The organism is Photobacterium damselae subsp. damselae (genome assembly GCF_038086725.1).
In the GTDB taxonomy this organism is placed as follows: Bacteria; Pseudomonadota; Gammaproteobacteria; order Enterobacterales; family Vibrionaceae; genus Photobacterium; species Photobacterium damselae.
In genome coordinates, this window is sequence record NZ_CP146970.1 from 1,384,117 (window position 1) to 1,441,787 (window position 57,671).

Here is a 57,671-nt window from a genome sequence, read left to right on the forward strand (position 1 = left end):
GCTGAATAGATGTAATGTTACTGTATGAAAAACCAGAAACTTCGAAGCTTCCCAGTACGAGAAAAAACGACAGTACTACATAACCTAATTTTTGTAAGTTGGTCTCTTGTCTAACAGATAAAAAGTACTTGATCATACAATGGTTACTCGGTTTCTTCCATTATGTTTAGATTCGTATAAAGCAGCATCGGCTCGTCTGTAAGATTCAGTAAAGGTAGTATCTTGCTCACATAATCCACCAATAGATATGGTTACATCTAATCCACAAATAGGATCTCTACTGATTAAGTTACGTATATATTCCGCACGAGAGTAAAGGGATAAACAATCCATAGAATTAAATATGATAATGAACTCTTCACCGCCCCAACGGATAGCGATATCTTTTTGTCTAATATTGTCAAGAATCCTTTTGGCAACGTAATGTATAATATCATCACCTTTTTTATGCCCATAGGTATCATTGATCTGTTTAAAATTGTCGATATCAATAATTAACATCGAGAAATTATCTAATTTATTGAGTTTATTTTCATAAAAATCTCGACGGTAGAATCCTGTCATTTTATCTCTTTGCAAAAAGTGCGTTTTATTTTCAACACTAAGATAAAATATAAAAACTATTGTTGAAAAAACCAAAGCAAGCATAGATGAACGCTTAAGTATATCAATATAATTGATTCCTATAACAATAGGTTGATTTGATGCACAAGGGATCAAAAATTTAACGTTGTATATATTATGAATTTTATTGTTATTGTTGATAACAGTTAATTCATTTTTGTTATAGCCATTGATTATTTTACTAATTAGATCTGATTTAATATCAATAGCTAGAATTGATTCTAGTTTTTTATCATTATAAATAGGGTAATAAATAGTACGTACAGCTTTATTAGTTCCTTGCTCAAGATAACTATCGGTCATTTTGATGTTGCAACCATAAAAATGCTTGTATGTATCTTCGATGCCTTCTATGCGAACGATACGATTCATAAGAGAATTTTTTGTATAGGTAGCGTAACCTTCACGATATTCTTGGCGTAATGGGTCAAAGTGCCCATAAAGAGCAGGATTTTCAAGAACAGCTATAGTCCAAATGCTATTTGGTGCTACTCGGTTTAGCTCAATTTTTAGTTTTTTTATACCTTCAGATAAAGCTTTAACTTCTGATTCTTGATTTACAATGATACTAACACCATGTTTTTCATAGGTGCCAGAATTCATTTTTTCAGCTTCAGCATTATTGTAATACGAAGAAAATCGACGACTGATCGAAAATAGCTCTTGGTATGTTGAGATAATTGTTTGCTGTAGATTTTCTATGCGGTATACATTGTAACCCTGATAAGCCAGTGAAAACAGAAATAGACTAACAATACAGATTTTGAAAAAGGTAAATAGCTTACATTGAGTAAGGCTGTGTTGGTAATCTTGATTCATTCTTCTAGAGTCGGGTAGCAAAAGAAGCAAGGCAGTTTATACCTAATTGAACGCAATTCAATAATGGGAGGTATAAAATAAGATGAGTATTTTTTGTGGCATTAATAAAAAATATTAATTATAGAGGAATTATCATAATGTAATTCCTCGGTAGTATTTATTTATTCTCTTTGTGAATTTTTCAATGGGTATTACATCTTTTGAAGTAATTTAATACATGCTTCTTTAGGTGATTTGGCATGCGCAATTGCTGAGACAAGCGCGATACCTGCTACTTTTGTCGCCGATACATTGCTTATATTTTTATCGTTAATACCACCAATGGCGACAATAGGCAGGGAAGTTGTCTCGACGGCTTGTTTAAGACCATCAATTCCCCAGTAATAAACGGTATCTGTTTTAGTTTGTGTTGGGTAGATTGCACTTAACCCAATATAGTCGATTGGTAGATTTTGTGCTTCATCGAGCTGTTGGCTGTTTTCAACAGACAGACCAATGATCTTATCATTACCTAATAGGCGACGTGCAATCGCAACGGGCATATCAGATTGTCCAAGATGAATACCATCTGCATCAACAGCTAGCGCGACATCAACACGGTCGTTAATGATGAGTGGAATACCCGTATTTATGAGTAGAGCTTTAACAACAAGTGCTCGGTGAATAAACTCTTGAACATTGCCATGTTTTTCCCTTAATTGAACCATAGTTACGCCACCTGCAATGGCTTCTTTTATGACAAATTTAAGGGTTTCAATATCCTGATTTTCATCAGTTACTAAGTATAAACGGTAATTATGCATATCATCCTCTCATGATGAATATACTCAGACTATTACAGATAAGCGTAATCGGTGTTCAATGATCTCGCTATCTAATTGGTAGAGCGTGTCGAGTAAATTAACTTGTAAAGAGCCAGGGCCTGCTGAGTTTTTTGCTGCAATTTCCCCTGCGATACCTAAGAGTGCCGTTGCTGTTACTCCTGTTGTCTCTCCAATGGCAGCGAATGCACCCGTTAATGCGGTATGAGTACATCCCATTCCTGTAACATGTGGCATCATGGCATGACCATTTGTGATGGTGACAGTAGTTTCAGCATCTACGATATAGTCTGTTTCGCCAGAGATAACAACACTGCACTGATATTGCTGAGCAAGTTGTTTTGCAGCACTGCAAGCTTGAGCTGTAGAGTCTTGGGCATCAACGCCTTTGCTATTACTTGTGTGGCCGGCTAATGCAATAATTTCTGATGCATTGCCACGAATGGTAACGTTATTAGCAAGGGCAACTAAATCTTGAGCGGTTTGGGTTCGTAATTGACTTGCTCCACATCCAACAGGATCAATAACAACAGGTTTGTTGTAACGATTAGCCTGTTCGATAGCAAAATGCATCCGTGGTATCCAATGGCTATCTAAGGTACCTATATTGATGACAAGAGCACCAGAAATCGCCATGAGTTCAGCCAGTTCATCACGACTGTGGGCCATGATAGGGGAGGCTCCAATAGCAAGTAAGGCATTGGCCGTGTTATTCATAACCACATAGTTAGTTAAATTGACGACCAGAGGTTTTTGCTGTTTTAGCGTTGCAAGAGATTGAATGATAAGAGAGTGATAATCGTGTTGCTCCATGCCTATTTCCTTTTATCAAATACAAAAAAGGCTGCACAGAGCAGCCTTTTTATCATTCCAAACTATTAGAAGTTTGCAGAACGTGGAGTACGTGGGAATGGGATTACATCACGTACGTTACCCATGCCAGTTACGTAAGAAACTAGACGCTCAAAGCCTAGACCGAAACCAGCGTGAGGCACTGTACCGTAGCGACGTAGGTCACGGTACCAGTTCATGTGTTCTGGATCGATGTTCATTTCACGCATACGTGCATCAAGGATATCTAGACGCTCTTCACGCTGAGAACCACCGATGATTTCACCGATACCAGGTGCTAGAACATCCATCGCCGCTACTGTTTTGCCATCTTCGTTCATACGCATGTAGAACGCTTTGATGTCTTTAGGGTAGTTCTTAACGATTACAGGAGCTTTGAAGTGCTCTTCAGCAAGGAAGCGCTCGTGTTCAGAAGACATATCAATGCCCCACTCAACGTCGAACTCAAACTTACGGCCAGAATCTTGTAGGATCTTAATTGCATCAGTGTAATCAACTTGAGCAAAGTCAGAAGATACAAATTGCTCTAGACGAGTGATTGCGTCTTTGTCGATGCGTTGTGCAAAGAACTCAAGATCGTCACGACGCTCTTCTAGTACTGCTTTGAATACAAACTTCAGCATGTCTTCAGCCAGTTTTGCAACATCATCAAGTTCTGCAAAAGCAACTTCAGGCTCAACCATCCAGAATTCAGCTAGGTGGCGGCTTGTGTTTGAGTTTTCAGCACGGAAAGTCGGACCGAAAGTGTATACTTTGCTTAGTGCACAAGCATAAGCTTCAGCGTTTAGCTGACCAGATACTGTTAGGAATGTTTCTTTACCAAAGAAGTCTTTGTCAAAATCTACATCGCCTTTATCTGTCATTGGCAGATTAGCCAAATCTAGAGTCGATACACGGAACATCTCACCAGCACCTTCACAGTCAGATGCTGTGATAAGTGGAGCAGACATCCAGAAGAAACCTTGCTCGTGGTAGAAACGGTGAATCGCTTGAGCTAGACAGTTACGTACACGTGCAACCGCACCAATTACGTTAGTGCGAGGGCGTAGGTGAGCCACTTCACGTAAATACTCAATTGAGTGACGAGTTTTCGCCATTGGGTAAGTATCAGCATCTTCAACCCAACCAACTACTTTAACGTCGGTTGCTGCTAGTTCAAAATCTTGACCTTGAGCAGGAGATTCAACAATTTTACCAGTAACCTCAACAGAGCAACCAGTAGTCAGTTTTAACACTTCAGACTGGTAATTATTTAACTCGTTAGGAACCACGGCCTGAATCGGGTTGAAACAAGAGCCGTCATAAATGGCAAGGAAAGAGATTCCAGCTTTGGAATCACGACGAGAACGGATCCAACCGCGAACAGTTACTTCACTGTCTACAGCTAGTTTACCGCTTAGCACGTCAGTTACAGGCGCGTAAGTCATGTTTAAATTCTTCTCCGTTAAGGCACGATCAAATTGTGCTTAATATACAGTCCAAGTGTCCATATTACCTTTCTTACGCTTGGCATCAAGTCTTGTAAGGGTATGAAACCATAATTAATTTCGCTATGGTCTCGAAATGTACAATTAATCGCTCAACTTTTATGCAAATACGTATTAGGTATTAAATTTTATTTGATTACTGATAATAGGCGGTTATGCCAATCTAAGCAATGGCTAAGTATTTGTGAGTCTGTATAGATAATCGCCAGTTGCGTTTAATACAGGTCTCAATACAAAGTTCGGTTGCTCTTGGTTTTTGACTAATAGGTTGCAATGCAATGGTTACATCAGATCGTAAAGCAACACCATTGAGCAATTCATCCAGTTGATCTAGGTCTTTTTGGGTACCAACAGGATGCTTAATTTCGTTTGCTCGTGATAACGCCTTTTCCAATACTGGCAATTTGCCTTTCATATTGATCTTTGGAGAAACCGTTACCCAAGTTGCTTCCGTTGCTTGAATCTCAGAAGTACCACTGGTTTCAATTTGGCACTGATAGCCAGATGCTTCTAACGCTTGAGTTAATGGACGTAAATCATAAATGCATGGCTCACCACCTGTGATAACCACATGTTTTGCGGTATAGCCTTGATCTTGTAACAAAGAGACAATGCCCTGTGCGTCGATCTCTGTCCACAATGGTGAATCACCAGTTTTCGCCATAATACGATCTAACGTTGTAAAGTCTTGAGGCTCTGCTGACCAGGTCTGCTTGGTATCACACCATGAACAGCCAACAGGGCAAATTTGTAAACGTACAAAAATGGCTGGAACACCAGTAAATACGCCTTCACCTTGAATGGTCTCAAAGACTTCGTTTAGTTTGTACACGATAAACCTCATGTCGTTAGAACAAAATGAATAAATAGAGCTCTTCTTTATTTTAGAGAAGAAATTTTCTCACTGGTCGATATTATGGCAGAAGCCTGATCTGTTGTCTTTTATTGTTTCCACGTGATGGATATCACGGAGTTGGCATGAAAGACTTCACAATTACTTCGCAAAGTAAAAAAATTCATTTTCGACGCTTTTCTCTCGATTTGTATTACGGAGTACTGACATGTATGTCGCCCAACCAGGACACATAGATCACATAAAAAGAAACAATGCCGGGAGCGTCTATAAGCTTATCGATTTATACGGCCCTATATCGCGCATTGAGCTTTCAAAAAGAAGTCAGTTGGCTCCAGCAAGTATCACTAAAATCACTCGTGAATTAATTGATGCTCATCTGATCAAAGAGACCCAATACCAAGAATCGACCAGCCGAGGTCGACCTGCCATTGGTTTAATTCCTAATAATGAGGGGTGGCAATTTCTCTCAATTCGCATAGGTCGAGGCTATTTAACCATCGCTTTGCATGAATTGGGTGGCGATATTTTAGTGGAAGAGCGTCAAGAGATCTCAGAATTGCATCAAGATGATCTTATTGAGAAACTCCTTGGTGAGATCAATATTTTCTTCGCCCGACATGTGAGTGAGCTTGATCGAATTACCGCCATTGCCGTTTCATTACCAGGACTTGTTAATGCTAAAGAAGGCATGGTGTTGCAAATGCCTCACTATGATGTAAAAAACTTGCCGTTAGGGCCTGTTATCCATCAGGCTACGGGGCTCCCTGTTTTTATTGGCAATGATACTCGCTCGTGGGCATTGGCTGAAAAGTTGTTTGGTCACTCTCAAGGGGTAGCCAATTCACTGCTCATTTCGATTCATCATGGGGTAGGCGCGGGTATTGTGCTTGATGACAGTGTGCTTCAAGGCAGTATTGGTAACGTAGGTGAACTTGGACACATTCAAATAAAGCCATTTGGTCGCCGCTGTTTTTGTGGCAATCATGGCTGTTTAGAAACCGTTGCCAGTCTTCAAGCGGTTCTTGAGCAAACAGAACAGTGTCTTCGGGATGGCCACCCATCGTCACTGCATGGTGGAAAAGTGACCATTGAACGTATTTGTGATGCTGCGGTTGAAGGGGATGCATTAGCACGACAAATTATCTCTGAGTTAGGTCATAATTTAGGGCAAGCCATTGCGATTATGGTGAATTTGTTTAACCCTCAACGTATCTTAATTGGTGGCGAATTTAATCGTGCCAAAAGTGTGTTATATCCAGCCATTATGGAATGCGTTCGAACTCAGTCGATCCCGCTGTACAACCGTGATTTAGATATTATGGAAAGTTGTTTTTATACACAAGCAACCATGCCTGGTGCCGCCTTAGTTAAGCAGGCAATGTATGATGGCCACTTATTGATGAAGTTAATTGAAGGGTAGGGAGTTTACTTACCTTGCCGATAAAAAAGAGTTAGTGGTTGGGCTAACTCTTTTTACTTGCCATTAAAATAATTTTTACCACTAAAACTTCTCTTTAATCTCCATATAACTCTCACGAATATGTTCAATTAAAGCTTGGATTCGTTTTGCTGGCTTTTTGGTATAAGGGTAAACCGCATAAATTCCGACCACTTTACCAGCATGTTCAGATAAGATTTCAACCAGCTTGTCATTATGAAGTTCATCATAGACTAAGCAGGTAGGGAGATAGGCGATCCCGTTTCCTGCCAATGCGACCTTTTTAAGTGCCGCTGCGTTATCAGATGAGAAATTACCCGCAACACGAAGGGTATAGACCTCATCATTACGAATAAACTGCCAGTCAAAGGAGCCTGATGCTTGATGGTTATAGCCTAAGCAGTTGTGGCGCAGTAAATCTTTAGGTGTGTTTGGAATACCGTGTTGAGCCAAATACTCAGGAGAGGCGCATAGGACCCAACGAGAGTTAAAAATATGGCGAGCAATGAGGCTAGAATCTTCTAAATAACCGGTACGAATCACTAAATCAAAGTTACCCGCCACCAGATCAACAAAATGGTTATCAAGCGACATATTAACCGTTAGCCCCGGATGCTTTTTACAAAATTCAGAAACAGATTCTGCTAATAATAATTCACCCGAAATGGTTGGAACCGACATTTTTATCGTTCCTGAGAGCGCCTCGCTGTAACCTGTTACCGCATCAAAAGCCGATTGTGCGACTTGGCTAATAGACTTTGCTCGATGATAAAGCACCTCACCAGCCTCTGTAATAGTGAGCTTACGGGTGGTTCGATAAATAAGTTGAACACCAAGTTCTGATTCCAATTTACTGATTCGTTTGCTCACAACTGATTTAGTAATGCTGTTGAGTTCAGCAACTTTACTAAATGAACCGTGCTCAATAACCTGGGTAAATAAAACTAAATCATCAATTTGAGGCATAGCGGGATCTCTTTATAATATCTTGGTGATTATACCTTGAAATTATAAAGATAGATAAAGTTACTCTATTTGAACGTTATACTTGAGTGACTAACAAGTTATACAAATCGATAAATATAAAAAAACGCAGCCCGATATAGACTGCGTTATTCTTATTCCCGTATGTGCTTAACCCACTAGCATCCTACTAGTGATTTGCCATAACTGGTGGTATGTATTGGTTTATTACATATCATCAATAATGACATAAGTGGCATAGACGGGCCCATGCACACCTACAACTTTGATCAGCTCAATATCAGCTGTTGAGCTAGGACCTGAAATAAAGTTCACACAAGATGGAATACGTTCACCATTTTGTGCCATATTATGAAGCTTATCCGTTGCCTGAGTCATTCGCGCAACAATGGCACTTTTCGGCACAACAAAAACAGAGGCTTCTGGTAATAAGCTAACTGTGCGACCTTGGCTTGCTTGGCTGTATAAAACCATGGTGCCAGACTCGGCAAGTACTTGTTCTGCAAATACTACACCCGCTTGTGCACGTTCAGCAACCTCGATGTTCGCATTAAATCCTGCCTCAGCATCCCATACGTGTACACTATGCTTTCCACTAATTAAATCCAGCGGGTTAATTAATGCAAGTAGGCGAGGATCGGCTGAAAAGATCGTTTCACCTTCAACTTCGCCAGTCTCTTGATGAGTACTGTAACTAACACAGATATTGCGCAGATCTTCAGTAAGTTTTGCTTTAGTGGTAACAACAGCGTGTGAACCTAGTGCCGTTTCTGTGTATTGCACTAAAGTATCGCGTAGTTCATCTGCGGATTTATCTGCCATCACTTCACGGTGACAGTTATAACGAAACGCAGGACGCTCAACAGGTATTGTTTGACGCTCACGACCTAGCTTTTGTGCAATGTTGTTCAAAAAGCTATCACGGTTATAAATGCGATCTTCATTTTGAGTTGTCATGATATTGTGCTCCATTAACCTTGATTACGCTTTTTAAACCAACTACGGAATGATTCGCCTGTTGGAGTTGGAAGATCTCGTGCTTCAGTCCATTCAGCTAGAGGACCCGCTGTAAATGGCATCTTGCCGTCTTTGATCATCACACTTGCCGCTTTCGCACCCACTTTAACTGCGGTATCCCATAGAATTGGGCGTGCGTTAATGAAGTTAAAGGCACCCACACTTGCACGTTCTGCAGTTGGGGTAATCTTAAGTTCACCCATTTTTTGGCGATGTTTTAGCAGTAAATCTGATAGTGGAATCTTAACCGGACACACATCATGACAAGCTTTACATAAGCTACATGCATAAGGTAGGTCTTTAAAATCGTCGTAACCACCAAGTAATGGCGATAGTACAGCACCGATAGGGCCAGAGTAGATAGAACCGTAAGATTGACCACCAATGTGACGGTATGCTGGACATGTGTTTACACAAGCGGCACAACGTACACAACGTAGAATTGCACGGAACTCAGAACCTAGAATATCAGAGCGGCCATTATCTAGAATCACTAAGTGAAACTCTTCTGGGCCATCAATTTGATCGGCTTCACGAGGGCCGGTTAGCGCAGTAACATAACCTGTTAGTGGCAGACCTACGGCACTTCGACATAGCAGACTCACAACAATGTCTAGCTCTTCAAAAGTTGGAACAATACGCTCCATACCCATAACCGCAATGTGAGTTTTAGGCAGGCTGGTGGCTAAACGTGCGTTACCTTCGTTAGTCACTAGAGAAATGGTTCCAGACTCAGCAACGGCAAAGTTACAGCCAGTAATACCAATATCAGCTTCTAAGAAGTCATGACGAATATGATTACGGACAAAGCGAGTCATCTCTTCAGGATCGCTTGTGCCTTCATAACCTAATTTGTCATTGAAGATATCACGAATTTGGTCACGGTTTTTATGTAGCGCTGGTACCACGATGTGTGATGGTGGATCGCAATCATCAACTTGAAGAATGTATTCGCCAAGGTCAGTTTCAACCACATCACAATCATTACGTTCGATGATTTTGTTTAGGCTGATCTCTTCTGTCACCATCGACTTAGACTTAACAACCTTCTTTGCGTTCTTTTGCTTGATGATGTTCTCAACATAGTTAGTCGCTTCTTCTGCTGTGCGAGCAAAGAATACATGACCACCATTTTTCTGAACATTGTCACTCAGTTGTTGTAGGTAGTAGTCTAGGTTTTCTAGTACGTGATTACGGATATCCATACCCATTTCGCGCCACTCTTCCCAGTTACCCAGTTTTTCAGCGGCGATAGCGCGGTTTTTGAACATGCGTTCCTGAGCATTGGCTACAGACTTCAGCATGAACTCATCTTGCATTTTTACATGAATTCGTTCTTTGAATTTCACGTTGCTGGTTTTCATCGACATAATCTGACCCCTTAGCGACTCATTAACACATCAACAATGTGCATAACTTTAATTGGCTGACCTTCGCGTTGGATGCGACCACCGATGTTCAGAAGACAACTGATATCAGCACCAATTAAGTAGTCAGGCTCTGCTGCTTTGATATGACGAACTTTTTCTTTCACCATTTCGCCAGAAATTTCTGCCATTTTGACCGAGAAAGTACCACCGAAACCACAACATGTTTCTTGGTTTTCGATAGGTAGCATTTCTAAACCCTCTACGTTTGCAAGAAGTTTTAACGGCTCCTCACGCACACCGAGTTTACGGATTAGGCTGCATGATGGGTGGTAAACCGCCTTACCTGGTAGACGAGCACCAACGTTTTCGATGCCTAGCTGATTGACAATAAACTGAGTAAGTTCAAATAGACGGTCTGACACTTTTTGTGCGCGAGCAGCCCACTCTGGCTCATCAGCTAGATACTCAGGGTATTTTTTGATCGACGCTGCACAAGAACCGGCAGGAGTGACGATAGGGTAGTCGTTACATTCGAAAGCAGCGATCAAGTTTTTCATTGCAGGCTTGCTACTTTCGATATAGCCACTGTTTAGGGAAGGCTGGCCACAACACCCTTGTTTTTCAGGGAAAATGACCTCGCAACCAAGCTGTTCGAGCAGCTCAACTGTTTTTTTGGCAACTTCTGCTTTGACCGTGTCACACAAGCAGGTTACAAAAAAGTTTACCTTCATGTTTTGCTCCAGTAGCGGATACCGCTGTAATTTCTTTAATTATAAATATAACGGGCGAGCCCGATGTTGTCGTACTCCGAGCTAAAGACAGTCCACTAACACTGTTTTTAACTCGCAGTTGAAGGTAAAGAGCCGATATAGGGAAGGGCTCTTTACCTTACTCAATAAGTGTTCATTATGGTTAGATAAACAGGCTCACAACTGCTGCGATAATGCCGTAAATCACCATAGGAATAACGGTTCTCTTAATGATGAAACCTTCTTTATTTGCAATACCTAAAATGGTCGACACCGCAATGATGTTATTAATACACACCATGTTACCCATCGCACCACCAACCGATTGCATGGCTAGGATCATATCTTGAGGTAGGCCAACGGTCTGGGCGATAGTTTGTTGAATACCACCAAAGGTTAAATTAGATACCGTTGCCGAACCTGAGAAGAATGCTCCTAACGCACCTAAGTAAGATGCAAAGAATTGCCAGTTCTTACCCGTTAACTCAGAGAAAGCCTTACCTGTAGTCATAATTGGTGAATGATCGCCACCAATCATCATAAATTTCACCATAATTAATGCGCCAACTAGGGCAATAAATGGCATTTTGATACGACTTAGTGTTTCCGTAACCACTTGCTTGCTCTGGGCTGAGCTCATCTTCAGTAATGGAATTGAAATCAATACCACAACAAAGAATGGAATCAGTGCCGGCACATACAAGGTTTTGTAAGCCCACGATGCATTGGTTCCGAATACATCACTTAATTTGATGATCAAAGCTTGGCTGATGCTCAAATTTGCAAAACCTAAATGTAGGTTAAACAGTGGGGTCGCATCGTTTAGCAATCCTTTAATACCCAATTGCTGAATGCGGGTAACAATAAGAATCGCAATCAAGATTAGGGTAGGAGCCATCGCGGTAAGAACCGTTTTAAATGGCAGCTTTTCTACCGTTTTTTCTGTATTTGTCTCTGTTTCTTTACTTAGACCAATTCCAGCTTTTGCAATAAAGATCGAAATCGTCATACCAATAGCACCACCAATCAAAGCGGGAAACTCGTAGTTCCACTGGGCAAGAAGCAGATATGGAACAGTACAAGATAACGCGCTTAGTTGGATAAAGATGAAGTTGCGACGGATCTGTTGCCAGCTCACCACAAACTTAAGCGCTAATACTGGAATGATAAAACCAGCAACAAAATGTACGGCTGCGGTTAAACGACCTGTATTAAGCAACTCTGCATCACTTAAACCTAGCGTACCAAAGCCAAACCAAGTTGGAGTTCCTACCGCACCAAAAGAAACAGGTACGGAGTTCATAACCAAGGCTAACATCGCTACTTTTAAAGGGTTAAAGCCAAGACCAACAAGAATAGGCGCAGCGATTGCAGCAGGAGTACCAAAGCCTGATGCACCTTCAATCATGAATGCAAAGGCCCAACCAATAATCATCAATTGTGCTACTTGGTTTTTACTCACACCTTCTAGCCATTGACGAATCACATTTTCAGCACCAGAAACAGCTAATGTTCGGTTGAGTAAAATAGCACCCGCAATAATTGAGATAGGAGTAATAGCTGAAAGCACCCCTGTCACGATATTAGCGGCTAATAGTGTTGTATTTGCCTCGAAATAAAAGAGCTGAATTAAACCAACGAGTAATGCAGTAACAGGTAAAGCAATGTGCGATGGATAAGAATTCTTTTTTGTCATCATCCAAATTAATAGAATGATGGGTATCACTGAAATAATCAGATTGAGCATATCCCACTCCGGATAGTAATTGCCTGAAAACAATGTATTTGTAGTTTTATTATTTATTACGCGAAGACTGTAAGTATTTGATATCAGACTACGTCGTGGGAAGAGTATTCTAGGCATGAAATACCCTATGACTATCATTTTTTTTAAAGTGGTTTCTAGAAGGTATGTTGTATTTGTGATGGTTGTCGAAATGTTAAATTTAACACTTTGTAACTTAGTGCTAATTAATCAAGCGGTTAGAGGAAATGAATATAACTGAGGATTTTATTATTGATGGAATATTGGAAACAATGAATTTTCAATAGTTAACTAATCAGGCTGAATAAAAAACGACTTATGTTAGCTGAAATCTCATGTTAACGCTAGTGATAATTGTTATCAATTGCTATTGTGTTGTAATTTTTCAACAAAAATCAGTGTTTTTTGCTGTTTTTGCGATTGGGTGTAATCAATTTACATGAAAACTATCCAGTTGCTATTCCTGCAACAGGTTGATTTTATGTGGAAGGAATAGTTTTCCCATTTAAAATGATTGATTCCAATTAAGTGATAAATGAAATGTTTTTTCGTTAACAATTACATTGCAATTCATTCTTGTTTTCATTGTTTATGAATGAATGTGAAAGAAAAAGAGTAGATGGGTCTATAGGTTTCTAGATGTGTTTATTAAATTAATGTTAAATGAATATTCAGTGGTCGGTATTGGTCTCGTTGATTACGGAATGGAGAAAAGAGACCGCAGGCAAGTGATCACTTCTACTAATAAACCATTGTTTTTGATTAATCTCTAACGGTAGAACTTCAAGCCAACGCTGACAAACCCAACTGATATTATCAAATTGAGGGGCTGGGTAATGAGCAGAATGCTCAGGATATTCGATAAAGACAGCTTTTAATGATTCAACCAGATCGTTATCAGAAAAATCAACAGATGCATTCGGCCAATTAGGAAAGGTTTCGATATTCGCCATGTACAGACCATCGTTATCTTGCTGATAATCAGTAATTACAAATTTATCAACAGCTTCAACGGTAATCCCCAAAAAGCCGTCATCTAGAGTTTCAAAATCGGTAATAACTACACGGGTACCAAAACGGCAAATTTGCTCATGCTCTATCATACATAAGCCAAACCCTTCACCAGTTGTCATAGCAAGTTTTACAAGTCGAGTATATCTGGGTTCAAAAATCCGTAGTTGACTGATCCCTCCTGGAAGCAGATATAGCTTTAACGGAAATAGCGGCAACTGTTGCATAAGCAATTCCTAGCTAACTGAATCTTTTTATCTATAGATTGAGTATAGAAAAGGTCACCGCGATAACTGTCTCAGTTTTGCAACGGCTTTAAAACTTCATAAAGACCTTGAGTGAGTTTTGAGAGCTGTTTAGGTTGGATAATAAAAGGAGGCATGATGTAGACCAATTTGCCAAAAGGTCGAACCCAAATACCGTAATCGACAAACGCTTGTTGAATACTTACCATCTCAACCGGATGATGCAATTCAACCACTCCGATTGCCCCTAACCAACGAACTTCTTTTACGTTAGATAATGACGCTATCGGTGGTAATTGTTGCGATAATTGTTGTTCGATTTGGCTAACTTGATGCTGCCATTGGTTTTGGGCAATAAGATCCAGATTTGCACTGGCAACGGCACACGCCAGAGGATTTCCCATAAAGGTTGGGCCATGCATAAAACAGCCTGCCTCACCACTGCAAACGGTATCTGCTACATGCTTAGTGGTTATAGTTGCTGCTAAGGTCATGTACCCGCCAGTAAGCGCTTTACCAACACACATAATATCAGGCTCAATCTGGGCATGTTCGCAGGCAAATAGCTTTCCTGTTCGACCAAATCCTGTTGCGATTTCATCTGCGATCAGTAAGACATGGTAACGGTCGCATAATTCTCTAACACGTTTTAAATACATTGGGTGATATAAACGCATTCCTCCTGCACCTTGAACGATAGGTTCTAAAATAACAGCCGCCAGTTGTTGGTGATGGGTGGATAATTGTTGCTCAAAATCTGCAATATCACTTTCATCCCAGTCATCATGAAAACCACAACTTGGTGATTGGGCAAAGATATGTTCAGGTAAAAAACCTTTGTAGAGGGCATGCATTGAGTTATCAGGATCGGTGACAGACATTGCAGCAAAAGTATCACCATGATAGCCGTGACGTAGGGTTAAGAATTTTGCCCGTGATTCCCCTTTTGAATGCCAATATTGCAGTGCCATTTTTAACGCCACTTCAACGGCAACAGAGCCAGAATCTGCCAAAAATACGTGCTGAAGCGAAGGGGGAGTAAGCTGAATTAATTTTTTACAGACTTCAACCGCAGGACGATGAGTTAGCCCTCCAAACATGATATGGGACATATTATCAAGTTGAGACTTAGCTGCTTCGTTTAAAACCGGGTGATTGTAGCCATGAACCGCCGCCCACCAAGATGACATTCCATCAATAAGCTCTCGACCATCTTCCAAAGTAATGATCACTCCATCGGCTTTACTCACCGGGTAGCAAGGCAATGGATTAATGGTTGAGGTATAGGGATGCCAGATATGATCCTTATCAAACTGTAAATCAATGCTCATAAAATAATCAGATGTAAACCTGTTGTATTGTTCTTGGTTGACAGTGTACGTGCTCGTATTAGACTAGCCAAGCAGATTATTAAATAAATTTGCATGTGTTTAGGGTAATTAAAAATATAACTATCTGATATTTCATGGTTAATTAAATCATGAGCAAGAAGTCATAAGTAATGGGGATATGTCGTGGAAGCTCGTCATAACTGGAATGTGGAAGAAGTCCAGCAACTATTAGATCAACCTTTTATGGATTTGTTGTTTCAAGCGCAACAAGTTCATCGTCAGTATCATGATCCAAATCAGGTCCAAGTCAGCACGCTGTTATCAATAAAAACGGGAGCTTGTCCTGAAGATTGTAAATATTGTCCCCAAAGTGCTCATTATCGCACTGATGTTGAGCGCGAACGTTTGATGGAAGTTGAGCAAGTACTGACGGCAGCTCAAAAGGCCAAAGAGAGTGGTGCGACCCGTTTTTGTATGGGGGCAGCATGGAAAAATCCCAAATCACGAGATATGCCTTATTTGCTCGATATGATTAAAGGAGTGAAGTCATTAGGGCTGGAAACCTGTATGACGCTGGGCATGTTAACACCTGAACAAGCCAATATTCTGGCTGATGCAGGGCTTGATTATTACAACCATAACCTAGATACCTCGCCAGAGTATTACGGCAATATTATTACAACACGTACTTATCAAGATCGCTTAGATACATTAGATCATGTGCGCCAAGCGGGGATGAAGATCTGCTCTGGCGGCATCATAGGTATGGGGGAAAGCCATCGAGATCGTGCCGGATTATTGGTTGAGTTGGCAAACTTGCCAGTACATCCTGAAAGCGTACCGATCAATATGCTGGTAAAAGTAAAAGGGACACCTCTTGAGCAAGAAGAGGATGTTGAACCGTTTGATTTTATTCGCATGATTGCCGTTGCGAGAATTATGATGCCTCAATCTGCTGTGCGCTTATCGGCTGGACGTGAGCAGATGAATGAACAGATGCAGGCTATGTGTTTTATGGCAGGGGCGAACTCCATTTTCTATGGCTGTAAATTACTGACAACACCGAACCCAAAAGAAGATAAAGACATGGTGCTGTTTGAAAAGTTAGGTATTAATCACCAGCAACAAGCCGCTAAACCGGATCAAGTCCAAGCTCAAGAACTGCTAACTAAAGTTGCGCTACAAGTGGCTTCTCGTCCAGCGAAAGACGATCTGTTTTATGATGCATCAATTTAATCCTCATTCATTTGACTCTCGAATTCAGCACGCGTTGCAAAATCAGCAAGAGAAGCAGTTGTATCGGCAGCGTCAAGTGATTAACCGTGGCTACCAACAAGGTCATGATGTTGCTTCTGTTATACATGAGAGCTCGCAACAAACCTTGGTAAATTTTTCCAGTAATGACTACCTTGGTTTAGCTTGTGAGCCTAGCTTGGTACAAGCATGGCAGCAGGGCTTAGAGTTATACGGTTGTGGCAGTGGAGCATCGCCATTAGTGACAGGGCAACATACCCCTCATGCTAAGTTAGAACGCCATTTAGCGACTTGGTTAGGCTTTGAACGCGCTCTGCTTTTTAGTAGTGGCTACAGTGCTAATCAAGCGGTATTGCTCAGTTTACTCACCCGTGATGATTGTTTAATTCAAGATAAGCTGAATCATGCATCGCTTATGGAAGCGGGTATGTTATCGCCTGCTACCATGAAACGATTTCACCATAATGATCTCTGTGCCTTACAAGGATTATTAGAGAAAAACAGCGGGCTTAGTAAATTGGTTGTGACGGAAGGGGCTTTTAGTATGGATGGTGATCTTGCCCCATTGGCTGAGATTCACGCTCTTTGCCAACAGCACCACTCTTGGTTGATGGTTGATGATGCCCATGGTTGTGGTGTGCTGGGGGAGTATGGCCGTGGTAGCTGCGATATTGCCCAGATCACCCCAGATATTCTGATTGTGACTTTTGGTAAAGCGTTTGGGATGCAAGGGGCTGCGGTATTATGCAGTGATAATATTGCTGAGTTTTTGATCCAAAAAGCTCGTCATTATATTTATTCAACCGCGATGCCTCCGGCTCAAGCTTATGCCTTACTTCATGCTTGTCAGTTAATTGAACATCAAGATTGGCGACGGGAAAAGTTGCTCCAATTAAGCCAATGTTTTTCCCAACATCTTGGCTCTAATGTTATTCATCCTGTTACACCAACACCGATCAAACCCATCATTATTGGCGATAGTGAACGCGCTTTAGATATCTCTCAACAGCTTAAACAGCGAGGATTTTTAGTCAGTGCAATTCGTCCACCGACAGTAGCGGTTAACTCGGCGCGGTTAAGAGTCACCTTAACGGCGGCGCACACAACAGAGCAAGTGATTGAATTGACAAACGCTATCAACGAGGTAATGGATGAGTGATGTGATTAAAAATGCATCAGATGATAACGAGACGTTATTTAATAAGGAGCTGATTGAAAAGGCCTTTAGTAAAGCGGCATCTAATTATGATCAGGCTGCTGCATTTCAACGCCAAGTTGGGCATCTATTGCTTGATAAGATAGATCTGGCTCTGATTGGTGCAAATGCTGTTAATACTAGTGCTGTTGATACAAGTACAAATAAGGCAACAAAGAAAATATTGGATGTAGGCTGTGGGACTGGTTACTTTTCTCAGCAATTGCAAGGGTTAGGTGCTCAAGTTACGGCTCTGGATCTATCTAATAAAATGTTAGAGCAGACAAAACATCGCTGCGCAGAGTCGGTGGTGTGTGTACAAGGTGATGCTGAGAATTTACCGTTTACAGCGAATCAATTTGATATTGGATTTTCAAACTTAGCTCTACAGTGGTGTGATGATTTATCTCAACCGTTAAGGCAATTGCAGCGAGTGGTAAAGCCGGGTGGAAAAATCTATTTTACGACTTTAGTCGATGGTTCACTTTTTGAGTTAATTGACGCATGGAAACAAGTTGATCAATATCAACATGTGAATGACTTTTTAACAGAAAGGGAAGTAAAACTTGCGCTGGCGCAATCGGGAGCGAAAACACATCATCTAGAATTTCTACCAATAACAATCAATTACCATAAAGCGATAGAGCTAATGCGCGATTTGAAAGGGATTGGAGCCACTCATATACCTAATGGACGTAATACGGGACTTATCCGTAAGTCAGCATTGCATAAGTTGGAGTTGGCCTATCAAGCATTTCAAAATTCGCAGGGCTTATTACCCGCAACGTACCAAGTTTGTTTTGGAGTAATTACAAATGACTAAAGCTTTTTTTGTCACCGGAACCGATACTGAAGTCGGAAAGACCGTTGCCACACGAGCTATTTTACATGCTGCGGGCCATGCTGATATAAAGATGTCGGGTTATAAACCAGTCGCATCGGGCAGTAGCAGAACAGAAGGCGGGCTTCGTAATTCAGATGCGCTGTATATTCAAGAAGCCTCCGTGGTTGAACTGTCATATCAAGAAGTAAACCCATATGCGTTTGAAGAGCCTGTGTCTCCCCATTTGGCCGCAGAACGTGAAAAAAGAACCATTGAATTTGAGGTTTTAACTCAAGGTCTTGATAACCTTAAGCAGAAGTCTGATGTGGTTTTAGTAGAAGGCGCTGGTGGGTGGCGTGTACCTGTTGCTCGTGAGCAATTTTTATCACAATGGGTTCAGCAGCAAAAAATGCCCGTTATATTGGTGGTTGGCGTTAAACTTGGCTGTTTAAGTCATGCGATGTTAACGGCTGAAGCGATTGAGCGTGATGGTTTAGAGGTTGTCGGTTGGGTTGCTAACCGTATCAATCCTGGGGAAGAAAATTACGCTGAAAATATTCAGATGCTAGAAGCTCAACTGCCTGGCAAGAAACTAGGGGAAATCCCTTATATGCCCGGTATTAAAAAGAGAAATCTAGCGCAATATATTGATCTATCCGTGCTTGAATTGATTTAGTGTTATTGATTTAAGTTGTTATCGACAAGAAAGCACCATTTCCATCAATAAACTTAGTGATTAGGTTATGGTGCTTTAGGTTCAGAAAAGAGTTCTAATGTTATTTAGAGCTGATTACTTTAATTCGTGCTGTAAACCGATTAAAACTTCGGGAGTTTCATCTAGGATCTCTTCAGCATTGGCATTTTGAAGTCCTAGCTCTTTTTCCGCTTCTTCTAATGACATTCCGAGATGGCAACGAAGAATATCAATTGCTACTTGGTAACTCTCGTGGTTAGCCATGGTTCCTCCTTGCTAACTATCTATTCGCTTTCCATGTCTCTTTCATTTTTTGCTCACTGGTTCAGCTGAGCATCATGAAAGAATGAGATAATTCTAAATTATGCTAATACCATAGCTGACTTTATGCTGTGTTGGCAATACGACTATAGTCTATACCCGAGTCATTTTTACTTGCCTAAGTCGTATAAGGCTACTTGAGGCTATATTCTAACTATTAGTAACAATTTATGACTTTCCCTTGAAATCGGTTTATACGAACATACTATGTATAATATTGTTATTTATTGCCTCACAACGATAAATAAAGGCAACATTTAATAACGCTGACAGACTAAAGGGACTGTTAAGTTTTAAAGCTTCTGCACTGGAGATAAAGAAAGATATGAAGCGTATTCTACTGTTCTTGGCAACTAACCTTGCTGTAATGCTGGTATTTAGCATTGTATTGAACATTATTTTTGCGGTAACAGGCATTCAATCAACAAGCATGGGTGGCTTGTTGGTGATGGCGGCACTATTTGGTTTTGGTGGCTCGCTGATCTCACTGATGATGTCAAAGTCGATGGCTTTACGTTCAGTGGGTGGTATGGTAATCGAACATCCTCGTAATGAAACTGAGCATTGGTTAATGGAAACTGTTGCTCGTCAAGCGCAGCAAGCCGGTATTGGTATGCCTACAGTGGCGATTTACGATGCTCACGATATTAATGCGTTTGCAACCGGTGCGAAACGTGATGATGCACTCGTTGCTGTTTCAACTGGCTTATTGCACAGCATGACTCGTGATGAAGCAGAAGCTGTATTGGCTCACGAAATTAGCCATATTTCAAACGGTGATATGGTTACGATGACCTTGATGCAAGGCGTGGTGAACACCTTTGTCATCTTTATTTCTCGTTTGGTTGCTGGTGCTATTAGTGGTGTGAACAATAACGATGAAGAAGGGGAAGGCGGAAGCTATATGACGTACTTCATCGTTTCTTCTATCATGGAAGTATTGTTTGGCTTCTTAGCAAGCATCTTAACCATGTGGTATAGCCGTCATCGTGAATTTAAGGCCGATGCAGGCTCTGCTCATTTGGTTGGTAAGCAGAAGATGATTGCAGCACTTGAGCGCTTGAAGATGAGTCATGAAGAGCCTCATTTGGAAGGTTCTATGATGGCATTTGGTATCAATGGTAAGAAATCATTGTCTGAATTGTTTATGACTCACCCACCGCTAGAAAAGCGTATTGAAGCGCTTCGTACTGGTGAGCATCTATAATCTTTGAGTGCTTATAATTTTAGATACACTCTTGGTGTTATCACATAAGCACTTATTGCACTAGATAAGTAAGCGTCATGAAAAAGCCCCAATAACTCAGACTGTTCTGTGGTTATTGGGGCTTTTTGTTGTCTGATTTTTACTTGCTGATTAATTAAGAAGCGTGTTGTGCAATCAGACGAGGTACAGGCTTATCATTAATTGGTAAATGCAGCAGTGCGGCAATAAGTGCCATAACAACAGTAGTCCACCAAATTGGAGTATAGCTATGATAATAATCGAAAATACGACCGCCGACCCAAGCCCCTAAGAAACTGCCTACTTGGTGAGTGAAGAAAACCAAGCCATAGAGCGTTGATAAGTAACGAGCCCCAAAGATTTGACGAACTAGACCGGAAGTTAACGGTACAGTACCAAGCCAGCAGAAACCAATCGCAGCACCAAAAATCGAAGCGGTATTAACAGTAACAGGAAAGGTCACAAATGCAGCAATGATCACCGTACGCATTAGATATAGAGAAGACATCACATAACGTTTATCAAATCTATCACCCATCAAGCCCCAAAAGTATGAGCCAAAGATATTAAATACACCAACATAAGCCAGTGCCATGGCTGCGGTATTGCCCGGTAATCCTTTATCACCGAGATAGCTTGGTAGGTGAGTGGCAATAAACATCACTTGGAAACCGCAAACAAAAAAGCCGGCGTGGATCAGCCAATAATTGCGGTTACGAAATGCTTCTTGTAACGCTTCCGATAAGGTTTGGCTATCATCAACCTGTGATGGGGCATCTGATGTGGCTTTTTGAGATTTAATAAACCCTGCAAATGCGATCATTACACAGCAAATTATGGCAAAAATTTGCATTGCTGTTTGCCAATCAAAATTACGTAATAAAGCTTGTGCTCCAGGAATGACGGCAAACATACCAAAAGATCCTGCTGCGGTAGTCAGGCCAAACGCTTTTGCCGTGTGCTCGGCAGGTACAACACGAGCAACGGCCCCCAAAATAATCACATAACTTGTTGCGCTAAGACCTAGGCCGATTAAAGCACCGATTGTTAAATACAGCACACTTGGCGTTGCAGCTAGAGAGGTTAAGTATAAGCCCGCACCATAGGCAATCGCACCCACAATGATGATACGTCTTGCACCAAAGCGGTCAGCCGCCATGCCAACAAAGGGTTGGAATAGGCCAAAGAGTAAGTTTTGGAGCGCAATGGCTAAACTGAAAAACTCACGGCCAGTATGAAATGTATCGGAGATCGGCATCATGAAAATACCGAATGACTGTCTGATCCCTAGACTAATAATTAAAATTCCAATGCCCATCCAAACTAATAATGGAAAACGGAAAATACTCATTAATGGTGCTCTTTATGGTGGTGATGATTATCGGTTGTATTTTGTTGATGGCAGCCGCCACTGGTTGCGTTATGCGCTAAGGCATCCAGCAAAGGTTGACAATTGTGGACACCAAAAAGGGTCAGAACCAGCAGTAAACTCATACGAATAAGCTGTGCTGGAAGAGATTGTGAAAACATTTAGTGCCTTAACATATCGCTCAACATAATAGATAAGCGATGAACAATTTGGCTTTATCGGCCAAGAATGAAAAGAGCGCGGATACTAGAGAAAAGAGGGGGATGAGGCAAATGAATAATATTCACTATATTTATGCAAATTTTGCATGTAGAGTGAATATAAGCCGAATTGAGCAAATAAGCGCGTATTATAATCATTGAAATAATGGTCAGCTTACCAGGCAAGAGATATAAGTTGACCATCAGTGACTTCAAGTTGTGCTCTATGAACTAAGAAGCGATAGAGTGCTCTGTTGTGGTGTTCACTGGCGTTAATGATTGCCATTGTGATAGGTGATGACGTTTAGCTGATGTTTGATAATAAAGTGTCATCAATGCACCAAAAATGATCCCAGCTGCAATAGATGTCGCCAATGCTGAGAATAAGCTAATACCACCTTCCATCCAATTAGTGAAAAGCATAATTAAAGCCAATAAACATCCAAACCAACTCGCTGAAAAACTGAAGGTATATAGGGCAGAGCAGTAATGTGGGGGCGGTACTTCTAATCCACATTTGCGAGCTAAACGATATATTGGTGGATTATAATTAGATTCGCGAATTCCTGAATGCTGAAGTTCTTGGTAGGCAGCATCGAGTTTTTGTTGAAAAATAGAGGTTATCGTCATAAACATAAGTCCTTAAAGTCCGTTTTATCATACCCAGTTTATTCATTATCAAGTGTTACTACTCACTAAGGTCTTATCTAATTAGTGCTATAATTTTCAAATTAAAACAAACAATTAGTCAGTTTTTACAGTGAATAATAGAAGCAACACACGATAAAAATGATTAAACTAAAGCAAGGATGAGTAATGAGCAAAATATGGATTCGTTTTACCTGAAATTTTCAGCTAGGTACAATAAAAAGCGTTTATACAAACCATCAAATCTATTGTTCTTAATTAAATATTGAACGCTGTTCGATTGTTATTTATAATTAACGAAATCCTATAAAAAAACGATTAAAAGTAGGTTCGCCATGAGTCAATTTTCCTTAATGAAAAAGGGTCACTTTCTGCCTTATTTTCTTACTCAAGCATTAGGTGCCTTTAACGATAATTTATTCAAAAATATCTTGCTGCTGTTTGTGGTCTTTTCTGCGCTGTATTCTCAACAACACAGTACGATGTTAGTCAATGTCGCTGCCGGGTTATTTATTCTGCCTTTTTTTCTCTTATCTCCCATTGGCGGACAGTTAGCAGATAAATATGAGAAATCTCGTTTAATTCGAATCATTAAAGCCTGCGAGATTGTGATTATGACCTTTGCCGCGGGCGCACTCTGGCTCCAATCGGTTCCTGCTATGTTGTTAGCGTTATTTTTAACTGGCGCACAATCAGCCTTCTTTGGTCCTGTGAAATTTGCACTTTTGCCACAACACCTATCAGAAACAGAGATCGTTGGTGGTAACGCATTGGTGGAAATGGGTACGTTTATAGCGATTCTTGGCGGTACATTGTATGCAGGATATCTTTTCGAATACTCCCATAACGTGGCCTTGGTAGCGGGCGGTTCAGTCGTTATTTTGTCAATACTTGGGTACTTAAGCAGTCGTGCGATTCCGTATGCTGCGGCAAATAATCCAAACCTTGTTATCAATTGGAATCCAATTACTCAAGTTACAAAAACCTATAAAGCGGCAAAAGCAAATCGTACGGTTTTCCTATCAATTTTAGCGATCAGCTGGTTTTGGTTTTTAGGGGCGACTTATCTGACTCAACTGCCAAACTTTTCGAAATTGTTCATAAGTGCTGAACCTAAGTATGTCAGTTTGCTATTGACCTTGTTCTCGATTGGTATTGCGTTAGGATCATTAGCTTGTGAAAAGTTATCTAATCATCACATTGAGTTGGGTATTATACCGATTGGAGCGTTAGGCATCAGTATCTTTGGTATCGAGTTTTATTTTGCCGCTCAACACATTGCTATTTCTGACTCTATGACGGTTTGGGGTTTTATCACTAATAACCTCCGTTTAGTTATGGATCTTATCTTAATCAGTGCATTTTCGGCCATTTATGTCGTACCGCTAAATGCTTTGATCCAAGAGCGAAGTGATAAAGAGAGCCGAGCCCAAGTGATTGCAGCAAACAACGTGATGAATGCCTTTTTTATGGTGCTCAGTGCCGCAGTCTCTATTTTGATGCTCAGTGTGTTTAAACTCTCTATTCCTCAGTTTCTGCTGGTGGTCGCGGTAGTGAATATTTTTGTTACTCTCTATGTATTTGCTCAAGTACAAGAGTTTCTTGTTCGCTTTGTGGTGTGGGTTGTAACTCACATTATGTATCGCATCAAAGTAAAAGGGACCGAAAATATCCCCTCAGAAGGTGCAGCGGTACTGGTTTGTAATCATGTGAGTTATGTTGATGCGTTATTAATTGCAGCAACCTGTAATCGACCTGTACGTTTTGTGATGGATAAAGACATCGCGAATATGCCTGTTATGAAATATTTTTTCCGCTGGGCTAAAACCATTCCAATTTGTGCTGCGGGTAAGTCGCCAAGCATCTATAAAAAAGCGTTTAAGACTATTGCTGAAGATTTAGAAGCAGGGGAGATTGTGTGTATTTTCCCTGAAGGTAAGTTGACTTGGAGTGGGGAGCTTAATGAGTTTCGTCGTGGTATTGAACGAATTATAGAGCAAACTCCCGTACCTGTGATCCCGATGGGGCTTAAAGGCGTATGGGGTTCATTTTTCAGCCATGAAGGTGGGCGCGCATTTACGACTCGTCCTAAGCGTTTTTGGTCGAAGTTAGAAATCGTAGTGGATAAACCTGTTGCTCCTCAGCATGTTTCAGCTCCCATGTTACAAGAGATAGTACAAGAGCTGGTTTATGGTCAGCCATCTATACAGCAGGATATGCTTTCTACCCCAGAATAGCGTTTATTTATGATGCTTGATTGAATAATAGCAACAAGTTATTTCGAAAATGGCATTTTATATACTCTTTTGTGGCCCTACTCTATGTATTTAATCTAACAAGGATTTATTATAGGTATAGAGTTCACAAAAGAGTTGTTGCTATGTATAAGAACTTAGCATTTATATTATCTATTTCGGCGTTAGCTTCCATAGTTGGATGTAATGATTCTACCTCACATCAGGCGCTTGGCACGTTAGAGCGCGATACTGTCCGTTTAACTGCCACATCAAACGAAATTATTCGGCAAATGCCAATTCAAGAAGGGCAAAAGGTTAAGGCTGGAGATCTTCTGGTACAGCTTGATAATCAGATGCAAAAAGCCGCATTAGAAAAAGCACGCGCCGAACAAGGAAAAGCCAAAGCGTATTTGCAACGGTTATTAAATGGCGAGCGTCCTGAAGATATTGCCACCGCTCAAGCCCATTTAGCGAAAAGCCAAGCCAATTTACAAGATGCAAAACAGAACTTTCAACGTGTTGCTAAATTGGTAAAACGCAAAGTGATGACTCAAGCAGATTTAGATAATGCTCAAGCTCAGTTGTCTGCGGCCATTGCCGATGTTGCAGCAAATCAAGAGACATTAGATAAGTTGGTTCAAGGCACTCGTATTGAAGATATCGCTCAAGCAGAGCAAGCGTTAAAAGCCTCTCAAGCAGAAGTGGCTCTCCAGCAGCAAAAATTGTCAGACTTAACCGTGGTTGCAACCCGAGACGGCATCCTTGATTCGCTGCCATACCATGTCGGTTCTCGTGTGCCGCTTAATGGCGTGGTGGCAATTGTTGAAGCTAATTCGGCTCCTTATGCGCAAGTCTATATTCCAGAACCTTACCGTGTCCATTTAAAAGCCGGTGATAAGCTAACGGTTCATGTCGATGGCTTAGATACGCCATTTCAGGGCACTTTGCGTTGGATTGCAACAGAGTCAACCTTTACCCCTTATTATGCGCTTAATGCTGAAGATCGGGCTCGTTTAGTCTATCTAGCTAAAATAGATCTTCCTGCTGATGCTGTTGATCTTCCCTCTGGCGTACCAGCGCAAGTGGACATGCCTCATGAGTGATCTTGCGATTTATGCCTCTGAGCTAACAAAACAATTTGGGGATTTCACTGCGGTTGATAATTTGAATCTTCAAGTTCCAAAGGGAAGCATTTATGGCTTTCTTGGCCCTAATGGATGCGGTAAATCAACCACACTTCGAATGCTAACTGGCTTGCTGCAACCCAGCTCAGGAAAAGTTGAAGTGTTAGGATTAGAGATCCCGAAACAGGCAGAAAAGCTACGGCTCCAACTTGGTTATATGACACAAAAATTCTCTTTATATGAAGATCTTACAGTAAAAGAGAATTTGCAATTTATAGGTCAGATATTTGGTATGGGCCCCAAAGCGTTAAAGCAAAGACTCGATTCACAGCTGGTGACTTACGGTTTAGATACTAAATCAAAGCAGCGAGCAGGCAGCATGAGTGGGGGACAAAAGCAACGTTTGGCACTTGCAGCAGCGACCATGCATTCCCCTAAGTTATTGTTGTTAGATGAACCCACATCTGCGGTGGATCCTGAGAATCGTCGAGAATTCTGGGAGCAGCTATTTGATCTTTCGGATCAAGGCACCACCATTTTGGTTACAACGCACTATATGGATGAAGCCGAACGTTGTCATGGTCTCGCGATTATGGAAGCAGGCGTGGTGCGTGCTGATGGTTCACCAGAGCAGCTAATGACGCAAATGGGGGTAACTGTGGTGGAAGTAAAAGCCCCGGGGTTACGCCAGCTTAAAGAGCTTTGCCTACAAAAAGCAGAAGTACGTTCAGCGGCTCAACTTGGTATCCGCTTAAGGGTATTAATTAATAACAGTGTCAGCGATCCCATTGGTTGGTTAAAACAGCAGTTTCCTCAGTTGCAACAAGCAGAAATTACGCTTGCCAGACCCAGCCTTGAAGATGTTTTTGTGACCAGTACAGGTTCAGGGAGGCAGTAATGTTACAGAGTCTCTATCGAATCAAAGCCATAATGCTAAAAGAAGTCCGTCAGCTATCACGTGACAGGATCACATTTGGTATGGTGGTGATGATCCCACTGATTCAGTTACTGTTATTTGGTTACGCCATTAATACGGATGTTCGCAATATTCCCGTAGCGGTTGTTGATCAAAGCCAGTCTGTTCTTGGTCGTGAAGTGGTGCAATCGATTAAAGCCACTCAAGTTATCGCTGTGCAAGAGTATTTGTTAACACCAAAACAAGCAGAGCAAGCGATTGTTGATGGTCGGGTTCGTGCTGCATTAATTTTGCCTGCTGATCTTGCTAATCGTATGGAAAATCGCTTAACGGTAGGTCAGTGGCTGGTCGATGGTTCAGACACTATGATCAGTAGTGCTTTAATGCAGCTAAGTAATATGCCGTTGCCAATCAGCAGTCATTATCAAAGTGCGAACAGAAAAAGCTTTGATGTCGCACTATTTTTTAACCCTGAACGCCGTTCTGCTGTCAATATTGTGCCAGGTTTGCTTGGGGTTATTTTAACGATGACGATGATCTTATTTACCTCGGCGGCGATTGTGCGTGAGCGTGAAAGGGGTAATCTCGAATTACTGATCACAACCCCAGTTCACTCTTTGGAGTTGATGGTTGCCAAAATCATTCCCTATATCTTTGTTGGTTTGATTCAAGTTGTGATTATTTTAGGGCTTGGCTATTTTATTTTTGATGTGCCTATCAACGGTGGACTTGGTCAGATATTTATTGGAACCTTGCTGTTTATTGCCGCAAGTCTCACCCTTGGTTTGGTGATCTCAACCATTGCGAAAACTCAGCTGCAAGCGATGCAAATGACGGTGTTTATCTTACTTCCATCTATTTTGTTATCCGGCTTTATGTTCCCGTATGAAGGTATGCCTGTTGCTGCGCAGTGGATTTCAGAGATTCTGCCTGCAACACACTTTATGCGTATGATTCGCGGTATTGTGTTGCGAGGGGCTGAAGTGGTCGATTTATGGCGTGATGCATTATGGCTATTGGGATTCACTTGCCTTGGACTGCTGGTTGCCTCATTACGATTTAAAAAATCCCTTGATTAAATGAAGTAAGGCAGAGTCAGTTGAAGAGAAAACAGCCAATCATCATATCCGATAATTGGCTGTTTGTTTATTTGCTTCCATGTACTTTTGTGTACTTAATTGATCATTGGATGAAGGATCACAAAACCTAAAACGGCGAGTAAAAGGCTTACTCCTGTAGGGATCATCCATAAATGTTTATCAGGCTTCTTTTCCATAGTCTCCCCTTAATTCCTTTCAATGAGAGTCATGCCTTGTGTCATATCGACTTAATAAGTATTACGGATTCCCATCAGATGGCAATCAAATTTGTTATATTTTTGTTGTAAATTAGATCTATCTAGAAAATCCACAAAATTTGTGGGCTAATCTTTATTATTCTCCGTTTTATTAAATCGCATCAAATTTCATATTCATTGGATTTTTATACTATGATTCTGTTATCGTTAGAGTTCTAATGATTGTTTGGCGGTATATTTAGGGGTTAATAATGGTAAGAAATAGGTTTTGGTTAGTGATTTTTTTGCTTTTTTCTTGCCAAGTATTTGCTGATACACCATCAGAAGTACCGTATTCGCAGAAAAGTATTTATGAAAAGCCGTTAATGGAGCGATATGTTCTTGATGAATTGAAGTCATTACGTACAGATCAACAGGATTTAGAACGCCGACTCATCAAAGAAATTACCGATCGTGAGTTGACGGTTGCTGATAAGTCAATGAACTACGCCAATGTGACTGTGACGTATTTCTTTTATATTATTGCAGGCGTTGCCTCGTTGATCGCACTTGTTGGCTGGCAGTCATTAAAAGAAATTAAAACGAACACAAAAGAAATGGCGGATAAACAGCTGCAAGAGATCACTGAGCAGTATGAAATGAAATTCCGTGCATTAGAGCGAGATTTAAAGCGTAAAACCCGCATTATTACGGAAAATAACCGAGAAATTGAAATCATCAATGAAGTCCATAACTTATGGTTACGTGCTCAGAATGCGCAGACACCAGAGCAGCAGATGGAAATCTATGATGAGATCCTTAAAATTCGTCCTGGTGACTTAGAAGCGCTAACTTATAAAGCCGATGCTGCGATGGCAGCAAAAGAATATCGTTGGGCGTTAAGTTTGTGTAATCGAGTGCTGGAAGTGGATGACACCAATGCTCAAGCGCTTTATCAACGGGCTTGTGCCTATGCATGTTTAGGGGCAGAAGAGCAGGCTATTTCAGATTTAGAGCGAGCTATCAACGAAAGTGCATCACTTCGCGATTCTGCATCTGATGAGCCAGATTTTGAAAATTTACACGGCAATGAACGTTTTGAGGCCCTATTGATTTTTGCCGAGTAACGAATCTTCTTTGTTCTTGATATATAGAGGTATATAGAGTGGCTGGTTATGGAGTTATATCCAAACCAGCCATTTTTATTTATTTGCTACGTAGATAAGTATTTTTAACTAAACAGCCTGCAAGTTGCTCTGCCTTAATATGCTTAAACTTAAGTGGCTTATCCAGTTCACCAAATAGGGGAATTCCACCGCCTAAAATGGTTGGAATTGTGGTGATGATCAGTTCATCGATCATATCTTGCTGTAAGAAGCTTTGAATGGTTTTGCCACCATCAATATACAAAGTGGTTAACCCTTTTTGCTGTAGTTCTTCGACGATAGTCGGTAGCTCTCCATTGACCAAATAAATTTTATCTTCGTAACCTGCTGGTACTGTTTTCATTGTGTTGCTTAGTACATAAACAGGTTTTGAGTAAGGCCATTCACAATCAAAACTCAATACCATATCTACAGTATTCCTACCCATAATCAATGCATCCACACGATCCATAAATTCGGCAAAACCAAAGTCTGAACCGTCAGGATTTGGGACATCATGGAGCCAATCTAGCTGGTTATTCTTATCTGCGATGTAACCATCAAGGCTGGTGGCAATGTAGACGATATTTGGCATGATAACTCCATTTGTAGTGGGGGATTTATAAACAAGCGACATATTATCGTTTAACTGCCTTTAGTTTGTCATCTATCGGTGTTTTTGATGTAGAGCTAGGGCGCATGTGGGTGAGGTTTGGTGTTTATTTGTCGCTACATTGTTGGAGTATAGGGGGAGTGTGGCAGCTTAATTGTAAAAAGAAGTGGAAGATAAAAAATGCTATCAACGTCATGATACTTATGAATTAAATTGATTATTATTGTAGAGATTTTAAGGCCTTTTTTATGTGAAGGTAAGAATTCTTATTAATACAAAGTCATCAGAGTTTTCGTAACAAGGAAAATAATGTGAATCAGATTGAAATTGTAAAGAGTCTGTGGTCAAAATTTAGCTCCGGTGACTATCAAGGTTCTAAATCATTATTTAGCGACAAACTGCAAGTTATCTGGCCAACAAGCCGAGAATACTATGAAAGCGTGGAAGAGTTTATTGCTGTAAATGAGGTTTTTGGAAAGGATTGGACGTTTGATGTTAGGCACATTGAAAGTACAGATTCGAATAAAGTTATAAGTATTGTTTATGTAGCGAGCCCGTCTTGTCCGAATAGTTTTTATGCTACAAGTATTTTTACATTTACATCTAATAAAATAGATAGAATGGAAACGTACTGGGCATTTGAGGACAGTCAACCTGAGTGGCGCAAGGGCCTGAGCAAAGTATATTAAGCAGCTAACAACCTGTTTAGGGCAGCTTTCTAATGTGTAGCATTTTTACTATGAGTTGTGTTTGGTGTTTAAGATGGTATGCGGTGGCTTCGGTATTGTATGCCTCGCCTCTTAACAAAGTGTTAGTTGTGCAAAAATAGAGAACATATGGAAGAAAGTTGGATCCGGTACGAAGATACCGAAGAAAAGAGGTGTGGCTATTTTGTTGTCTATAGCCCTGTATTTACAGGTCAAGACTTTGCTATGTTAAAAATTCATATTTATGAACAAGAATTAGTTTCTGAAATAAAAAGGATTGCTGAACATGAGCTGGGTATTTGGGCAAAACGATACGCAGCTCCAGTTATGGTTGTTGTAAAAAACTTTACTCAAACTGATTGGAGAACCAAAGACATTGTGGGTCACAATTTTTTGCTTGGTTATGCTGCTGATAATGATGTAATAGCATATTGGGATGAATACCCTCAGTCACAAGAACCGCAATTTGACCTATCGAGAGAAACTTTAGCAGTCATTTACTCCGATTTAAATAGTAGAACTTATGAGCAAATAATAGAAAAACAAAAAGAAGAAGCAAAAGGTCGAAAATTACTATTGTTTTTTATGACTTTCTGGTTTTGTGTGATTCCTGCCTTTATTGCGTATTTAGGCTGGTCAAGTCCATTCTTTTCTTTATTAGCATTACTATATAGTTGGTATTTGGCTACAAAAAAAGGGCTTGAATTGTGGGGTAAGAAAAGTAAATCTCAAAAGGAATTAGATGAGGAAAAAGAGAATTTACAGAAAGAACATCATCACTATCATTGTAAGCTCAATCCTGATTCATTCCTTAAGTTAAAGTGTGAGAACTTCAAGAAAGAGCGCTTAGAAAGAGAACGCGTTAAGGTAGAAGAAATGCGTAACTGATAAAGAAGGATATGTGTCACACAGTTAATGCCTACAAATCTAAATAGAGCAGGCTGTCTAACAAACTTCTGCCCCTTTATGCGTTAGACCTTTTACTCATTCATATCGTATTAACGCGGTTTTGGATTAGCTTTATTAGGTTAATTAAATCTATTATTTAAGCGTCACTTTTGGTGCTCTAATTCACAAACACCGCCCATATTGAACATTCTGAAACCAGCAACATCTTTAACAAAATTATAATGTTAAATTTGTACTTGTTTTATATGCTTTTATTATGAAAATGCATGCTTTATTGTACAATTGTCTTGAGCTTCGATCACGAAGTTCGTGAAAGATGCTTACTGTTAAATAGAACTATTTTTCATGGCATGAACGGTATTTAATTTTTAAAGCCTTCCGTAGGGAAATTTTGCATAAAAGACTAATTTTTTTGATATTTATATCAATGATAGTCATGTTAAGTATGGCTAATTAAGCAGTTTTTTTAATATACTCAAATGCAATTTATTGCTTATGTTTTCTTGAGGTTATTTGATGTCTTCTTGTGCTATAAAAATTGATGGTTGTTCGAATATATATCTAGGTGATAATTATATTTCAGGGTTTGATGTCGGAATTGATATAGCAAATTCTAATGGAGTCGAACTAACATCAAATCATTTAAATGATTGCCGTACAGGAGTTAAAGGTAGAAATGTTACAAATCTAAAAGCACAGTATTGTAGTCATAGCAATCATTCTTCAAAAGCGACATTAATGAGTTCGACAAATTGCTCTTTGATCAATAGATATACAGTTTTATATCTGAATGTATTTAATTATAACCCTATTACTTAAGGATTTATTTATATGAGTGGACCAATGTTTGATTTAGAAGGTTGTGATGATGCTATTTTAAAAGATAACAAAACAACATCTGATCAATTTATAAAAGCAAGGAATTGTCCTCGTATTCATTTGGAGGGTAATCAAGCAGGAATGAATGCTCTTAGTGAAATGGGAATTCCTATTGACGCTCTTACTGAAGAGCAAGTTAATTTTATTATTTCAACCATTTTAAATAATAAAGGTGAGTTTGAGAACATAGATAGTACATGGCTATCTGACACTGCTATGTTTGCGACACTAGCAAGTAGTGTTAAAGCTACTATTATTGGTGCTGTTTTAGCATCAGGTAAACTGGGATTCAACAAGATAAAAGAAGCTATTAAACATGATTAATATTTAAAAATTGGTTTTCTAATTTTTATATATTTAATATCCAGTACGCATAAATAGCTTTATTGTTAAATGACCGCCCACAGTGGCGGTCTTTTTGTACCCTAAAGGTACTTTGTGAAGAAGTTACCAATACTTTTCCTAATATCAACCAGCTCTGAATAGAGCTGGCTATCTAACAAAGTTTTGTCCATGGGCGTTATTGCACGTCCTGAACGACAGTAATCGAAACTGCTACAACTGTTGTAGTCAATAACCAGACTTTATGTTGACCAATAACACCTAAGAGGAGGTCAACATGAGAAAGTTATCATCAGGAAAATGCAGCGGGATAAAAAGACCATTCAAGTTGGAAGAGATTTAGCGAATCAGAACTAGGCTAGAGCTTGAAAACGACCTAATGCAACTTGCACTATTGAACCTAGCCATTGATAGCAAGTTGAGGGCGAGTGATCTACTAAAGCTGCACGTATATGATGTTTCTTCGCAAGGAGTGATCTATGAGAGGGTTCAATGCACCCAGCAAAAAACAGGTACAGATGTACACTATGAGATTACTCCGAGAACACAACAGAGTATTAGTCGGTGGGTTTACTCTGCTTCCCTAGATACAAGTAGCTTTTTATTTCCAAGTTGTCGCCGCAAAGGGCAGCCTATCAGCTACTCATTCTATCGCTCAATTATCAGAAACTGGGCTGAAAAACTGGGATTGAATGCTGACTATTACGGCACTCATTCCATGCGTCGTACTAAAGCCACTTTAATCTATGCTAGAACGAAAAACATCAGGGCTGTACAGATCTTACTTGGACATTCGAAGCTAGATAACACAATTCGATACCTTGGCGTTGAGCTAGAAGACGCTCTGAGGTTATCTGAGAAAACAGACTGCTGACAGGCGGGATCTGCTACAGGCTTTTCCTCTGAAAAGCCTGTGCCCCATTCTTTGTTTAGACTGATTAACATCTCATTTCACCAATCTGGAATTTGACCAAGTTTTTCTCATATCTGTAACGCGTCTACTTAATCGAGAGAAGAACAGTCATATTTCTTTGTTAATATCCGTCCAAGTTTGTATTAATCCTCTCTACTCGACAGACGTGCCTCGCTTTAACCATCCGTGCACTTTATAGGCTGCATAGAAATAAGGTGTCATAGTACTAAGTAAAATAAAGTGCTCTACATATCCCCAAGCAAAGCTATGCCAGTTGAAGTACTCTGCACTGTTCAACCACTCAAGCAACACCAACGGCAAGCAGACACCACATAAAAGAATGAAAGTAGTAAACTTAATGAACACAAGACCACGTTCCTCTATACGGAAACGCTCTTTGTGCACTTTATACTCATTAAGTACTTCCGTTAGCACTGGAACTACACTCATTTGATACTCGTGAACTCTCTCAAAGAAGTGAGTCGCTATATCCACATAGTTTGTATGTGTAAGTGGAAAGTCATAGTGACGTTGAGTCATGTCAGCTACTACATCATCAGGCATAGTACGAAGCATTTCGTTGAGGGTTTTATCTCTTTCCTCAATTTCTTTTGCTTGCTTAATAGCTGTGTAGCGTTTAAATAACTCAAGTATAGATAGATGGTTAGTTTGCCAGCACCAACAAACATAAGACACTCTACTACTTATTTGCTGTAGTTGTTCTATGGTAAAAGGACGTTTCTTTTGCTCCTCAACCTTATTGGTTACTCCTTCAATATGTACCATTGATCTACCTGTGAACGGGTAGGTATTGAAAAAATGATGAAATAAGTTCAGTAGCTCATCACCTGCTTGAAGTATTTCTTGCTCTGTTGGTTCACGATGATGTCGATCATTTAAACCGTATTTAGCTTTGTTATCTAAATGAGAAAATAGAGACTTATTTCGCCACAATAAGTGTTTACCGACACCTTCCCAGTCCAGTAAGCCATCTTCTGTTAGTAAGTTATTTTTGTTCCCTCCAATAACTACTGTTGATGACAGCGTGCTTCGCTCCTTAGCTTCAGTTAGAGCTTTCTTTAGCTTATCTTCTGCCTCATATAGTTTTTGAAACGCCCAAACAGCAAATGCTGAAACTATAGCAGCAAAGATACCCACAACTGTTACGTGAATAGCAGGTAATGATTCTAGAATAGGTGAACTCATGTATACTCCTTATAAGCAACAAGGTTATTATATGAGCATCATCATCCTACGTCGCTAAAAACTATTACTAGCGTCAACCAATTTAGCAAAACCTCTAATACGCAAAATGCCCAACGTCGAGTTAGTGAGATTGCCGCTGGCTCACTTTAGCCCTTTATGCAGGCCTGTTTAGGATTTTGTAAATTTCACCATCTGGGATTTTCAAACAGGTAAAGTGTGCGATATCAATATGAGCTTCGAAACCAAAATCCTCATGTACTTTTTCTGCGATGAGCGATAGCGACGTAGCTTGTTGTCCTCTTAGCCAGCCGTAACGGTGAAATCTATTTCTTAAATCACCAAAAATAGGGCATATACCATAATACAGTTCAACAATATCTTTGAGTTCTTCAGTTGGTAGTTTAAGTTCACCTGATTGCAATTTAGGTAGAATATAAACGTATTCCTCAAAGTTGATGAGAATATTCGAAGTATTCTTATCCTTAACTCTTACTGGGCATAGCATGCGAGTTAAAGCGTATATTTGCATATCAATAAACTGCATTATTAACTCATCATTATCATCGTAATTTTCATTTGTGATGAAATTTAAGTTGTTATCAACGCAAAAACCATTAGCAATGTGAGGATAGTGTTCGGGATATTCTTTAAAGGCTTCAAGAATCGATTGTTCTTGTAGATTTGTAACATTATCAAAGTAGAAGGCGCTTGGAGAGAGCATATAATCCCAACGCTCATCGAATGGATATAGTTGATCAACGCAACTAAAGTTCACAAATTTATAGGCAACGTTAATGAAGGCTGACTTGATTACATCCTTCTCTGTACATTTAGGATTAGCTCGCAAAAAGTCAGAGAGTTTGATAAAGCATCCGTGTAAATGGTAGTCCAAACCTATATTTTGCAATGCTTTAGCCCAGAGTAGCCATTTCCTTTTAGCTGCTTGCTTATGCAATTTCCCATTTTCTTCTTTGGAAAAACTAGGTTCTGAAATGAACGATGGAGAACTAGCGCCTTTAAGTTCCCACGTACTTGGATCTTGGTCAGGATAAAGAGCAGCTTTAAACTCTCTGACAAAGCCTGCAATTTCCTGCTTCTTACTATTGAGGACTTCTATACCACCAATAAAGAAGTAATCTAAATTACTTTTAGCATGAGGATTTCTATCTCCTCGTTCATCAAGGTAGATTGATTTAGAAGTATCTGCGTTTACTACAAGTTTCAATGTTATTTCCTTATGTTAACTTGTTCACGACCTCGAATTTAGGTTTCTTGTCATGTACATGGCAAGAAACCTATCAGTATACTTAAGCTCACTACCAGAAGTTGGTTTGATGTGTACTGGCTTTGTGATTTTGACCAACTAATAAGAGCCTTACAATACCTGAGCTAATTTATTGCTTGCTAAATTAGCAAAATCACTGACATGTTTCTGTCCATTCTGTCCACAAATGAGTTAGCTATCTGGTTAGCTCATTTGTGAGCACCAAGCGATTCTGCCGTATCGTAATTACTAAGCAACACTACCGCTCCTGAATTTACCAAGTTCGTATAATCCTAAGCATTATCATCACCCAAAAGATCATCCGGGCGATTGCGCATTTTATGAGGTCATAAAGAGTGGTATTAACAAGGAAAGAGTAGGGGAAAAGTATTGCAGAAAAGAGTAAATTTTATAGGGTCTAACCGCAATTAGACCCTATGCAAATAATCAAAAACGATTACTTGTAGAATGCTTCTACTTTACCTTTTAGGGTAACTAGAATTGGCTGACCACGACGGTCTAGAGCTTTAGGAGATGGGATTTTGATCCAACCTTCGCTCACGCAGTATTCTTCAACGTCAAAACGCTCTTTGCCGTTAAAGATAATGCCGATTTCGTGCTCGAAACACTCAGCAACGTGGTGTGGGCTACGTGGGTTACCAGATAGGTGATCAGGTAGTTCTGGACGTGCTTGATTGTCGTTCATGATTGTGACCTGTATTTAATAAAAAGCGCGCTATTGTAGTCAATATCAGCCTTAGGCTCAAGGTATAGTGACATAAAGATTGTGGATTTTAGAATCAATTTAATACGCTGATTTTATTGAATTTATTATTTAAGCTTTAAAACAAAAAACTCATATCCAAACTCATCACCTAAATGGTTCTCATAAATATCAATTTCTTTAGCAATATCTTTGAGTGCTTGCGACTCTGGCATGGTTGGTAATAGCTCTGCTACTCGTTTTTGCAGCGGTTGCCAATAGTTTTGCCAAGACTGCTGACTAATCGAGAAGTGGTCAAGTACTTGATACCCAAGGTTTTGACACTGCTCTAAACGAGTAGGAACGGTTTGAATATCAGGGTATTCCGATAGCCAGAACGATTTATGCGTCCCCGATGGTGAGTCGGTTAGCCAAACAAGATCACTTACCACCAAAATACCATCATCTTGTAGTAGCGGTTTCCACTGCTTTAGCGCATTCTCAACCCCCATGATATAAGCACACCCTTCAGCCCAAATCAGATCAAAGCTTTTTGCCGCAAAGGGAAGAGCCGTCATTGAGGCACAAACTAGCTGAATGCGATCCTGCAGATTGTGCGCTTTTACTTTCTCGCTTAACTGGTTGATAGCCATTGGTTCATTATCAACCGCAGTAATATTACCTGAAGATAGTTCAGACAAAAGTAGGGTAGATAATCCTTTACCGCTACCAATTTCAAGGATTGCTTGTTTTTTACTCGGTATCAGAGAAAAAGCTTTACGTGTTTCGCATTCATCACCAGGCCCCCAACGTTCAAGCGTTTCAAATACCGTCATAAAGTCATTCATGTACACATCATGTTCGTTCATATCTTTTGATAACCACTTAAGTCTCAAGGCTTCTTTTTCTGTGAAACCTTGTTTTAATAACCAATTAAAATGGGCATCTGGAGCTACTTGTTGTAATGATTGGTGCCATTCTTTTTGCGAACGCTCACCCAGTAGCCCAGATAACAAAGTTCGTGCTTTGGTTTTATGTTCGATCTCTTGATCTAGCTGCGACAATCTATCGAGTAAAACCTGACGATTAAGTTTCGCTTCTAAACACGCTTGGCATTCTTTAAGGGTTAAGCCACCTGCTTGGAGCTGTTGAATCAACAATAACCGTTGTGCATCTTGCTCACTGTAACGGCGATAACCATTGCTCATACGAGAGCCCTGAATTAGGCCAATTTTTTCGTAATACAAGAGTGTGGTTCGTGAAACGCCAATAAGGGTCGCTAACTCTGAAATCAAATACATAGTGTTGTTTAAGCAATGAATCAATGACGGTAAGATAAAGTATAAAGTAATAGACAGGTCAAATACTAATGAAACGATTTGACCTGTTTTTTTGAATTAAAATAATTTTAGACCAAAGGCTGTTTTAACCGCATTGACCACTTGCTGAGATTCTTCATGTGCCTGCGCGCTACCTTGACGTAAAATATCAATCAACTGCGCTTTATCAGACATAAACAGTTCGCGGCGTTCACGGATTGGTTTAATCAGTTCTTGTAAGCACTCTTCCAGCACTTTTTTGGTTTGTCCATCACCTAAACCGCCTGCTTGATAATGGGCTTTTAATTGCGCAACCAGTGCTTTGTCGGGATGAAATGCATCAAGATAGGTAAAGACAACATTGCCTTCAATTTGGCCGGGATCTTCAATACGTAGGTGATTTGGGTCAGTAAACATGGCTTTAACCGCTTGACGGATTTCTTTTTCACTTGCTCCTAAGAAGATGCAGTTTCCCATCGACTTAGACATTTTATTTTTGCCATCTGGGCTAGGTAGGCGAGCGACATGACTGAGCAAAGGTTGGCATTCCACTAAAATGTCTTTATCCGCAATCGTATTAATTTTTCGTACAATTTCGTTGGTTTGCTCAATCATAGGTAATTGATCATCACCCACAGGAATCAACGTTGCTTTAAATGCGGTGATATCGGCAGCTTGACTGATTGGGTAGGTAAGAAAGCCAGTTGGGATAGATTGACCAAATTGCTTGGATTGAATTTCGGCTTTAACGGTTGGATTACGCTGCAAACGAGAAACAGAAACGACATTAGAGTAGAACATTGTCAGTTCAGCAAGTGCCGGAAGGGCTGACTGCAAACAGATTGTTGTTTTGGTTGGATCGATACCAACGGCGAGATAGTCAGCCATAACATTTAAGATATTAGACGCTACCTTATGAGGATTATGACCATTATCGGTTAACCCCTGCATATCTGCGATAAGAATGGTTTGTTGATATTGATGCTGTAATGCCACTCGCTGTTGAAGTGAGCCAACAAAATGACCTAAATGAAGTTGACCTGTTGCTCGGTCGCCAGTAAGAATTTTTTGTGGTTGAGATGTAACAGTCATGAACAATGTCTCCAGTAAAAAGTTATTACCGTCGGAGACTGGGGGGAGAATAAACTACTCGCATTCAAAAGAAGTCTTCCGACGGCTTCTGAAACGATAAAAGATAATCAGCGCCGCTCTATTAGTAAGAGCGCCACCATGAGCATACGTTAGATTGTGTGATGATTTTAATCTTAAGCATCGTATTTTATCTTTTGTAATAAGGTATTTTGTTATGTAGTGCTACTAGTTTTACTCTTTATAAATGGTATCGTCAATAAAATTGTTGCGACTTATTCTACAAAGGAATACATTAGAATAAGTCAGTGGAAGTCGTATCAATTTCATTTCTGATCATATCTCTCTTTTCTATATTCTTTCGATGCAATAACCATGAGAAAACCAGCATTTACTGCCGTATTTGCCCGTTGGTTCTCTGATGCGGCGGACATTCCAGACTCCATCCGTATTACAGTTCCTATGGTGGCAAGCCTTTACCTTTTTTATAGCTTTAACCTAACCGCCGCAGGCATATCGGGCTTAATTACCGGTTGGCTGGTGGGGGTACAAGGTCGTGATTTACCGTACCTAAAACGATTTCAAATATTATCACTTTCAACTGTCTTTACTGGGGTTGCCACAGTATTGGCCTATGCGGTGTTTGCCAATACATTACTTAGTGCCATTACCTTGTGTTCCATTGCTGTTGTTTATGGCTTGATGTCCAATCAACGACCTCATATTCGTCTTTTCAGCTATAACTTTGGTTTCACCTATATTATGGCGATCCACTTTGCATCAACAGGTGTGCCACAGTGGGCGACTTTAGGGGCGAACATTTTTGCCGGTTGTGGGGTGATTTTTACTTCTCTCATGCTGTGGCCATTTTTCCGTGGTCGTATTTTGCAAAAGCACATTGATGGGGTGCATATTGCGCTAGTTGATTGGCTCAATAGTCTTCACTACGATCTTGATATCAATACCTTAGCGACTAGACGACAAGACTTTTACGATAAAGCACATAAGCTTGCGTATTTTAGCAATTCTATTACTTCAGCCAAAAAAGAGCAGAAAGTGAAAAGTGATTTGCAGCGTAAGCTTGATGTGTCGGAGTACATCATCAGTTTAGAGCGTTTGATGCACTCTAATATTGATAGTCATACCAAATCATTACTGACCGAGTGGATTCGAGAAGCGGCAAACCAATTGTCTCAAGGTTTGATGATCTCGGCTAAATTCCCACAGCTGAAGATTGAAAACAGTCACTATATTTACGATTTAACAGAACGTATTAAATACTGTTATAACCACCAAGATGAGACGATTGAAGCATTGAGCGATAACATCTATCTGTTCAAAGGCGACTTTAGAGCTTTTCTGCATGACTTCTCTCTTGCCATAAAACCGCATTCAAAAGAGTGGAAGCATGGGTTTAAAATCGCAATGACGCTCGCGGTTACTCAGTTCTTAACTTATTTCTATAAGATCCCTCAAGGTTACTGGATCTCATTAACCGCCTTTATTGTTATGTTGACCTCATCAATGGGGGTAACCAATAATCGCATGTGGTATCGTTTTTATGGTACTGCACTTGGCGGGGTATACAGTTTCGTCTGTTTATACTTCTTTAAAGATCAGTATTTGATGTTACTTACTGCTATTTCGGTCTTTTTTGCGTTTACGACATATCACAAAGAACGCTACGACATTCATGTATTTTGGTTAACATCAATGATTGTCTTTGCGGTGAGATTGCTGATGCCAGAAGACATTTATCTATCGGCATATCGAGTGATAGATACGTTATTTGGTGTGACGATTGCGTTTTCGGTGAACTACTTTATTGCGCCAAACTGGACGATGAAGAGCATCGATAAATATGTTTCGGCCATGTTTAAATCTCAGATTTTCTACATTGCAGGATTGAATAAACCGCAGTGGGAGCAAAAAGTGAGTTTGTATCAGACTCAAAATCACTACTACGCTATGAAAACAGAGATTATGAACCTGCTAAAAGAGCCTAACCTTAGCCCTCGAACATCGAAAGACTGGATGAGTTTGCTGGCACTACTGCGCCGCCTTAATGGTTCTTTATTATTGGCAAGTAAGGTTGGTGTGCGTTCTATGAAGCATCATGATTTAAGTCAGCGTTGGATTCATCAAGTACAGTGGTTAGAGCAGACATTCCCGCATCGCTGTTCTCAAGGGGATTTGCCGCCATATCATAATGAACCTCAGCAACCACATAATGATTTAATTTGTGAGTTAATAGAGCATGATATCAAGCAGCTAGAGCAGTGGATGTTATATCAACGCGCTTATGTGATTGAGTAATATTTACTGAGTTATCTGAAATAAAAAGACCCCCAATAATTGGTGTCCAACTATTGGGGGGGGTTTTATCGGTTCAATTCGCGATTAGTGGAATGGATACCAAAATAGAGTGGTGTCGTGATAGCGCTTGATAAAGCCAAGTACCAGAACCAAAGCAATGATAGCAATTACAATATAATCATTGGTTTTCATTGGTTTTAAACTGTACCAAGTACGGCGCTTGTTACGACCAAAACCACGAAGAGTCATCGCATTTGAAATAACATCAGCGCGATCTAGGCTTGAGAAAATCAAAGGCCCAAGAATTTTTGCAACGTTCTTAATTCGAACCATCACTGGCGCATTTTTAGAAATATCCACCCCGCGTGCCTGTTGCGCATGCATGATATTGGTGAAATCTTTCATTACTTCTGGCAAATAACGCAGTGTTAAGCTCACAGCATAAGAGACACGGTACGGCACACCTAATTTGTTTAAGCTTGCTGAAAACTCTGTTGGATGCGTTGTAAAGACAAATACCAGCGCAATTGGGAACATACTGAAATATTTTAGCGTAACCGTTAGTAAGTAAAATAGTGTTTCAGCCGTAATGTCATAGTGCCCAAATAGCGGCACTAATACCGTTTTGCTACCCATGTAATCTGTACCTTGATTTGGCGCAATCAAGAACATAAAGAGGGCATTCATCATCAAGACGACCAGCGTACCGATCAATAGTGGCTTATAAACACTAAACGGAACTTTACTCATTTTTAGTAGAGCAAGACCTAGAACGATCAAACCACAAATGATTCGAAGATCAAAAGTGATAAGAACCATGGTTACCCAGCTCATAAAGAGAATGAACTTTGTAATACCGTTGAGTTGATGCAGGATAGAACCTGTATTGATATAGCTAATACCAAATTTAAACTTGTTGGATTTCATTATTGTTTTGTTCTTGCTTCGTGTTCAATAAAGCAACGAATGAAGTTATCGATGCGTTCAATACCCATAGCTTGTGCTAAAGAATACAGGCTGGTGACAGTTAAGTTCGCTTTATCTAAAAGCTCTGGTTGGCTAAATACCGAATTTACTGCTTCATCAGCCAGTAGTTCACTGTCACAAATAACAACTGCTCGATCGGTATATTCCAATACGAGGTGCATGTCGTGTGACACAATCATAATCGTAATGCCAAGTTTTTGATTTAGCTCTTTAACGAACTCCATCATCATGGTGTAGTGATGGTAGTCTTGACCTGCTGTTGGCTCATCAAGAATTAACAGTTCAGGCTCTAACACTAAAATGGTTGCAATGGTTACGCGCTTTTTCTGGCCATAACTTAGCGCATCAATAGGCCAGTCGCGGTATCGACCTAAGCCGCAGAGTTCTAACATAGCGTAGACTTTCTCTTCGACTATCTCTTCTGCCATACCACGGTTACGCAAACCTGATGCTACTTCATCAAAAATCATATGGTGAGAGATCATATGATTTGGGTTTTGCATAACAACACCGATACGTTGGCTTCGTTCAAAAATAGTGCTGTTTGTTAGATCTTCACCATTTAAACAAATTGTGCCTTGGTCTGGTTCTAATACGCCCATAATTAAACGCGTAAGAGTCGATTTACCTGAACCATTTTTTCCAAGAACGGCAACAAATTCCCCTTTATGAACATCAAAGCTAACGTTTTGTAGCGTCTGACGTTCACCATCGTAAGAGTAGGCGAGATTATTCAGAGACAGCAGAACCTCTTGTGAAGTCTGATGCTCTGGTAATTTGGCTTGAGTAAACCAGTGTTCTACTTGTGGTTTAAACTTCTCAAGTGGCATTTGATTAAAGTAAGCAGGATTATCTTGTTCGGTGATATCACAACCCGCTTCTTTCAATGCGGTTAAATATAGTGGCTCACGAATACCATGCTCGGCAAGAAGTGAACTAGCTAGAAGTTGGTTAGGTGTTAGATCCGCAACAATCTCACCACGCTCCATCATAATGATACGATCAACAGGGCGGTGTAGCACGTCTTCTAAACGGTGCTCAATTATGATAACGGTTTTGCCTGTTTTCTGATGCAGATCATCAATGATTTCAATGGCTGCTTTTCCGGTTTTAGGGTCAAGGCTAGCTAAAGGTTCATCAAATAGCAGAATCTCAACATCATCAACCATCACACCTGCTAAGGATACGCGCTGCTTTTGTCCACCACTAAGATCAAACGGTGACAGATCGATAATCGAGGTCAGATCCATCATATCAGCGGTTGCTTGCACAATGTCATGCATCTCTTTTTGCTCGATCATCTGGTTTTCAAGCACAAAAGCGATGTCTTCACCCACACTTAAGCCAACAAATTGTCCGTCAGTATCTTGTAATACTGTTCCCACCATACTGGTGCAATCGTCTAATTTTAGCTTCTGAGTATCTTGACCATTAATTGTCAATGTACCGCTACAATCACCTTTGATAGCGTGGGGAATTAAGCCGTTAAGACATTGGCCAAGTGTTGATTTACCACTACCACTTGGACCTACGATCACGATTTTCTCACCTTTATTAATGGTGAGGTTAATGTTCTTAAGTGTTGGTTTCTCAAGCGCCCAATACTTAAACGTAAAATTATCGAAAACGATAGACATGATCAGTAAGCCTCTTTGAGGTTGAAGCTGCGCTGCTTACGTTTAGCAACTGAAGTCAAAATAAAATGGCCAACAATGGCAATAAGGATAGTGTTACCTGCTGCGATAATAGTGACCTGAGCTAATACTTTTGTTAGTGGCTCAGCATAAAGCAGATAATCTAAGAATGCAGATGTTCCGTAGCCGATGGTATTACCTAAAAAGGCTAAGAGTACAAACAGTGCGAAATCCCATTTGGTGAATTTGCCCATTTCTAGGCGGCCACGAGTGATTTTTGGGTATAGGCCGATGATCAAGCCAACAATGCCTGAGCCTAACACCCAAGTGAACCAAACACCCCATCCAGCGAAGAGGTCGGTTACCCAGTGGCCAATAAATCCAACTAAGAACCCAACTAGAGGGCCAAAAAGAACACCAAATAACGCTAATACCGCCATAGCAGGCTTTAACGTAGTATTTGCAAAAACGGGAATACCAAACATTGGCAGGCCACCGATACCATAAAGAGCAGCACCGATAGCAATAAGAACAACCGTTTTAGCCGACAGACTCATAACTTAACCTTTGTAAACTCGATACCTGCATGGTTTTGATTGCAGGTTTGCATTGGGTTCGCGCTTTTATGGCCGATAGTATTGGCACCGTTTGGTAACCTTACTGATGAGCTTTTTCAACAGTTTGTTGTTTAAAACTCAACGCGAATAATCCTTTATTGGCAAGAGCAGCAGAGGTTAATGTTTCATCATGAACGATAAGACGGAGCATAGAAACGGGATATAACCATAAAGCGGCGGCAATAATACATGAAGAATGACAGGAAAGGAACGCTTTACTTCTAGACGTCTAAAGAATAATCAACCTATTTTAAAATTAGTTAAATAAGGTGCGAAATGAAAAGGTTAGCCCATTACTGATGTGATCTTAGTGCCAGAATAATTTAAATATGAAAAATGACTTTTTATGCAAAATGTGGTCAGGTTTTTGCTCGTAATGGATAGAGATAGGGCATTCTTGCATAGTTAGAGAAAAAACTGATGAGATATTGAATTTTCTGCTTTATTTTTATCAGCCTATGGTAAATACTGCTGCTACGCGGGTTTTATTTCGAAGCGTGCAAAAAAACATAAAAGTAGGAAGTGTCAAGTCTTAACTTAGTGCGAAAATTTGCGCTATGACGCAATATGCGTATGTGCTCAAACCTCAAGTTAGGGTAGAATTGACCATAAGTAGTAGTTAGCAATCGCTATCCCGCCTTATTGGCAGGGTGCAGAGCCAAATCATATTGGAGATACAGTTTGATAAATGTATTCCTTGTAGATGATCACGAACTGGTTCGCACAGGGATCCGACGTCTTCTTGAAGATGTCCGTGGTATTAAAGTGGTAGGGGAAGCCGACAGTGGTGAAGATGCCGTAAAATGGTGCCGTGCAAATCATGCCGATATCATTCTTATGGATATGAATATGCCAGGTATCGGTGGTCTTGAGGCTACCCGAAAAATTTTACGTTTTAATCCTGATGTAAAGATCATCGTGTTGACTGTTCATACAGAAAACCCATTCCCAACGAAAGTTATGCAGGCGGGAGCTTCTGGTTATTTAACCAAAGGTGCCGGACCTGACGAAATGGTGAATGCAATTCGTATGGTTAATAGTGGACAACGATATATTTCTCCAGAGATCGCTCAGCAGATGGCACTTAGCCAGTTTGCATCGAATTCTGAAAATCCATTTAAGGATCTCTCGGAGCGTGAATTGCAGATCATGATGATGATAACCAAGGGACAAAAAGTGACTGACATTTCAGAGCAGTTAAGTTTGAGTCCAAAGACAGTAAACAGCTATCGTTACCGTCTATTTAATAAATTGGATATCAGTGGTGATGTGGAATTAACGCACCTTGCTATCCGTCATGGTATGTTAGACACAGAGACGTTGTAGTGTCAGAAGAAGCATTAGAAGATAAAGGTTTTGATTCTAAAAGCTTCCTTAAAACAGTAACTCATCAGCCAGGCGTGTACCGTATGTATAACGCCTCTGATGAGGTTATCTATGTTGGTAAAGCTAAAGATCTCAAAAAACGCCTTTCCAGTTATTTCCGTACTAATGTTGCCGGGGAAAAAACTCGAGCATTAGTTAAGAATATTCATAAAGTCGATGTTACTGTGACCCACACAGAGACAGAGGCTCTTATCCTTGAACATAATTACATCAAGCAATATCTTCCTAAGTACAATGTACTGTTGCGTGATGATAAATCTTATCCTTACATATTCCTGAGTCATCATCAGCATCCTCGGCTGTCGATGCATCGTGGCGTGAAGCGTCGTAAAGGGGAGTATTTCGGGCCTTATCCAGATGCGGGTGCGGTTCGTGAAAGTTTGCATTTAATGCAGAAAATTTTCCCGGTTCGCCAATGTGAAGATTCCGTTTATGCTAACCGTAGTCGTCCATGTTTGATGTATCAAATTGGTCGATGCTCAGCGCCTTGTGTAAAAGGTTACATCTCTGATGAGGACTATCAAGGTCAGGTTCAACTTGCTCGTTTATTCTTACAAGGTAAGGATCGGCAAGTGATCGCTATGCTGGTAGAAAAAATGGAAACCGCTAGCCAGAACCTAGACTTTGAAAAAGCAGCGGTATATCGCGATCAGATTCAAGCTTTGCGTCGAGTACAAGAACAGCAATTTGTTAGCCATGATACCGAAGACGATCTGGATGTGGTGGGTATCGCCCATGAAAATGGTATGGCGTGTATTCATGCGTTGTATATTCGCCAAGGTAAGATTCTTGGTAGTCGCAGTTATTTCCCCAAAATGCCAGCCGATGTTGAGTTAACTGAAGTATTATCGAGCTTTGTTACTCAGTTCTATCTAAATCAAGCTGAAGGCCGTGTGATTCCTACCAACATTATTTTAAGTGAAGACTTAGGTGATGAAACTGCGGTGATCTCTGACACTTTATCTCAGCTTGCTGGGCGTAAGGTTGTCTTCAAATACCATCCACGGGGTAATCGAGCTCGTTATTTAAAATTAGCGCAGACAAATGCGAAAACAGCACTAACGAGTAAGCTTAACCATAAAATGACAATTCAAGAACGTTTCTTTGAATTACAGCAGGCATTATCGTTAAAGCCTATTTCTCGTATGGAATGTTTCGATATTAGTCATACTATGGGTGAGAAAACAGTGGCATCTTGTGTGGTCTTTAATCAAGATGGTCCATATAAACCTGATTATCGTCGATACAATATCACTGGAATTACAGGCGGCGATGATTACGCGGCGATGGCTCAAGTTCTTGAACGCCGTTATGGTAAGCAGATGGAGCTCGACAAAATTCCAGACATTATTTTCATTGATGGTGGTAGAGGTCAGCTTTCAAGAGCGTATGATGTTGTTAAGCCCTATATGGAAGACTGGCCTAAGAGACCACTAATGATTGGTGTGGCAAAAGGCACAACACGTAAGCCTGGTCTTGAAACGCTTATTTTTATTACTGGTGAAGAGTTTTCATTACCGAGTGATTCGCCTGCTTTACATCTGATTCAGCATATTCGTGATGAGAGTCATAACCATGCGATCAGTGGTCACCGAGCTCAACGAGCAAAAGTACGTAAACGCAGTGCTTTGGAAGATATTGAAGGTGTTGGCCCTAAACGTCGTCAAGCGTTACTGAAATACATGGGGGGGCTGCAAGAGCTCAAACGAGCAAGTAAGGAAGAAATTGCTAAAGTTCCAGGGATCAGTTTGGCTCTAGCAGAAAAAATAGTCGATGCTTTGCATCATAGTTAGCATAGCTGCGCTAATGAAATGAAATAGATAACATAGCTAGGTGTAATTTAAACTGGCTATGTTACTATGAGACATCACTGGTGCTCTGTGAATTTTTTATCATAAGAATAAAGATTATGCGTTTATCAATTCCAAATATTTTGAGTTTCGTCCGACTTATACTTATCCCATTTTTTGTTATTGCCTTTTATTTGCCGTATGAGTGGTCACCCTTTGCTACCGCATTGATTTTCTTTATTGCGGGTGTAACCGATTGGTTTGATGGCTATCTGGCTCGTCGTCTAAATCAGACTACGCGTTTTGGTGCCTTTATTGACCCTGTTGCGGATAAGTTAATGGTTGCAACGGCATTAGTGCTGGTGGTTGAACATTATCACTCGGTTTGGGTTACCATTCCTGCTGTGACTATGATTGGTCGAGAAATCATTATTTCAGCACTTCGTGAGTGGATGGCGGAAATTGGTAAACGTGCTAGTGTGGCAGTGTCTTGGGTCGGTAAAGTAAAAACGGCTTCTCAGATGTTTGCTTTGCTAATGCTATTATGGCGTCCTTATGAGTGGACAGTGTGGCTGGGTTACATTTCCCTTTATGCTGCTATGGTGTTGACGTATTGGTCGATGATTCAATACCTATTGGCTGCAAAAGATGATTTACTTGATGAAAGGCATCATCAGTAATATTCGGTAATATATAGATAGTTACTGATCAGAATGAATAAACGGCATGGTATAGCAATATACGGTGCCGTTTTTTTTGGGGGCATGATAAAAGAATAGGGGAGTACCGCAATTGTATTTTCTTATTGGACTTTGTTTTCTCACTAGTTTTCTTTCTTAACCTTTTCTTTATCGTTGCTATTTCGAGCGACCTTGGTTCGATTTTTATATCGATGTGACGGAAAATAACCAATTGAAAGAAAAGTGAGAATTTTTAATTGACTCAGTCTGTAAAATCAGTAAATTACATCCCGTACCGCAGCGATGAGTCGTTGCGAAGACAAGTTTGAGGCGCGTTGGCAGAGTGGCTATGCAGCGGATTGCAAATCCGTGGACCTCGGTTCGACTCCGGGACGCGCCTCCATTTGCGACACTAGCTCAGTTGGTAGAGCGCAACCTTGCCAAGGTTGAGGTCACGAGTTCGAACCTCGTGTGTCGCTCCAAATTTAACGATGCGGCAAAAAGCGGTATCGAAGATGGTGTTAACCAAACACATCGTTAAAAACGAATTGTGTGCCCTGGTGGTGGAATTGGTAGACACAAGGGATTTAAAATCCCTCGGCGTTCGCGCTGTGCCGGTTCAAGTCCGGCCCGGGGCACCATCTTATTCTTTGTAAGTAAAGAAATGCGACACTAGCTCAGTTGGTAGAGCGCAACCTTGCCAAGGTTGAGGTCACGCCTAGTTCTTCAAAAGATCAGGAACCTCGTGTGTCGCTCCAAAGGCGCGTTGGCAGAGTGGCTATGCAGCGGATTGCAAATCCGTGGACCTCGGTTCGACTCCGGGACGCGCCTCCATAATTTAACGGTACGGCAAAAAGCGGTATCGAAGATGGTGTTAACCAAACACGTCGTTAAAAACGAATTGTGTGCCCTGGTGGTGGAATTGGTAGACACAAGGGATTTAAAATCCCTCGGCGTTCGCGCTGTGCCGGTTCAAGTCCGGCCCGGGGCACCATCTTATTCTTTGTAAGTAAAGAAATGCGACACTAGCTCAGTTGGTAGAGCGCAACCTTGCCAAGGTTGAGGTCACGAGTTCGAACCTCGTGTGTCGCTCCAAAGGCGCGTTGGCAGAGTGGCTATGCAGCGGATTGCAAATCCGTGGACCTCGGTTCGACTCCGGGACGCGCCTCCATAATTTAACGGTACGGCAAAAAGCGGTATCGAAGATGGTGTTAACCAAACACGTCGTTAAAAACGAATTGTGTGCCCTGGTGGTGGAATTGGTAGACACAAGGGATTTAAAATCCCTCGGCGTTCGCGCTGTGCCGGTTCAAGTCCGGCCCGGGGCACCATCTTATTATTTGTAAGTAAAGAAATGGCGCGTTGGCAGAGTGGCTATGCAGCGGATTGCAAATCCGTGGACCTCGGTTCGACTCCGGGACGCGCCTCCATTTGCGACACTAGCTCAGTTGGTAGAGCGCAACCTTGCCAAGGTTGAGGTCACGCCTAGTTCCTCGAAGATCAGGAACCTCGTGTGTCGCTCCAAATTTAACGATACGGCAAAAAGCGGTATCGAAGATGGTGTTAACCAAACACATCGTTAAAAGCGAATTGTGTGCCCTGGTGGTGGAATTGGTAGACACAAGGGATTTAAAATCCCTCGGCGTTCGCGCTGTGCCGGTTCAAGTCCGGCCCGGGGCACCATCTTATTCTTTGTAAGTAAAGAAATGCGACACTAGCTCAGTTGGTAGAGCGCAACCTTGCCAAGGTTGAGGTCACGAGTTCGAACCTCGTGTGTCGCTCCAAAGGCGCGTTGGCAGAGTGGCTATGCAGCGGATTGCAAATCCGTGGACCTCGGTTCGACTCCGGGACGCGCCTCCATAATTTAACGATATGGCAAAAAGCGGTATCGAAGATGGTGTTAACCAAACACATCGTTAAAAACGAATTGTGTGCCCTGGTGGTGGAATTGGTAGACACAAGGGATTTAAAATCCCTCGGCGTTCGCGCTGTGCCGGTTCAAGTCCGGCCCGGGGCACCATCTTATTCTTTGTAAGTAAAGAAATGGCGCGTTGGCAGAGTGGCTATGCAGCGGATTGCAAATCCGTGGACCTCGGTTCGACTCCGGGACGCGCCTCCATTCTCATTGAGAATATAAAGCCCGAGTGGTGAAATTGGTATACACGACGGATTCAAAATCCGTTTCCTTCGGGAGTGTCGGTTCAAGTCCGACCTCGGGCACCAATTCAAATAATAAAGCCTCAGCTAACGCTGGGGCTTTGTTGTTTCTAGCTTAATCAAAAACTTAGTCCTGTCTTTTTCTGGTCAACTTCCTGTCCCATTCCGTAAAACAGCCGTTCCTGCTCATATCCGGTCATGTTGAAAATTCATAGCCGATTACTGTCCTGCAAATTCCAACATAATCTAACACTTTTTAAGACGTTTAAATGTCCATATCTGGTACGGCAAGAGTTTTATGGGTAGTGATGTGTCAGTTTTTAACTTAATTATGTACTTATCAAAATGAAGATATCATTCAATGACATCTTCATTTTATATAAGAAGCATTCTTATTATTTACATTGAGAATTTACTATGTTTAAAAAGTCATTATTAGTAACTAATTGGGTCATCGAGTCTCTTGATGCAAATGCTAACATTCGATTAACTTTGGGAAGACTGAATAAACTTTGATCATGGAACCCATCAATTCTCTTTTTAAAAAGATCTTGTTCTTTATTAGATAGGGTGTATGTAATATCTACGTTGGTATTTCCTGTCATAACATTAAATTTTGCAGAATGAATGATCGCATTTAATGTACATGGTGATTTTTGGGATGATAACTCAACTTCTGTTAGAGCGTTGTTTATTTCAGCCTTTACTATATCACTAATTTTTTCAGCAAAGAGTAAGCCTGGAGTTGAACCGTCAGCGTGACAAGGTAAGCATCCTGTACTAGAAATGGTATTAGGGCTTATGCCTATTGGTGGTTGATAGTCTATATTTTTCAGTTTTATTTCAGGGATATTTTTAGTTGATTGAATAGGCGGATACGCAGATGTGGTTGTTAAATCATATTGTTGTGGTGACATAGCACAACCTGAAAGGGTAAAGACTAATGGTATAAGTACTTTTTTCATATTTTACTTCAATGCGATTGGGCTTTTAGCGTATATGATACTTGTTTATGATTGGTTATGGAAATTATAGGTAAGTGTTTACATAAACTTCTGACAGTTTGATACCTATCATTACCGTAATAACATTAACTTCAAACCCATATTACTTCTTTGATTTTGCTACCTAAATTGGAGTTAGCATGAAAAAGAAGTTTAAATTTACTGCCATTAACCTTAAATCGTTACTTTGTAACCCAATTGATTCACCTTCAACATACCAAAAGTAACCAATAATCCGCATGTCTTTCCAAAAGATAGGAAAGCCTATTTATCGCCCTTACTATGCATTTAAAGCAGAAATTACAACGCATAGCACTTAAGTATAAATAGGGATATTTAATGTTGTATTGATTAAATATCAATGAGTTAGTTGTAATAATTTACCGTTAGCTACTTAATATTATTTACCTAGTTGCATTACCATACATTGATATAGTCAGTTAAGTTCTATTTTAGCCTCAAATGAAATACTTTGCTATGTAACCCATTGCCTATAAGTATTTTTTTGCGTATCATAAGCAAAAAATGACTGGCATATGCCTTTACAGTATTGTTCGATTATTGGTATGAAAATGAATAAAAAATTTAAATTGTCTGCTTTAGCTGCTTGTACGTTAGTACTATTTGGTTGTAATTCTAATAACTCTAATAACTCTAATTCTGTACAAGATCAGAGCAGTTCGGTAAAAGATTTTGAAATCTTATCAAATAAAATTGAACTAAAAAAAGAAAATAAATATTGTAAAGATAATGGTATTTTGATCGAATTTGGTGAAGATAAAAATAAATCTAACAAATTAGATAAGGATGAAGTTCAAGATAGTCGTTATGTTTGTGATGGTGAAGGAGTAGTCAAACAAGGTGATAATAAAGTTACTTTAAAAAAAGCTTTAGTAGCGACATCAAATATTTTACCAAATACTTCTGAGTGTCATGGAAATGGCGGAAGAAAAATACTATTAGGCGTTGATGAAAATAGCAATAACTTGTTAGAAAAAAATGAAATTAAACATATTTATGATATGTGTAATATTCAAGAAAAAGCTGAAGAAGTTAAAATAAATAGTATTGCTTCTCAATTGGTTCAAGCCGGTTCTACTATTACGATTAAGGCAAATATTACTAATTTGCCAAAATATGCCAAAGTTGTTTGGTATGATGATAAAGGTAAGGTAGTCGGAGAAAATTTAGCATTTGAATATACAGCACCTAAAGTTGCTGGAAATTATAACTATACTATTAAAGTAGAAGATATTGGAAATAAAAAAATATTAGCTAAACAATCAGTTGTAATTAAAGTAATCCCGGTTGAAGTCCCAACTAAAACAGGCATTGTTGAGTTAAAGAACCAATCAGTATATATCCCTAGTGAATTTATACAAAAACCTCTTTCTGGTGATATTAATGGTGCTATGATTTATGCGAAGAATATTAAGCCTCTTTTAGAAGCTTATTCTTTTAAAGTCAGTGAAGTAATTTCGACTCCTAATGATAACAATGAAATGATGGGATTTGTTGCAGAAAAATCAGCAAAAGAATTAGGCGAAAATATAAACGATATTCAAGACTCATTAGTTAATAGTATTAATCAAATTACTTTTGATAATAGTTATATTACAGATTTTACAAATTTAAGTACAACTAAAGTAAGTGATGTTGAATTATCAACTGATTATGATGTTACATTAAGTTCAGGCGAAAAAACTACTGATTTAATTGAAAAAATTATAAATCAAATAGCGTTAGATAAAGATGGTGGTCAGATTAATGATCTAACACCATCAGAAGGTGAAACGTTATCTTCTGAATATAAACTAAATATGAATGTTAAGTTTAATCAGAGTACTGATAGTATCACTATGATTGTTACTCTTGTATCTAAAGAGAGTGAAAAACGTTACCAAGACATTATTGTTAAAACCACATCTGAATCTATTTCTGTTGATAAAGCTGCTGTCATTAAAAATAAAACAGACACGTTTTCTGCAAAAGTACAGACATCAAAAAGTGATTTCTTATTTGTGATTGATAACTCTGGTAGTATGGGCGATGAACAGAATAATATAAGTACGCTAACAGAAAGCTTTAAAAATACAATGCAAACTATGGGTATTGATTTTCAAGTTGCCACTATTACAACGGATACAAGTGAACTTCGAGGAAAGGGATTTACTAATGACTTTAAACAAATAACCGAAGACTTTAAGCCCGGCACTAATGGTAGTGGGATTGAAAGAGGAATTTATTTTTCAGAAAAAGCATTAAAGCCTAATGGTAGTGTTATTGATGCCGGCTATCCTCGTATTGGAGCTTCATTATCTGTGATTATTATGAGTGATGAAGAAAGTCAATATGAAAGTTACGATTGGTGGGGAGCTTCTGAAGATAGAGTAGAAGGACCATTTGACGTAAAGAACAATTTATTTGTTAAAAATGGCTATCGTGTTTATAGTATTGTCGAACCATATGATGCATATCGAAGCCAATATGATGATTTAGCTAATGAAACTAATGGTAAAACATTAAATATAAATGCTAGAGATGAATATCAAGCATTTATGGATAAAATTGCTAAAGATTCAGGAGCAATGAGTGCTGGGTATAAATTAAAATCAATAGCTTCTCAAACAGTATTATCATCTACATTAAAAGTGACCGTTGATGGAATAGAAATACCTCGCGATAGTAAAAACGGATGGCAATATTATCCTCAATCAAACTCAGTTCTCTTTTTTGGTCGCGCAATTCCAAAGGAAAACAGTAAAATTAACATTTCTTATAAGTATGTTGATGGTGTAAAAAAGAGTAAGTAATCAATCTTAATATAGCTTGAATTTAAGATTAAGATGATGACCTTTTTACCATGGTATAATCTTCTTCTTATTAATAGCTAATTTATTTAGTAATTGATCGTAATTGTAAAGGTGACTTAGGGATTCAAAATCCGTTTCCTTCGGGAGTGTCGGTTCAAGTCCGACCTCGGGCACCAATTCGAATAATAAAGCCTCAGCTAACGCTGGGGCTTTGTTGTATCTGCAGTTTCATATTTTGTATTTTGATGGGGTAGCAATGATTTCATTGTTATCTATCCCCAAATATAGACCCCCCACCAATCACAAATCAAACCCTCGCATTTTTTCAATAATCAACTCGGAGGCTCGTTGAAATACGGGGCCTTTAACGCCTTTCTGGTTGGTGAGCATTACACAGGGCCATAAAACCTCTTGTGCAGAAAATCCACTATCCTTTAATTTAGTCAGCTTATTATCAACAAAAGGCTCTGCTAAGTGGTCTGGAATGATTGCCCATGCATGAGGTGTTTGGCTTAAACACTCGACCATTAAATAGACTTCACTAAAAAGACGATAAAAAGGACTGAGAATAGTCAGTTCATCTAATTCTGCAGCGACAAAACTTTCTAATATAAACTGAGGCTTAACTTGAAGGTAAGAGCGGGTATAGGACAAGTTATGATCTACCGTATTCTTATTGATATAAAGGGAACAAGCTACTTGACCTAAAGTGAGTGCATCCAAGCCATCTTGTGGCTTAGCTCTGTGTGATAGAGCTTGTAGTGTGATATCAATTGTTTGATTATCAAGGGCGTTAATCGCTGTGGTCTTATTCTGACAGAGCCAGTGAATTTGCGATGATGGGAATTCTTTGGACAGTTGATCACTGATCTCAATAATAACCTGACGAGGGATCACAATGTCATAACTAATGGTAAGACTGTCTTCTATACCGTGGAAAAGGTTATCAGCTAAGCTTTGAATCTCTTTGTGCTGTTCGAGTAACAACTTACTGTAGTTGTATATGTTTTTGGCTTCAGGTCTCAATATGGGGAGTTTTTTCTCACGATTAAAAAGCTCAATTCCTAGCTCTATTTCTAAATAACTTACCAATTGATGTATTGATGATTTATCTTTTCTAAGTCTACGCGCCGCAGCACTGAATGATCCCGCCTCAACTACCGCAACAAACGCATCTACTTGCTCAAACGTAAACTTTTTCATCCCTGACTCTCTAAATGATTTATGTTTGGATAATCCCAACATAACAGAGATTACTTGGTGAGAAAAGTGAGCAAGAATACTTCCGAATTAAAGAAAACAACAATGTGAATAATAACGTGAAGTATGAGGGATAAGTATTAATGGACAATACATCGAAATTAGCCCCCGATGCTAGTAATGCAAAAACGGGGATAGCAAAATGGTTTAGCTTAGTTATTTTGCTGATGGCACAGGTTGGTACAATGGGTGATAACTCAGGACTATCTGTTGCCACAGCATCGTTAATTAATGAACTTGGCGCATCAGTTTCAGATATCGCTTTCGCCAATGCCATGTATCCGTTGATTGCTGGTGCCTGCATGATTGCCGGTGGGATGTTGGGCTTAATTTGGGGGTGGAAACGCCTATTCCAAGTCGGTGCTTTACTGCTTTGTTTAGCAGAAGTCATTGCTGCTTATACCGATAACATCCAAGTTTTTATTTTTGCCGCTCGCAGTTTATCAGGTTTTGGCGCAAGCTTTTTAATTCCAGCTGTACTTGGTTTGATCGTGGGAATTTATACCGATACCAAAGATCGAGCTATTGCATTTGGTGCCGTTGCAGCAGCAGTAGGAGTAGCAAATACGGCTGCACCATTAGTATTTGGCTTTTTGATTGATAAATTTGATTATCGTGTCGCTTTTGAAGCTCTAGCTATTTATTTTGGTGTAGTTTTTGTTTTAGGTTTTGCATTAGAAAAAATTGAAAAACCAACCGTAAAAATTAAGTTTGATTTTGTTGGTACGATTTTAGTATCGATTGGCTTACTTGCTGTGATCGTTGGTTTACTTAAAATATCGGAGTGGGGATTGATCTCACCATTATCACCAAGTTTCCATATTTTAGGTATCAGTCCTGCTCTGCCACTAGTTTTATTTGGTATTGCTGTTCTACTTATTTTTCTTAAATGGGAAAATCAATTTGAGATAAAAAATGGTGCATGTTTGATGCCGCAATCCTTTATTAAGACACCTCAGTTACGAGATGGATTATATATGTGTGGTATGGTCTTTTTTGTCTTAGGTGCTTATATTTTAATTGGTATTACCTATTGTCAATTAGTAGCAGGATACAGCGCAACAGATACTGCAGTATTGTTAATGGTGTTCTCTACCGGAATGTTGATTACCTCATTGGCTACTCCAACTAAGTTTGCTCATGTATCTTGTCGTAAATTGTGCATGATTGGTATTGGATTTTGCGTTCTTGCCGCAATTTCTGGAGCTTTAGGAACAGAGCTTGATTCCGTTAATATGATTTTCTTTGGTTCAGCACTCTTTACGGGTCTTGGCTGTGGTGTTATTG

49 protein-coding genes, 17 tRNA genes and 1 pseudogene (2 of these 67 only partly in view) are annotated in these 57,671 nt (G+C 40.0%); 39 read left to right on the forward strand and 28 right to left on the reverse strand.

The window, feature by feature from the left end:
- The 6 genes from WAX86_RS06230 to queE form a co-directional block, all read right to left on the reverse strand.
- Window positions 1-136: the 5' end (the start) of an EAL domain-containing protein gene (locus WAX86_RS06230; RefSeq protein WP_341489281.1), read on the reverse strand. The gene continues 1,931 nt to the left of window position 1, outside the view; the window shows 136 of its 2,067 coding nt (coding positions 1-136); the start codon lies at window positions 134-136; its stop codon lies beyond the left edge, outside the window.
- On the reverse strand, window positions 133-1,227 hold the full coding sequence (locus WAX86_RS06235; RefSeq protein ID WP_341489282.1) for a GGDEF domain-containing protein: 1,095 nt from the start codon (window positions 1,225-1,227) through the stop codon (window positions 133-135). Before WAX86_RS06235 ends, WAX86_RS06230 begins: the two co-directional genes overlap by 4 nt.
- Before the next feature lie 407 nt (window positions 1,228-1,634).
- Window positions 1,635-2,246, reverse strand: a complete 612-nt coding sequence (gene thiE, locus WAX86_RS06240) for a thiamine phosphate synthase (protein ID WP_068969563.1) — start codon at window positions 2,244-2,246, stop codon at window positions 1,635-1,637.
- Between the two features lie 24 nt (window positions 2,247-2,270).
- Window positions 2,271-3,077 carry a hydroxyethylthiazole kinase gene (gene thiM / locus WAX86_RS06245; protein WP_237035297.1) on the reverse strand — a complete coding sequence of 269 codons (807 nt, stop codon included), beginning with the start codon at window positions 3,075-3,077 and terminating at the stop codon, window positions 2,271-2,273.
- A 65-nt stretch (window positions 3,078-3,142) separates the two neighbouring features.
- A complete protein-coding gene (asnS, locus tag WAX86_RS06250) occupies window positions 3,143-4,543 on the reverse strand; it encodes an asparagine--tRNA ligase (RefSeq protein WP_068969561.1) in 1,401 nt (466 codons plus the stop codon).
- A 223-nt stretch (window positions 4,544-4,766) separates the two neighbouring features.
- Complete coding sequence (queE, locus tag WAX86_RS06255; RefSeq protein WP_065172370.1) at window positions 4,767-5,435, reverse strand: 7-carboxy-7-deazaguanine synthase QueE; 669 nt, start codon at window positions 5,433-5,435, stop codon at window positions 4,767-4,769.
- A 229-nt stretch (window positions 5,436-5,664) separates the two neighbouring features.
- Here queE and WAX86_RS06260 point away from each other — a divergent pair, with 229 nt between their 5' ends.
- On the forward strand, window positions 5,665-6,879 hold the full coding sequence (locus tag WAX86_RS06260) for an ROK family protein (protein WP_005299830.1): 1,215 nt from the start codon (window positions 5,665-5,667) through the stop codon (window positions 6,877-6,879).
- A gap of 81 nt (window positions 6,880-6,960) precedes the next feature.
- Here WAX86_RS06260 and WAX86_RS06265 read toward each other — a convergent pair whose 3' ends face one another.
- From WAX86_RS06265 to bioA, 7 genes are all read right to left on the reverse strand, one after another.
- A complete protein-coding gene (locus WAX86_RS06265; protein ID WP_044175825.1) occupies window positions 6,961-7,863 on the reverse strand; it encodes a LysR family transcriptional regulator in 903 nt (300 codons plus the stop codon).
- A gap of 225 nt (window positions 7,864-8,088) precedes the next feature.
- The gene (locus WAX86_RS06270; RefSeq protein WP_341489283.1) at window positions 8,089-8,838 is read right to left on the reverse strand and encodes a lactate utilization protein C; all 750 of its coding nucleotides are present in this window, start codon (window positions 8,836-8,838) and stop codon (window positions 8,089-8,091) included.
- 14 nt (window positions 8,839-8,852) lie between these two features.
- Complete coding sequence (locus WAX86_RS06275; protein WP_036764035.1) at window positions 8,853-10,268, reverse strand: LutB/LldF family L-lactate oxidation iron-sulfur protein; 1,416 nt, start codon at window positions 10,266-10,268, stop codon at window positions 8,853-8,855.
- 11 nt (window positions 10,269-10,279) lie between these two features.
- A complete protein-coding gene (locus tag WAX86_RS06280; RefSeq protein ID WP_036764032.1) occupies window positions 10,280-10,999 on the reverse strand; it encodes a (Fe-S)-binding protein in 720 nt (239 codons plus the stop codon).
- 181 nt (window positions 11,000-11,180) lie between these two features.
- The gene (locus WAX86_RS06285; RefSeq protein WP_237035299.1) at window positions 11,181-12,764 is read right to left on the reverse strand and encodes an L-lactate permease; all 1,584 of its coding nucleotides are present in this window, start codon (window positions 12,762-12,764) and stop codon (window positions 11,181-11,183) included.
- A 689-nt stretch (window positions 12,765-13,453) separates the two neighbouring features.
- Window positions 13,454-14,020 carry an LON peptidase substrate-binding domain-containing protein gene (locus WAX86_RS06290; protein WP_005299820.1) on the reverse strand — a complete coding sequence of 189 codons (567 nt, stop codon included), beginning with the start codon at window positions 14,018-14,020 and terminating at the stop codon, window positions 13,454-13,456.
- A 71-nt stretch (window positions 14,021-14,091) separates the two neighbouring features.
- A complete protein-coding gene (gene bioA, locus WAX86_RS06295; protein WP_341489284.1) occupies window positions 14,092-15,369 on the reverse strand; it encodes an adenosylmethionine--8-amino-7-oxononanoate transaminase in 1,278 nt (425 codons plus the stop codon).
- 183 nt (window positions 15,370-15,552) lie between these two features.
- Between bioA and bioB the strand changes: the two genes are divergently transcribed.
- The 4 genes from bioB to bioD are packed head-to-tail and all read left to right on the forward strand — an operon-like array spanning window position 15,553 to window position 19,317.
- Window positions 15,553-16,605: a biotin synthase BioB gene (gene bioB / locus WAX86_RS06300; RefSeq protein WP_341489285.1), complete on the forward strand. Its 1,053-nt coding sequence runs from the start codon at window positions 15,553-15,555 to the stop codon at window positions 16,603-16,605.
- Window positions 16,589-17,782: an 8-amino-7-oxononanoate synthase gene (gene bioF, locus WAX86_RS06305; protein ID WP_341489286.1), complete on the forward strand. Its 1,194-nt coding sequence runs from the start codon at window positions 16,589-16,591 to the stop codon at window positions 17,780-17,782. Before bioB ends, bioF begins: the two co-directional genes overlap by 17 nt.
- Complete coding sequence (gene bioC / locus WAX86_RS06310; protein WP_341489287.1) at window positions 17,775-18,641, forward strand: malonyl-ACP O-methyltransferase BioC; 867 nt, start codon at window positions 17,775-17,777, stop codon at window positions 18,639-18,641. The genes bioF and bioC overlap by 8 nt, the downstream gene beginning before the upstream one ends.
- Window positions 18,634-19,317 carry a dethiobiotin synthase gene (gene bioD, locus WAX86_RS06315; RefSeq protein WP_115425907.1) on the forward strand — a complete coding sequence of 228 codons (684 nt, stop codon included), beginning with the start codon at window positions 18,634-18,636 and terminating at the stop codon, window positions 19,315-19,317. The genes bioC and bioD overlap by 8 nt, the downstream gene beginning before the upstream one ends.
- Window positions 19,318-19,431: 114 nt before the next feature.
- Here the strand turns inward: bioD and WAX86_RS06320 are convergent, their stop codons facing one another.
- Complete coding sequence (locus tag WAX86_RS06320) at window positions 19,432-19,599, reverse strand: hypothetical protein (RefSeq protein WP_036764026.1); 168 nt, start codon at window positions 19,597-19,599, stop codon at window positions 19,432-19,434.
- A 382-nt stretch (window positions 19,600-19,981) separates the two neighbouring features.
- Here WAX86_RS06320 and htpX point away from each other — a divergent pair, with 382 nt between their 5' ends.
- Window positions 19,982-20,863 (forward strand): protease HtpX, encoded by an 882-nt coding sequence (gene htpX / locus WAX86_RS06325; protein WP_065172376.1) that lies wholly within the window; start codon window positions 19,982-19,984, stop codon window positions 20,861-20,863.
- A 154-nt stretch (window positions 20,864-21,017) separates the two neighbouring features.
- Here the strand turns inward: htpX and WAX86_RS06330 are convergent, their stop codons facing one another.
- From WAX86_RS06330 to WAX86_RS06340, 3 genes are all read right to left on the reverse strand, one after another.
- Entirely contained in the window at window positions 21,018-22,232 is a 1,215-nt protein-coding gene (locus WAX86_RS06330; protein ID WP_341489288.1) for an MFS transporter, read from the reverse strand.
- Complete coding sequence (locus tag WAX86_RS06335) at window positions 22,232-22,411, reverse strand: hypothetical protein (protein WP_044175811.1); 180 nt, start codon at window positions 22,409-22,411, stop codon at window positions 22,232-22,234. The genes WAX86_RS06330 and WAX86_RS06335 overlap by 1 nt, the downstream gene beginning before the upstream one ends.
- Before the next feature lie 270 nt (window positions 22,412-22,681).
- Entirely contained in the window at window positions 22,682-23,080 is a 399-nt protein-coding gene (locus WAX86_RS06340; RefSeq protein WP_069530281.1) for a DUF6404 family protein, read from the reverse strand.
- Between the two features lie 353 nt (window positions 23,081-23,433).
- Between WAX86_RS06340 and WAX86_RS06345 the strand changes: the two genes are divergently transcribed.
- The 5 genes from WAX86_RS06345 (at window position 23,434) to WAX86_RS06365 (ending at window position 29,778) form a co-directional block, all read left to right on the forward strand.
- Entirely contained in the window at window positions 23,434-25,335 is a 1,902-nt protein-coding gene (locus WAX86_RS06345) for an MFS transporter (RefSeq protein WP_284631352.1), read from the forward strand.
- Between the two features lie 143 nt (window positions 25,336-25,478).
- The gene (locus WAX86_RS06350) at window positions 25,479-26,438 is read left to right on the forward strand and encodes an HlyD family efflux transporter periplasmic adaptor subunit (RefSeq protein WP_341489289.1); all 960 of its coding nucleotides are present in this window, start codon (window positions 25,479-25,481) and stop codon (window positions 26,436-26,438) included.
- On the forward strand, window positions 26,431-27,357 hold the full coding sequence (locus WAX86_RS06355; protein WP_065172381.1) for an ABC transporter ATP-binding protein: 927 nt from the start codon (window positions 26,431-26,433) through the stop codon (window positions 27,355-27,357). The genes WAX86_RS06350 and WAX86_RS06355 overlap by 8 nt, the downstream gene beginning before the upstream one ends.
- On the forward strand, window positions 27,357-28,454 hold the full coding sequence (locus tag WAX86_RS06360) for an ABC transporter permease (RefSeq protein ID WP_044175805.1): 1,098 nt from the start codon (window positions 27,357-27,359) through the stop codon (window positions 28,452-28,454). Before WAX86_RS06355 ends, WAX86_RS06360 begins: the two co-directional genes overlap by 1 nt.
- Window positions 28,455-28,923: 469 nt before the next feature.
- Window positions 28,924-29,778: a TPR end-of-group domain-containing protein gene (locus WAX86_RS06365; RefSeq protein WP_341489290.1), complete on the forward strand. Its 855-nt coding sequence runs from the start codon at window positions 28,924-28,926 to the stop codon at window positions 29,776-29,778.
- 79 nt (window positions 29,779-29,857) lie between these two features.
- Here WAX86_RS06365 and WAX86_RS06370 read toward each other — a convergent pair whose 3' ends face one another.
- Window positions 29,858-30,391 carry a dihydrofolate reductase family protein gene (locus WAX86_RS06370; RefSeq protein ID WP_044175803.1) on the reverse strand — a complete coding sequence of 178 codons (534 nt, stop codon included), beginning with the start codon at window positions 30,389-30,391 and terminating at the stop codon, window positions 29,858-29,860.
- A 329-nt stretch (window positions 30,392-30,720) separates the two neighbouring features.
- Between WAX86_RS06370 and WAX86_RS06375 the strand changes: the two genes are divergently transcribed.
- The 5 genes and pseudogenes from WAX86_RS06375 to WAX86_RS06395 all read left to right on the forward strand — a co-directional run bounded on the left by WAX86_RS06375 (window position 30,721) and on the right by WAX86_RS06395 (window position 34,120).
- Window positions 30,721-31,098 (forward strand): hypothetical protein, encoded by a 378-nt coding sequence (locus tag WAX86_RS06375; protein WP_136038964.1) that lies wholly within the window; start codon window positions 30,721-30,723, stop codon window positions 31,096-31,098.
- A 147-nt stretch (window positions 31,099-31,245) separates the two neighbouring features.
- On the forward strand, window positions 31,246-32,004 hold the full coding sequence (locus tag WAX86_RS06380) for a hypothetical protein (RefSeq protein WP_341489291.1): 759 nt from the start codon (window positions 31,246-31,248) through the stop codon (window positions 32,002-32,004).
- Between the two features lie 537 nt (window positions 32,005-32,541).
- Window positions 32,542-32,844: a hypothetical protein gene (locus tag WAX86_RS06385; RefSeq protein WP_341489292.1), complete on the forward strand. Its 303-nt coding sequence runs from the start codon at window positions 32,542-32,544 to the stop codon at window positions 32,842-32,844.
- Between the two features lie 12 nt (window positions 32,845-32,856).
- Entirely contained in the window at window positions 32,857-33,228 is a 372-nt protein-coding gene (locus WAX86_RS06390) for a hypothetical protein (RefSeq protein ID WP_341489293.1), read from the forward strand.
- A gap of 295 nt (window positions 33,229-33,523) precedes the next feature.
- A pseudogene (locus tag WAX86_RS06395) lies at window positions 33,524-34,120 on the forward strand (tyrosine-type recombinase/integrase).
- A gap of 192 nt (window positions 34,121-34,312) precedes the next feature.
- Here WAX86_RS06395 and WAX86_RS06400 read toward each other — a convergent pair.
- From WAX86_RS06400 to trpS, 5 genes are all read right to left on the reverse strand, one after another.
- Window positions 34,313-35,365, reverse strand: a complete 1,053-nt coding sequence (locus WAX86_RS06400) for a hypothetical protein (RefSeq protein WP_341489294.1) — start codon at window positions 35,363-35,365, stop codon at window positions 34,313-34,315.
- 154 nt (window positions 35,366-35,519) lie between these two features.
- Window positions 35,520-36,590, reverse strand: coding sequence for a DUF3800 domain-containing protein (locus tag WAX86_RS06405; RefSeq protein ID WP_341489295.1), 1,071 nt, complete (start codon window positions 36,588-36,590; stop codon window positions 35,520-35,522).
- Between the two features lie 496 nt (window positions 36,591-37,086).
- The gene (locus WAX86_RS06410) at window positions 37,087-37,335 is read right to left on the reverse strand and encodes a DUF3297 family protein (RefSeq protein ID WP_065172387.1); all 249 of its coding nucleotides are present in this window, start codon (window positions 37,333-37,335) and stop codon (window positions 37,087-37,089) included.
- A gap of 125 nt (window positions 37,336-37,460) precedes the next feature.
- A complete protein-coding gene (locus tag WAX86_RS06415) occupies window positions 37,461-38,633 on the reverse strand; it encodes a MerR family transcriptional regulator (RefSeq protein ID WP_341489296.1) in 1,173 nt (390 codons plus the stop codon).
- Between the two features lie 96 nt (window positions 38,634-38,729).
- Window positions 38,730-39,743, reverse strand: a complete 1,014-nt coding sequence (gene trpS / locus WAX86_RS06420; protein ID WP_068969545.1) for a tryptophan--tRNA ligase — start codon at window positions 39,741-39,743, stop codon at window positions 38,730-38,732.
- 372 nt (window positions 39,744-40,115) lie between these two features.
- Between trpS and WAX86_RS06425 the strand changes: the two genes are divergently transcribed.
- Entirely contained in the window at window positions 40,116-42,056 is a 1,941-nt protein-coding gene (locus WAX86_RS06425) for an FUSC family protein (RefSeq protein WP_109375092.1), read from the forward strand.
- 84 nt (window positions 42,057-42,140) lie between these two features.
- Here WAX86_RS06425 and WAX86_RS06430 read toward each other — a convergent pair whose 3' ends face one another.
- Genes WAX86_RS06430 through WAX86_RS06440 form a run of 3 tightly spaced genes read right to left on the reverse strand, consistent with a single transcriptional unit; the run spans window position 42,141 to window position 45,234 of the window.
- Window positions 42,141-42,983 (reverse strand): energy-coupling factor transporter transmembrane protein EcfT, encoded by an 843-nt coding sequence (locus WAX86_RS06430; protein ID WP_068945833.1) that lies wholly within the window; start codon window positions 42,981-42,983, stop codon window positions 42,141-42,143.
- Window positions 42,983-44,680, reverse strand: a complete 1,698-nt coding sequence (locus WAX86_RS06435; RefSeq protein WP_341489297.1) for a DUF3744 domain-containing protein — start codon at window positions 44,678-44,680, stop codon at window positions 42,983-42,985. Before WAX86_RS06435 ends, WAX86_RS06430 begins: the two co-directional genes overlap by 1 nt.
- 2 nt (window positions 44,681-44,682) lie before the next feature.
- Complete coding sequence (locus WAX86_RS06440) at window positions 44,683-45,234, reverse strand: ECF-type riboflavin transporter substrate-binding protein (RefSeq protein ID WP_005299771.1); 552 nt, start codon at window positions 45,232-45,234, stop codon at window positions 44,683-44,685.
- Window positions 45,235-45,975: 741 nt separating this feature from the next.
- Here WAX86_RS06440 and uvrY point away from each other — a divergent pair.
- The 20 genes from uvrY to WAX86_RS06540 all read left to right on the forward strand — a co-directional run bounded on the left by uvrY (window position 45,976) and on the right by WAX86_RS06540 (window position 51,373).
- Window positions 45,976-46,620: a UvrY/SirA/GacA family response regulator transcription factor gene (uvrY, locus tag WAX86_RS06445; protein ID WP_005299769.1), complete on the forward strand. Its 645-nt coding sequence runs from the start codon at window positions 45,976-45,978 to the stop codon at window positions 46,618-46,620.
- Window positions 46,620-48,473, forward strand: a complete 1,854-nt coding sequence (uvrC, locus tag WAX86_RS06450; RefSeq protein WP_080551727.1) for an excinuclease ABC subunit UvrC — start codon at window positions 46,620-46,622, stop codon at window positions 48,471-48,473. The genes uvrY and uvrC overlap by 1 nt, the downstream gene beginning before the upstream one ends.
- Window positions 48,474-48,589: 116 nt before the next feature.
- Entirely contained in the window at window positions 48,590-49,150 is a 561-nt protein-coding gene (pgsA, locus tag WAX86_RS06455) for a CDP-diacylglycerol--glycerol-3-phosphate 3-phosphatidyltransferase (RefSeq protein ID WP_036764014.1), read from the forward strand.
- 329 nt (window positions 49,151-49,479) lie between these two features.
- A tRNA-Cys gene (locus tag WAX86_RS06460) sits at window positions 49,480-49,553 on the forward strand.
- 3 nt (window positions 49,554-49,556) lie between these two features.
- A tRNA-Gly gene (locus WAX86_RS06465) sits at window positions 49,557-49,632 on the forward strand.
- A 72-nt stretch (window positions 49,633-49,704) separates the two neighbouring features.
- Window positions 49,705-49,791 (forward strand) — tRNA-Leu (locus tag WAX86_RS06470).
- A gap of 25 nt (window positions 49,792-49,816) precedes the next feature.
- Window positions 49,817-49,908, forward strand: a tRNA-Gly gene (locus tag WAX86_RS06475).
- 2 nt (window positions 49,909-49,910) lie between these two features.
- Window positions 49,911-49,984: transfer RNA gene (locus tag WAX86_RS06480), tRNA-Cys, on the forward strand.
- Window positions 49,985-50,057: 73 nt separating this feature from the next.
- Window positions 50,058-50,144: transfer RNA gene (locus tag WAX86_RS06485), tRNA-Leu, on the forward strand.
- 25 nt (window positions 50,145-50,169) lie between these two features.
- Window positions 50,170-50,245: transfer RNA gene (locus WAX86_RS06490), tRNA-Gly, on the forward strand.
- A gap of 2 nt (window positions 50,246-50,247) precedes the next feature.
- A tRNA-Cys gene (locus tag WAX86_RS06495) sits at window positions 50,248-50,321 on the forward strand.
- A gap of 73 nt (window positions 50,322-50,394) precedes the next feature.
- Window positions 50,395-50,481 (forward strand) — tRNA-Leu (locus WAX86_RS06500).
- Between the two features lie 25 nt (window positions 50,482-50,506).
- Window positions 50,507-50,580: transfer RNA gene (locus tag WAX86_RS06505), tRNA-Cys, on the forward strand.
- A gap of 3 nt (window positions 50,581-50,583) precedes the next feature.
- A tRNA-Gly gene (locus WAX86_RS06510) sits at window positions 50,584-50,674 on the forward strand.
- Between the two features lie 72 nt (window positions 50,675-50,746).
- Window positions 50,747-50,833 (forward strand) — tRNA-Leu (locus tag WAX86_RS06515).
- 25 nt (window positions 50,834-50,858) lie between these two features.
- A tRNA-Gly gene (locus tag WAX86_RS06520) sits at window positions 50,859-50,934 on the forward strand.
- Window positions 50,935-50,936: 2 nt separating this feature from the next.
- Window positions 50,937-51,010 (forward strand) — tRNA-Cys (locus WAX86_RS06525).
- A gap of 73 nt (window positions 51,011-51,083) precedes the next feature.
- Window positions 51,084-51,170, forward strand: a tRNA-Leu gene (locus WAX86_RS06530).
- 25 nt (window positions 51,171-51,195) lie between these two features.
- Window positions 51,196-51,269, forward strand: a tRNA-Cys gene (locus WAX86_RS06535).
- Window positions 51,270-51,288: 19 nt separating this feature from the next.
- Window positions 51,289-51,373 (forward strand) — tRNA-Leu (locus WAX86_RS06540).
- 329 nt (window positions 51,374-51,702) lie between these two features.
- Here WAX86_RS06540 and WAX86_RS06545 read toward each other — a convergent pair.
- Window positions 51,703-52,272 carry a hypothetical protein gene (locus tag WAX86_RS06545; protein WP_341489298.1) on the reverse strand — a complete coding sequence of 190 codons (570 nt, stop codon included), beginning with the start codon at window positions 52,270-52,272 and terminating at the stop codon, window positions 51,703-51,705.
- A 611-nt stretch (window positions 52,273-52,883) separates the two neighbouring features.
- Here WAX86_RS06545 and WAX86_RS06550 point away from each other — a divergent pair.
- Entirely contained in the window at window positions 52,884-55,124 is a 2,241-nt protein-coding gene (locus WAX86_RS06550) for a VWA domain-containing protein (RefSeq protein ID WP_341489299.1), read from the forward strand.
- A gap of 300 nt (window positions 55,125-55,424) precedes the next feature.
- Here WAX86_RS06550 and WAX86_RS06555 read toward each other — a convergent pair whose 3' ends face one another.
- Window positions 55,425-56,327: a LysR family transcriptional regulator gene (locus WAX86_RS06555; RefSeq protein ID WP_239983761.1), complete on the reverse strand. Its 903-nt coding sequence runs from the start codon at window positions 56,325-56,327 to the stop codon at window positions 55,425-55,427.
- 140 nt (window positions 56,328-56,467) lie between these two features.
- On the opposite strand from WAX86_RS06555, the gene WAX86_RS06560 reads away from it, so the two are divergent.
- Window positions 56,468-57,671, forward strand: the 5' portion of a protein-coding gene (locus WAX86_RS06560; RefSeq protein ID WP_341489300.1) for an MFS transporter. 431 nt of this gene lie beyond the right edge of the window; 1,204 of the gene's 1,635 nt are visible here — the first part of the coding sequence; the start codon lies at window positions 56,468-56,470; its stop codon lies beyond the right edge, outside the window.

Bases quoted from the DNA above. Each gene is read 5' to 3' on its own strand.
- WAX86_RS06380 (WP_341489291.1), top strand. From the start codon at position 31,246: ATGGAAGAAAGTTGGATCCGGTACGAAGATACCGAAGAAAAGAGGTGT.
- WAX86_RS06550 (WP_341489299.1), top strand. From the start codon at position 52,884: ATGAATAAAAAATTTAAATTGTCTGCTTTAGCTGCTTGTACGTTAGTA.
- WAX86_RS06555 (WP_239983761.1), bottom strand. From the start codon at position 56,327: ATGAAAAAGTTTACGTTTGAGCAAGTAGATGCGTTTGTTGCGGTAGTT.
- WAX86_RS06320 (WP_036764026.1), bottom strand. From the start codon at position 19,599: ATGGCTAACCACGAGAGTTACCAAGTAGCAATTGATATTCTTCGTTGC.
- WAX86_RS06350 (WP_341489289.1), top strand. From the start codon at position 25,479: ATGTATAAGAACTTAGCATTTATATTATCTATTTCGGCGTTAGCTTCC.
- WAX86_RS06440 (WP_005299771.1), bottom strand. From the start codon at position 45,234: ATGAGTCTGTCGGCTAAAACGGTTGTTCTTATTGCTATCGGTGCTGCT.
- WAX86_RS06545 (WP_341489298.1), bottom strand. From the start codon at position 52,272: ATGAAAAAAGTACTTATACCATTAGTCTTTACCCTTTCAGGTTGTGCT.
- WAX86_RS06360 (WP_044175805.1), top strand. From the start codon at position 27,357: ATGTTACAGAGTCTCTATCGAATCAAAGCCATAATGCTAAAAGAAGTC.
- WAX86_RS06410 (WP_065172387.1), bottom strand. From the start codon at position 37,335: ATGAACGACAATCAAGCACGTCCAGAACTACCTGATCACCTATCTGGT.
- WAX86_RS06335 (WP_044175811.1), bottom strand. From the start codon at position 22,411: ATGTTTTCACAATCTCTTCCAGCACAGCTTATTCGTATGAGTTTACTG.
- WAX86_RS06355 (WP_065172381.1), top strand. From the start codon at position 26,431: ATGAGTGATCTTGCGATTTATGCCTCTGAGCTAACAAAACAATTTGGG.
- WAX86_RS06390 (WP_341489293.1), top strand. From the start codon at position 32,857: ATGAGTGGACCAATGTTTGATTTAGAAGGTTGTGATGATGCTATTTTA.
- WAX86_RS06265 (WP_044175825.1), bottom strand. From the start codon at position 7,863: ATGCCTCAAATTGATGATTTAGTTTTATTTACCCAGGTTATTGAGCAC.
- WAX86_RS06370 (WP_044175803.1), bottom strand. From the start codon at position 30,391: ATGCCAAATATCGTCTACATTGCCACCAGCCTTGATGGTTACATCGCA.
- pgsA (WP_036764014.1), top strand. From the start codon at position 48,590: ATGCGTTTATCAATTCCAAATATTTTGAGTTTCGTCCGACTTATACTT.
- WAX86_RS06290 (WP_005299820.1), bottom strand. From the start codon at position 14,020: ATGCAACAGTTGCCGCTATTTCCGTTAAAGCTATATCTGCTTCCAGGA.
- WAX86_RS06345 (WP_284631352.1), top strand. From the start codon at position 23,434: ATGAGTCAATTTTCCTTAATGAAAAAGGGTCACTTTCTGCCTTATTTT.
- WAX86_RS06235 (WP_341489282.1), bottom strand. From the start codon at position 1,227: ATGAATTCTGGCACCTATGAAAAACATGGTGTTAGTATCATTGTAAAT.
- thiM (WP_237035297.1), bottom strand. From the start codon at position 3,077: ATGGAGCAACACGATTATCACTCTCTTATCATTCAATCTCTTGCAACG.
- WAX86_RS06430 (WP_068945833.1), bottom strand. From the start codon at position 42,983: ATGAAATCCAACAAGTTTAAATTTGGTATTAGCTATATCAATACAGGT.
- asnS (WP_068969561.1), bottom strand. From the start codon at position 4,543: ATGACTTACGCGCCTGTAACTGACGTGCTAAGCGGTAAACTAGCTGTA.
- WAX86_RS06270 (WP_341489283.1), bottom strand. From the start codon at position 8,838: ATGACAACTCAAAATGAAGATCGCATTTATAACCGTGATAGCTTTTTG.
- htpX (WP_065172376.1), top strand. From the start codon at position 19,982: ATGAAGCGTATTCTACTGTTCTTGGCAACTAACCTTGCTGTAATGCTG.
- bioA (WP_341489284.1), bottom strand. From the start codon at position 15,369: ATGAGCATTGATTTACAGTTTGATAAGGATCATATCTGGCATCCCTAT.
- WAX86_RS06365 (WP_341489290.1), top strand. From the start codon at position 28,924: ATGGTAAGAAATAGGTTTTGGTTAGTGATTTTTTTGCTTTTTTCTTGC.
- bioC (WP_341489287.1), top strand. From the start codon at position 17,775: ATGAGTGATGTGATTAAAAATGCATCAGATGATAACGAGACGTTATTT.
- WAX86_RS06260 (WP_005299830.1), top strand. From the start codon at position 5,665: ATGTATGTCGCCCAACCAGGACACATAGATCACATAAAAAGAAACAAT.
- trpS (WP_068969545.1), bottom strand. From the start codon at position 39,743: ATGACTGTTACATCTCAACCACAAAAAATTCTTACTGGCGACCGAGCA.
- WAX86_RS06400 (WP_341489294.1), bottom strand. From the start codon at position 35,365: ATGAGTTCACCTATTCTAGAATCATTACCTGCTATTCACGTAACAGTT.
- bioD (WP_115425907.1), top strand. From the start codon at position 18,634: ATGACTAAAGCTTTTTTTGTCACCGGAACCGATACTGAAGTCGGAAAG.
- WAX86_RS06415 (WP_341489296.1), bottom strand. From the start codon at position 38,633: ATGTATTTGATTTCAGAGTTAGCGACCCTTATTGGCGTTTCACGAACC.
- WAX86_RS06280 (WP_036764032.1), bottom strand. From the start codon at position 10,999: ATGAAGGTAAACTTTTTTGTAACCTGCTTGTGTGACACGGTCAAAGCA.
- WAX86_RS06385 (WP_341489292.1), top strand. From the start codon at position 32,542: ATGTCTTCTTGTGCTATAAAAATTGATGGTTGTTCGAATATATATCTA.
- bioF (WP_341489286.1), top strand. From the start codon at position 16,589: ATGATGCATCAATTTAATCCTCATTCATTTGACTCTCGAATTCAGCAC.
- thiE (WP_068969563.1), bottom strand. From the start codon at position 2,246: ATGCATAATTACCGTTTATACTTAGTAACTGATGAAAATCAGGATATT.
- WAX86_RS06275 (WP_036764035.1), bottom strand. From the start codon at position 10,268: ATGTCGATGAAAACCAGCAACGTGAAATTCAAAGAACGAATTCATGTA.
- WAX86_RS06435 (WP_341489297.1), bottom strand. From the start codon at position 44,680: ATGTCTATCGTTTTCGATAATTTTACGTTTAAGTATTGGGCGCTTGAG.
- WAX86_RS06285 (WP_237035299.1), bottom strand. From the start codon at position 12,764: ATGCTCAATCTGATTATTTCAGTGATACCCATCATTCTATTAATTTGG.
- WAX86_RS06330 (WP_341489288.1), bottom strand. From the start codon at position 22,232: ATGAGTATTTTCCGTTTTCCATTATTAGTTTGGATGGGCATTGGAATT.
- WAX86_RS06425 (WP_109375092.1), top strand. From the start codon at position 40,116: ATGAGAAAACCAGCATTTACTGCCGTATTTGCCCGTTGGTTCTCTGAT.
- WAX86_RS06340 (WP_069530281.1), bottom strand. From the start codon at position 23,080: ATGACGATAACCTCTATTTTTCAACAAAAACTCGATGCTGCCTACCAA.